The organism is Kitasatospora sp. NPDC093102, from assembly GCF_040683915.1.
GTDB lineage: Bacteria > Actinomycetota > Actinomycetes > Streptomycetales > Streptomycetaceae > Kitasatospora.
This window is the reverse complement of the sequence record NZ_JBFBFA010000001.1, coordinates 172345-229103: the sequence shown is the minus strand read 5'-3', so window position 1 is coordinate 229103 and position 56759 is coordinate 172345. Positions and strand designations below refer to the sequence as shown.

The 56759-nt window shown below is 74.7% G+C and carries 52 protein-coding genes, 1 tRNA gene and 1 pseudogene (1 of these 54 running past the window's edge); 20 read left to right on the top strand and 34 right to left on the bottom strand.

Annotated features, from left to right (window positions below; translation table 11 throughout):
- Positions 1–71 precede the first annotated feature (71 nt).
- The 6 genes from AB0O11_RS01050 to AB0O11_RS01025 all read left to right on the top strand — a co-directional run bounded on the left by AB0O11_RS01050 (position 72) and on the right by AB0O11_RS01025 (position 5022).
- Entirely contained in the window at positions 72–641 is a 570-nt protein-coding gene (locus AB0O11_RS01050) for an isoprenylcysteine carboxylmethyltransferase family protein (RefSeq protein ID WP_363380353.1), read from the top strand.
- A 210-nt stretch (positions 642–851) separates the two neighbouring features.
- On the top strand, positions 852–1139 hold the full coding sequence (tatA, locus tag AB0O11_RS01045) for a Sec-independent protein translocase subunit TatA (protein ID WP_363380351.1): 288 nt from the start codon (positions 852–854) through the stop codon (positions 1137–1139).
- A 156-nt stretch (positions 1140–1295) separates the two neighbouring features.
- Positions 1296–2627, top strand: coding sequence for a hypothetical protein (locus AB0O11_RS01040; RefSeq protein ID WP_363380350.1), 1332 nt, complete (start codon positions 1296–1298; stop codon positions 2625–2627).
- A gap of 43 nt (positions 2628–2670) precedes the next feature.
- On the top strand, positions 2671–3807 hold the full coding sequence (locus tag AB0O11_RS01035) for a histidine kinase (protein ID WP_363380349.1): 1137 nt from the start codon (positions 2671–2673) through the stop codon (positions 3805–3807).
- Positions 3804–4448, top strand: a complete 645-nt coding sequence (locus AB0O11_RS01030; protein ID WP_363380347.1) for a response regulator transcription factor — start codon at positions 3804–3806, stop codon at positions 4446–4448. The genes AB0O11_RS01035 and AB0O11_RS01030 overlap by 4 nt, the downstream gene beginning before the upstream one ends.
- Positions 4449–4500: 52 nt before the next feature.
- Positions 4501–5022 carry an ion channel gene (locus AB0O11_RS01025; RefSeq protein ID WP_363380344.1) on the top strand — a complete coding sequence of 174 codons (522 nt, stop codon included), beginning with the start codon at positions 4501–4503 and terminating at the stop codon, positions 5020–5022.
- Positions 5023–5234: 212 nt separating this feature from the next.
- Here the strand turns inward: AB0O11_RS01025 and AB0O11_RS01020 are convergent, their stop codons facing one another.
- From AB0O11_RS01020 to AB0O11_RS01010, 3 genes are all read right to left on the bottom strand, one after another.
- The gene (locus tag AB0O11_RS01020; protein ID WP_363380341.1) at positions 5235–6794 is read right to left on the bottom strand and encodes a protein kinase; all 1560 of its coding nucleotides are present in this window, start codon (positions 6792–6794) and stop codon (positions 5235–5237) included.
- A 419-nt stretch (positions 6795–7213) separates the two neighbouring features.
- Positions 7214–8290, bottom strand: a complete 1077-nt coding sequence (locus tag AB0O11_RS01015; RefSeq protein ID WP_363380338.1) for a hypothetical protein — start codon at positions 8288–8290, stop codon at positions 7214–7216.
- Positions 8287–9045, bottom strand: coding sequence for an RNA polymerase sigma factor (locus AB0O11_RS01010; protein WP_363381244.1), 759 nt, complete (start codon positions 9043–9045; stop codon positions 8287–8289). Before AB0O11_RS01010 ends, AB0O11_RS01015 begins: the two co-directional genes overlap by 4 nt.
- Before the next feature lie 427 nt (positions 9046–9472).
- Between AB0O11_RS01010 and AB0O11_RS01005 the strand changes: the two genes are divergently transcribed.
- From AB0O11_RS01005 to AB0O11_RS00990, 4 genes are all read left to right on the top strand, one after another.
- Positions 9473–9700, top strand: coding sequence for a hypothetical protein (locus AB0O11_RS01005; RefSeq protein ID WP_363380336.1), 228 nt, complete (start codon positions 9473–9475; stop codon positions 9698–9700).
- Between the two features lie 144 nt (positions 9701–9844).
- Complete coding sequence (locus AB0O11_RS01000) at positions 9845–10621, top strand: VC0807 family protein (protein WP_363380333.1); 777 nt, start codon at positions 9845–9847, stop codon at positions 10619–10621.
- A 146-nt stretch (positions 10622–10767) separates the two neighbouring features.
- The gene (locus AB0O11_RS00995) at positions 10768–11511 is read left to right on the top strand and encodes a tyrosine-protein phosphatase (RefSeq protein WP_363380330.1); all 744 of its coding nucleotides are present in this window, start codon (positions 10768–10770) and stop codon (positions 11509–11511) included.
- A 76-nt stretch (positions 11512–11587) separates the two neighbouring features.
- Positions 11588–12346 (top strand): Clp protease N-terminal domain-containing protein, encoded by a 759-nt coding sequence (locus AB0O11_RS00990; protein ID WP_363380328.1) that lies wholly within the window; start codon positions 11588–11590, stop codon positions 12344–12346.
- 54 nt (positions 12347–12400) lie between these two features.
- Here the strand turns inward: AB0O11_RS00990 and AB0O11_RS00985 are convergent, their stop codons facing one another.
- The gene (locus AB0O11_RS00985; protein WP_363380325.1) at positions 12401–12892 is read right to left on the bottom strand and encodes an NUDIX hydrolase; all 492 of its coding nucleotides are present in this window, start codon (positions 12890–12892) and stop codon (positions 12401–12403) included.
- Between the two features lie 84 nt (positions 12893–12976).
- Between AB0O11_RS00985 and AB0O11_RS00980 the strand changes: the two are divergent.
- Positions 12977–13165: pseudogene (locus AB0O11_RS00980) on the top strand (STAS domain-containing protein); the annotation flags it as partial.
- Between the two features lie 45 nt (positions 13166–13210).
- Here AB0O11_RS00980 and AB0O11_RS00975 read toward each other — a convergent pair.
- The 4 genes from AB0O11_RS00975 to AB0O11_RS00960 form a co-directional block, all read right to left on the bottom strand.
- Positions 13211–14248 carry a sigma-70 family RNA polymerase sigma factor gene (locus AB0O11_RS00975; RefSeq protein ID WP_363380322.1) on the bottom strand — a complete coding sequence of 346 codons (1038 nt, stop codon included), beginning with the start codon at positions 14246–14248 and terminating at the stop codon, positions 13211–13213.
- 138 nt (positions 14249–14386) lie between these two features.
- Positions 14387–15640 carry a serine hydrolase domain-containing protein gene (locus AB0O11_RS00970; protein WP_363380320.1) on the bottom strand — a complete coding sequence of 418 codons (1254 nt, stop codon included), beginning with the start codon at positions 15638–15640 and terminating at the stop codon, positions 14387–14389.
- A 218-nt stretch (positions 15641–15858) separates the two neighbouring features.
- Positions 15859–16131 carry a hypothetical protein gene (locus AB0O11_RS00965; protein WP_363380317.1) on the bottom strand — a complete coding sequence of 91 codons (273 nt, stop codon included), beginning with the start codon at positions 16129–16131 and terminating at the stop codon, positions 15859–15861.
- Between the two features lie 202 nt (positions 16132–16333).
- A complete protein-coding gene (locus tag AB0O11_RS00960; RefSeq protein WP_224283046.1) occupies positions 16334–16600 on the bottom strand; it encodes a UBP-type zinc finger domain-containing protein in 267 nt (88 codons plus the stop codon).
- A 206-nt stretch (positions 16601–16806) separates the two neighbouring features.
- On the opposite strand from AB0O11_RS00960, the gene AB0O11_RS00955 reads away from it, so the two are divergent.
- On the top strand, positions 16807–19416 hold the full coding sequence (locus tag AB0O11_RS00955) for a lysylphosphatidylglycerol synthase transmembrane domain-containing protein (protein WP_363380315.1): 2610 nt from the start codon (positions 16807–16809) through the stop codon (positions 19414–19416).
- 64 nt (positions 19417–19480) lie between these two features.
- On the opposite strand, the gene AB0O11_RS00950 is transcribed toward AB0O11_RS00955, so the two are convergent.
- A complete protein-coding gene (locus AB0O11_RS00950; protein WP_224278377.1) occupies positions 19481–19687 on the bottom strand; it encodes a hypothetical protein in 207 nt (68 codons plus the stop codon).
- A 211-nt stretch (positions 19688–19898) separates the two neighbouring features.
- On the opposite strand from AB0O11_RS00950, the gene AB0O11_RS00945 reads away from it, so the two are divergent.
- The 3 genes from AB0O11_RS00945 to AB0O11_RS00935 all read left to right on the top strand — a co-directional run bounded on the left by AB0O11_RS00945 (position 19899) and on the right by AB0O11_RS00935 (position 21840).
- Positions 19899–20384, top strand: a complete 486-nt coding sequence (locus AB0O11_RS00945) for a carboxymuconolactone decarboxylase family protein (RefSeq protein WP_363380312.1) — start codon at positions 19899–19901, stop codon at positions 20382–20384.
- A gap of 239 nt (positions 20385–20623) precedes the next feature.
- A complete protein-coding gene (locus tag AB0O11_RS00940; RefSeq protein ID WP_363380310.1) occupies positions 20624–21271 on the top strand; it encodes a methyltransferase in 648 nt (215 codons plus the stop codon).
- Positions 21268–21840, top strand: a complete 573-nt coding sequence (locus AB0O11_RS00935) for a TrmH family RNA methyltransferase (protein ID WP_224278372.1) — start codon at positions 21268–21270, stop codon at positions 21838–21840. The genes AB0O11_RS00940 and AB0O11_RS00935 overlap by 4 nt, the downstream gene beginning before the upstream one ends.
- 92 nt (positions 21841–21932) lie before the next feature.
- On the opposite strand, the gene AB0O11_RS00930 is transcribed toward AB0O11_RS00935, so the two are convergent.
- From AB0O11_RS00930 to AB0O11_RS00920, 3 genes are read right to left on the bottom strand one after another with little or no spacing between them, the layout of a single operon-like run.
- Complete coding sequence (locus tag AB0O11_RS00930; RefSeq protein WP_363380307.1) at positions 21933–23549, bottom strand: hypothetical protein; 1617 nt, start codon at positions 23547–23549, stop codon at positions 21933–21935.
- Positions 23546–24448 (bottom strand): ATP-binding cassette domain-containing protein, encoded by a 903-nt coding sequence (locus AB0O11_RS00925; RefSeq protein WP_363380304.1) that lies wholly within the window; start codon positions 24446–24448, stop codon positions 23546–23548. Before AB0O11_RS00925 ends, AB0O11_RS00930 begins: the two co-directional genes overlap by 4 nt.
- Before the next feature lie 44 nt (positions 24449–24492).
- Positions 24493–24876, bottom strand: a complete 384-nt coding sequence (locus tag AB0O11_RS00920; RefSeq protein ID WP_363380302.1) for a hypothetical protein — start codon at positions 24874–24876, stop codon at positions 24493–24495.
- A gap of 239 nt (positions 24877–25115) precedes the next feature.
- Between AB0O11_RS00920 and AB0O11_RS00915 the strand changes: the two genes are divergently transcribed.
- Positions 25116–26435, top strand: a complete 1320-nt coding sequence (locus tag AB0O11_RS00915) for a histidine kinase (RefSeq protein WP_363380300.1) — start codon at positions 25116–25118, stop codon at positions 26433–26435.
- Complete coding sequence (locus AB0O11_RS00910; protein ID WP_363380297.1) at positions 26399–27043, top strand: response regulator transcription factor; 645 nt, start codon at positions 26399–26401, stop codon at positions 27041–27043. Before AB0O11_RS00915 ends, AB0O11_RS00910 begins: the two co-directional genes overlap by 37 nt.
- A gap of 64 nt (positions 27044–27107) precedes the next feature.
- Here AB0O11_RS00910 and AB0O11_RS00905 read toward each other — a convergent pair.
- The 13 genes from AB0O11_RS00905 to bldG all read right to left on the bottom strand — a co-directional run bounded on the left by AB0O11_RS00905 (position 27108) and on the right by bldG (position 44497).
- Positions 27108–27181, bottom strand: a tRNA-Thr gene (locus AB0O11_RS00905).
- A gap of 81 nt (positions 27182–27262) precedes the next feature.
- Positions 27263–27913 carry a leucine efflux protein LeuE gene (leuE, locus tag AB0O11_RS00900; protein ID WP_363380295.1) on the bottom strand — a complete coding sequence of 217 codons (651 nt, stop codon included), beginning with the start codon at positions 27911–27913 and terminating at the stop codon, positions 27263–27265.
- A 105-nt stretch (positions 27914–28018) separates the two neighbouring features.
- A complete protein-coding gene (locus AB0O11_RS00895) occupies positions 28019–29647 on the bottom strand; it encodes an alpha/beta hydrolase (protein ID WP_363380293.1) in 1629 nt (542 codons plus the stop codon).
- A gap of 168 nt (positions 29648–29815) precedes the next feature.
- Positions 29816–30988, bottom strand: coding sequence for a hypothetical protein (locus AB0O11_RS00890; RefSeq protein ID WP_363380292.1), 1173 nt, complete (start codon positions 30986–30988; stop codon positions 29816–29818).
- Between the two features lie 258 nt (positions 30989–31246).
- Positions 31247–32458 (bottom strand): DNA polymerase III subunit delta', encoded by a 1212-nt coding sequence (locus AB0O11_RS00885; protein WP_363381243.1) that lies wholly within the window; start codon positions 32456–32458, stop codon positions 31247–31249.
- A 240-nt stretch (positions 32459–32698) separates the two neighbouring features.
- Positions 32699–36208, bottom strand: a complete 3510-nt coding sequence (gene tmk / locus AB0O11_RS00880) for a dTMP kinase (RefSeq protein WP_363380290.1) — start codon at positions 36206–36208, stop codon at positions 32699–32701.
- A 158-nt stretch (positions 36209–36366) separates the two neighbouring features.
- Positions 36367–39249 (bottom strand): type I DNA topoisomerase, encoded by a 2883-nt coding sequence (gene topA / locus AB0O11_RS00875; RefSeq protein WP_363380288.1) that lies wholly within the window; start codon positions 39247–39249, stop codon positions 36367–36369.
- A gap of 441 nt (positions 39250–39690) precedes the next feature.
- Complete coding sequence (locus tag AB0O11_RS00870) at positions 39691–40149, bottom strand: DUF3592 domain-containing protein (RefSeq protein ID WP_363380287.1); 459 nt, start codon at positions 40147–40149, stop codon at positions 39691–39693.
- 194 nt (positions 40150–40343) lie between these two features.
- Complete coding sequence (locus AB0O11_RS00865; RefSeq protein ID WP_363380284.1) at positions 40344–41876, bottom strand: methyltransferase; 1533 nt, start codon at positions 41874–41876, stop codon at positions 40344–40346.
- A 238-nt stretch (positions 41877–42114) separates the two neighbouring features.
- Entirely contained in the window at positions 42115–42933 is an 819-nt protein-coding gene (locus tag AB0O11_RS00860) for a hypothetical protein (RefSeq protein WP_363380282.1), read from the bottom strand.
- A gap of 113 nt (positions 42934–43046) precedes the next feature.
- Positions 43047–43238 (bottom strand): cyclophilin-like family protein, encoded by a 192-nt coding sequence (locus AB0O11_RS00855; RefSeq protein ID WP_363380280.1) that lies wholly within the window; start codon positions 43236–43238, stop codon positions 43047–43049.
- A gap of 338 nt (positions 43239–43576) precedes the next feature.
- Positions 43577–43996, bottom strand: coding sequence for an ATP-binding protein (locus AB0O11_RS00850; protein ID WP_363380278.1), 420 nt, complete (start codon positions 43994–43996; stop codon positions 43577–43579).
- Positions 43997–44155: 159 nt separating this feature from the next.
- Positions 44156–44497, bottom strand: coding sequence for an anti-sigma factor antagonist BldG (gene bldG, locus AB0O11_RS00845; RefSeq protein WP_049659132.1), 342 nt, complete (start codon positions 44495–44497; stop codon positions 44156–44158).
- A 223-nt stretch (positions 44498–44720) separates the two neighbouring features.
- On the opposite strand from bldG, the gene AB0O11_RS00840 reads away from it, so the two are divergent.
- On the top strand, positions 44721–47213 hold the full coding sequence (locus AB0O11_RS00840; protein WP_363380276.1) for a DEAD/DEAH box helicase: 2493 nt from the start codon (positions 44721–44723) through the stop codon (positions 47211–47213).
- Here AB0O11_RS00840 and AB0O11_RS00835 read toward each other — a convergent pair.
- From AB0O11_RS00835 to ssd, 8 genes are all read right to left on the bottom strand, one after another.
- Positions 47208–47720 carry an Rv3654c family TadE-like protein gene (locus AB0O11_RS00835; RefSeq protein ID WP_363380274.1) on the bottom strand — a complete coding sequence of 171 codons (513 nt, stop codon included), beginning with the start codon at positions 47718–47720 and terminating at the stop codon, positions 47208–47210. The genes AB0O11_RS00840 and AB0O11_RS00835 overlap by 6 nt on opposite strands.
- On the bottom strand, positions 47708–48070 hold the full coding sequence (locus tag AB0O11_RS00830; RefSeq protein ID WP_363380271.1) for a TadE family type IV pilus minor pilin: 363 nt from the start codon (positions 48068–48070) through the stop codon (positions 47708–47710). The genes AB0O11_RS00835 and AB0O11_RS00830 overlap by 13 nt, the downstream gene beginning before the upstream one ends.
- Positions 48071–48347: 277 nt before the next feature.
- Positions 48348–48524 carry a DUF4244 domain-containing protein gene (locus AB0O11_RS00825; protein ID WP_363381242.1) on the bottom strand — a complete coding sequence of 59 codons (177 nt, stop codon included), beginning with the start codon at positions 48522–48524 and terminating at the stop codon, positions 48348–48350.
- A gap of 148 nt (positions 48525–48672) precedes the next feature.
- Positions 48673–49269 carry a type II secretion system F family protein gene (locus AB0O11_RS00820; protein ID WP_363380269.1) on the bottom strand — a complete coding sequence of 199 codons (597 nt, stop codon included), beginning with the start codon at positions 49267–49269 and terminating at the stop codon, positions 48673–48675.
- 182 nt (positions 49270–49451) lie between these two features.
- Entirely contained in the window at positions 49452–50483 is a 1032-nt protein-coding gene (locus AB0O11_RS00815) for a type II secretion system F family protein (RefSeq protein WP_363380267.1), read from the bottom strand.
- Between the two features lie 5 nt (positions 50484–50488).
- On the bottom strand, positions 50489–50635 hold the full coding sequence (locus tag AB0O11_RS00810; RefSeq protein ID WP_363380264.1) for a hypothetical protein: 147 nt from the start codon (positions 50633–50635) through the stop codon (positions 50489–50491).
- Entirely contained in the window at positions 50632–51969 is a 1338-nt protein-coding gene (locus AB0O11_RS00805) for a TadA family conjugal transfer-associated ATPase (protein WP_363380262.1), read from the bottom strand. The genes AB0O11_RS00810 and AB0O11_RS00805 overlap by 4 nt, the downstream gene beginning before the upstream one ends.
- Complete coding sequence (gene ssd, locus AB0O11_RS00800) at positions 51969–53093, bottom strand: septum site-determining protein Ssd (RefSeq protein ID WP_363380260.1); 1125 nt, start codon at positions 53091–53093, stop codon at positions 51969–51971. The genes AB0O11_RS00805 and ssd overlap by 1 nt, the downstream gene beginning before the upstream one ends.
- Before the next feature lie 827 nt (positions 53094–53920).
- Between ssd and AB0O11_RS00795 the strand changes: the two genes are divergently transcribed.
- On the top strand, positions 53921–54718 hold the full coding sequence (locus AB0O11_RS00795) for an HAD-IB family hydrolase (protein WP_363381240.1): 798 nt from the start codon (positions 53921–53923) through the stop codon (positions 54716–54718).
- A gap of 377 nt (positions 54719–55095) precedes the next feature.
- On the opposite strand, the gene AB0O11_RS00790 is transcribed toward AB0O11_RS00795, so the two are convergent.
- On the bottom strand, positions 55096–55986 hold the full coding sequence (locus AB0O11_RS00790; RefSeq protein ID WP_363380258.1) for an oxidoreductase: 891 nt from the start codon (positions 55984–55986) through the stop codon (positions 55096–55098).
- Positions 55987–56204: 218 nt separating this feature from the next.
- On the opposite strand from AB0O11_RS00790, the gene AB0O11_RS00785 reads away from it, so the two are divergent.
- Positions 56205–56759, top strand: partial view of an ATP-binding protein gene (locus AB0O11_RS00785; protein ID WP_363380256.1) — the 5' portion only. It continues 453 nt past the right edge of the window; the window shows 555 of its 1008 coding nt (coding positions 1–555); its start codon is at positions 56205–56207; the stop codon falls past the right edge of the window.

The following is a 56759-nucleotide window of genomic DNA, read 5'->3' as shown; positions in this document are numbered from 1 at the left end:
GGTGCGTGTGCCGACGGCCCACCCGGAGGACCGTGGAAGCACACCTCGGATCCGACCTCCGGGAGCCCCTGATGTCCCTGCCCGCTCTCCTCTCCCTCCTCGGCGTCCTCTGCTGGACCGCCTACGAGCTGCTGCTGCGCCGGCGCGAGGACGCCTCCGCCGGCACCTGGCACGCCGACCGCCGCGACCGCGGGTCGACCCGGCTGCTGCTCGGCTGCTACCTGGTGTCGGTCCTGGCCGTGGTGCTGTTCGACCGCGCCGCGATCGGCGAACTGCCCGTCTGGGCGGGCTGGTTCGGGGTGGCCATGGTGGCCGTCGGGCTGGCGCTGCGGGCCTGGGGCATGCGCACCCTGGGCCGGTACTACACCCGCACCCTGCGCACCGTGGACGACCAGCACCTGGTCCGCACCGGCCCGTACCGGCTGATCCGGCACCCCGGTTACGCCGGCAGCCTGCTGGTCTGGGCCGGCTACGCGGTCGGCACCGGCAGCTGGGCGGCCGCCCTGGTGGTCGCGGCGCTGCTCCTGACCGCGTACGGCCGGCGGATCTCCGCCGAGGAGCGGCTGCTGCTGGACGTCTTCGGGAGCGAGTACGCGGAGTACCGTCGGGTGTCGAAGCGTCTGGTGCCGTTCGTCCACTGATCGCACCGCCGCGGGCGGAGGGTGTGAGCTTCGGCACCCGCAATCGGCCAGGCGGGTGCCACGGCGCTCGCGATCCGCTCGAACGGCACCTGGTTTTTGGCCAGCGTTTCCCGGCTGGTGTATCCGTTCGCCGTCAGGGCCAGGCATACTGGCCAGCACGGGCGCTAGCGCCCGCCACGACTCTAGACAAGAAGGGACCGGTGGCCAGGGATGCTGCGGAACGGTCTTGAGCCCTGGCACATTCTCGTGGTGCTGGCGGTCGTCATCCTGCTGTTCGGATCGAAGAAGCTGCCCGAGATGGCCCGCGGTCTGGGCAAGTCCATGCGCATCCTGAAGGCCGAGACGAAGGCCATGCGCGAGGACGACACCCCGGCGGACGCCGCCGCCGGCACCGCGCAGAGCACCGCCGCTCCCCAGCAGAGCGCCGACCGCCCGGCCGTCACGCCGACCAACGTGACCAAGGCCGCCGAGACCAAGCGGCCCGAGACGACCGCCTGAGTCCCCCTCTTCTCCGGAAAGCCCCTGGTGAGCCACCAGGGGCTTTCCGCCGTTCCGGGCCGGTGGGGGAACGCTCCGGCGCACGAGCGTCGACTGGCCGTCCGATCTGATCCGTTGTCTCCTGGTATGCACCCCTCGGAGGAACGGAGGCCCGGCATGCCGACCGACCAGCCCGGCGACGAACTGGCCGAGCTGCGGGCCCGGCTGAGCGCGGTCGAGGCCCAGGAGGCACGGCTCGCCGACCAGTTGGCGGCCGGACCGGCACGGCACCCGCCCCGGCACCGGATGCGCTCCTTCTTCTCCGCCCTGCTGATCGTGCTGGCCTGCGTGCTCACCCCGCTCGGCGCCCTCGCGCTCTGGGCGAGGTCCGAGATCAGCGACACCGACCGCTACCTCGCGACCATGGCCCCGCTGGCCAAGGACCCCCGGGTCAAGGCTGCCGTCGCCGACCGGGTGACCGCCGAAATCATGAAGAAGCTCCCGCTCGAATCACTGCTCGACGGCGTCGCCCCGGCCGACAGGCCCAAGCTCGACGCCCTGCTGGGCAGCATCGGCCAGGCCCTGGACAGCGGACTCGGCAGCTTCGTCCACACCGAGGTCGAACGGCTCGTGGACAGCGACGCCTTCACCACCCTCTGGACGGACGTCAACCGGCAGGCGCACGCCGCCGTCGAGAAGATGGTGACCGGACAGGGCGGCGGCGCCGTCGAGGTCCGCAACGACACGGTGCTGCTCGACCTCGCCCCCGTGATCGCCCGGGTGAAGTCCGCACTGGTGGACCGGGGGCTCCCGCTGGCCTCCCGGATCCCGGAGATCCACACCTCCTACCCGCTGGTGCAGTCCGACGCCCTCCCCAAGGTCCGCACCACCCTGCGGGTACTGGACCTGGCCGGCTTCTGGGTGCCGGTGCTGGCCGGCGCCTGCGCGCTCGGCGGGGTACTGCTCGCGACGCGCCACCGCCGGGCGGTGGTGGCGGCGGCCCTCGGCATGGCGGGCGGGGCGCTGCTGCTGGGCATCGGGCTGAGCGTGTTCCGGGCCGTCTACCTGGACCGGCTCCCGGCCGACGTCGACCAGGCGGCCGCCCAGGCGGTGTACGACACCCTGGTGCGGTACCTGCGCTCGGCCGTCCGGGTGGTGGTCACCCTCGGCCTGCTGGTCGCGCTCGGCGCCTGGATCATCGGCGGCGGGCGGTGGGCGCGCACCGTCCGCGGCGGCTGGAGCGCCGGGCTGGGCGCGGTGCGGCGGGTGGCCGAACGGGCCGGTCTGCGGCTCGGGCCGGTCGGCCGGTTCGTCCACCGCTGGAAGGCCGCGCTGGGCTGGCTGGCGGTCGCGGTCGCGGCGCTGGCCTTCGTGCTGTGGAACTACCCGACCGTGCTGGTGACGCTCTGTCTGGCGCTCGGGCTGGTCGTCGTACTGGCGGTGCTGGAGCTGCTGGACGAGCCGGGGCCCGCTGAGCGGCCGGAAGGAGGAGCCCCGGTCTCGGCCTGAGGGACGATCACGCGGGGCCCGGGGCCGCCCTAGGGTCGGCAGGGTGTGGGGAACGACGTGGAGGGGCTCGCGGCTGCTGCGGCCCGCGCTGATCGGCTCCGGGCTGGGGTACCTGCTGCTGGCGGGCCGTCCGCAGGCTCTGACGGCGACGGACTGGGCGGTCGCCGTCGGCGCGCTGCTGCTCGCGGCGCTCGGCGGGCGCCTGCCGCTCGCGGTGGCGCTCGGGCAGTGCGCGCTGACCGTGCCGGCCGTGGCGCACGCCGTGCAGGTGGAGGTCAAGGTCGGCGTGGCCGCGGCCTTCTTCGAACTGGCCGTACGGCGGTGGGGCCGTCCGGTGGCGGGGCTGTGGGCCGTGCTGCTCTGCGCGGAGCTGGCACACGCCTGGCCCTCCGTACCCGACGCGCTCTACCGGACGGCGCTGTTCGGCGGCGTACCGGTGCTGCTGGCCCGCTACATCCGCGCCGCCGAACGGGTGCGGCAGGCGGCCGAGGAACGGGCCCGGGAGGCCGAGCGCAGCCGGGACCTCGCCGAATGGGGCGCCCGGATGGGCGAGCGCGCCGCGATCGCCCGCGAGCTGCACGACATGGTCGCCCACCACCTGGCCTCCACCGTGCTGCGGGTCGGCGTCGCCCGGCACGTCCTGCCGGACGCCGACCCCCGGCTCACCGCCGTACTGGACGACGTGCACGCCGGCGCCACCGCCGCCCTCGCCGACCTGCGCCGACTGCTCACCGCCCTGCGCGAGCCCGACGCCGGGCAGCTGGCCCCGCTGCTCGCCGAGACCGCCGACCTGCCCACCGCCGTCGCCGGGGTGGTGGAGCGGTCGCGGGCGGCCGGGCTGCGGGTCGACGCGGTGATCGGCGGCCGGCTCGCCGAACTCGACGCCATCGGCGGGCTGACGGTGCTGCGGCTGGTCCAGGAGGGGCTGGCGAACGTGGTGAAGCACGCCGGCCCGGGCGCGCGCGTCCGGCTGCGGGCGACGACGGAGAACGGGAACGTGGCACTGGAGCTGGAGAACACCCGCGGGCAGGCCGGGCCGGCGCCCGTGGACGGCGGACACGGGCTGCTCGGGATGCGGGAGCGGGTGGCACTGGTCGGCGGCACCATCGAGGCCGGACCGGTACCGGACGGCTGGCGGCTGGCCGCCTCCTGGCCGCTGGGGACGGGGGCGGCGGCATGACCGGCGTGCTGATCGTCGACGACCAGCAGCTGGTCCGGGCCGGGGTGCGGATGCTGGTCGAGTCCACGGACGACCTGACGGTGGCCGGCGAGGCGGCGGACGGTTCCCGGGCGGTCGAGCTCGCGGTGCGGCTGCGGCCCGACGTCGTGCTGATGGACCTGCACATGCCGGGGACGGACGGCATCGCGGCGACGGCTCAGCTGCTGTCCCGTCTTCCCTCGGCCCGGGTCGTGGTGCTGACCACCTTCGATGACGACGACCGGCTCTACCCGGCCCTGGCCGCCGGCGCCTGCGGCTTCCTCGCCAAGGACGTCGAGCCGGGCGCGGTCCTGGACGCCGTCCGGCGGGCGGCGGCGGGCGACAGCCCGTACAGCCCGGCGGTGCTGCGGCGGGTGGTGGCCCGGGCGGCGGAGGACTGGGCGGGGGCGGAGCGGAGGGCGGTACCGGAAGTCCGCTTCACGGACCGGGAGAGCGAGGTGCTGCGGCACCTCGCGGACGGGCTGTCGAACGCCGAGATCGCCGGACGGATGCACCTGGGGGTGACGACCGTGAAGACGCACGTGTCGAACCTGATGACCAAGACGGGGAGCCCGAACCGGGTGCGGCTGGCGGTGCTGGCCATCCAGCGGGGGCTCGCCTGATCGGAGCAGGCGAGCGGGCGGACGGGGTCGGGTGCGGGGCAGGCTGGGCAGGATGTCCGAGAACCCGCCCCCGCCCGTCGACCTGCGGTCCTGGTTCTGGCTGCTGGGCGCGTCCACGCTGTTGATGGCCGGATACTTCACGCTGCCGCTGGAGTGGCTGGGCGAGCGCCGGCCGCGGCTGAGCTGGCTGGTGTTCGTGGGGGCACTGGTCGGGATGAGCTGGCTGATGCTGGCCAAGATCATCGGAGTGATCCGGGGCACCGCCAGACGGCCGGTGGTCTGGCTGATCTTCCTGATCTTCCTGGCGCTGACCATCTTCGCGGCGACGTACTACGTGCTCGGCTCGCACAAGGCGGAGTTCGACGGGCTGGAAACCCGGCTGGACGCGCTGTACTTCACGATCGTGACGATGGCGACGGTGGGGTACGGGGACATCACCCCGGCGGGGCAGACGGCGCGGCTCGTGGTGGTCCTCCAGATCGGGTACAACTTCGTGTTCCTCGCGGCGGCCGCCGGGACCGCGTCCCAGGCGATCCGCGGGAACGTCGAGCGAAGGATCCGGAAGCAGGACTGAGTCCGCCACGGCGGGCGGTACGCGGACGGCACGTACCGGGCGGGCCGGACGGGCCGGCACAGTACCGGGCCGACCTCGGTGTGACGGGAACGGGAAACCGGAGGGGCCGGCGTCCCGGCCCTTCGACAGGCTTGTCCACAGGCTGTGGACAAGCCTGTGTCAACCGCGGGCCGTCAGCGAATCGGCGTCCGCCAGGGCGGCGACCGGGCTCGTCAGTCGTCCTGGAGGTCGGCGGTGGTGTGCAGGGTGGCGTACAGGGCGGAGAGCCGGGCGTTCCAGTTGGCGTAGGTCGGAACGTCGACGGCGTGCTTCTTGCCCATGTCCCGGATCACCTTCTGGGCGTTCCTGAGCTCCTGCGCGGCGTCGTCCGGGTTGCCCTCGTTGAGGCGGGCGGCGGTGGCGTCGAGGATCTTCAGCAGGTCCGTCTGCTTGTCCCGCTCCTTGGTGACCTGGGCCTGGGCGACGGCCTGGCGGAAGGACTGGATCTGCTGCGCGGCGGGCTGGTTGCGCGGGACGGCCGCGGTGGAGGCCGGGGGTGCCGAGGGGGTGGTGGGCGCCGACGAGGTCGCGGTCGCGGAGGCCTTCGGGGCGGGCGTCGCGGCCGGGGTGGTGGAGGTGGTGGCCGCGGCGGGCTTGGCGGCGGCCGCGTTGCCGGCCGGCTCGTCGAAGGCGGTGAGGGCCAGCGCGGCGACGCCGGCCAGGCCCGCCACGCCCAACGCCCCGAACACCAGCGGCTTTCGGCGGCTGCGGGCGGGAGCGGGCGCGGGCGCAGGGGCAGGCGCCCGGACGGGGATCGGCGCCATCACCGAGGTGGCGGCCGGCGGCTGGGGCGGCAGCACCGTGGTGTGCTGCTGGTTCGGCGCCGGGGAGAAGGGGACGGGCGGGAGCAGCTGGGTGGCGACCCCCGCCGCCCCCGCGCTCGCCAGCAGCTCGGCGGTCGGGTCGCCGACCATCAGCCCCGGGACGGTGCCGAGGATCTCGGCCCGGGCGGCGGCCGCGCCGGCCGGGCGGTCGGCCGGGTTCTTGGCCAGCAGCCGAAGCACCGCCGCGTCCAGTGCGGGCGGCAGGCCCGGACGGCGGGCGGACGGCGCCGGCGGCTGCTCGCTGACGTGCTTGAAGGCGATCGCCACCGGGGTCTCGGCGGTGAACGGGGTCGCGCCGGTGAGCATCTCGGTGAGCACGCAGCCGACCGCGTACAGGTCGGTCCGCCCGTCCAGCGCCGAGGCGGTGGCCTGCTCGGGCGAGAGGTAGGCGGCCGTACCGAGCACGCTCGCGGTCTGGGTCAGGTTGCTGGAGGAGCCGGCCCGGGCGATGCCGAAGTCGACGACCTTCACCCCGCCGTCGTCGGTGATCATGATGTTCCCGGGCTTGATGTCCCGGTGCACCAGCCCGGCCGCGTGCGCGACGGACAGCGCCTCGCAGACCGCCGCCGCGATGCCGACGGCGCGCTCCACCGGCAGGGTCCGCTGCTCGGCCAGCAGGGCGGCCAGCGAACGGCCGTTGACCAGCTCCATGACGATGAACGGGGTGCCCTGGTCCACGCCCGAGTCGAAGACCATGACGATCCTCGGGTGCACCAGCATGGCCGCGTGCTGGGCCTCGCGGCTGAAGCGCTCGGCGAAGCGGGGGTCGTCGGCGAGGCCCCCGTTGAGGACCTTGACGGCCACCTGACGGCCCAGCACCCGGTCCACGCCTCGCCAGACGGTGGCCATGCCGCCGACGCCGAGCATTCCGACGAGTTCGTAACGCCCGTTCAGCGCCCGTCCGATCACCTGGAGCTCCCCTCACGTGCCCTGCCCGGGGTCCCGGGCCGCCTCGTGCACCTGTGCACGATAGCCGCACCGTCGAACGGGCCGACCAGGGGCGGAGGGTGGCGGTCGGGGGACCGGGCAGCGGTCCCCCGGCCGCCGGCACGGGGGTGCGGCCCGCCCTGACTGCGGGCGGGCGGGCCGCACGTTTCCGGGCCGGCCGGGCCGGCGGCGCGTCCGGGGTGCGCCTGCCGGTCCGGCCGGAGCCGGCCGGGTGGTCGGTGGGCACGGGGGAGCCGACCGGCCACCCGGGGTCTTCGGGTGGTACTGCTTCCCGTCGGTCCGGCCGGTCCGGCCGGTCCTGCGGGTCCTGCGGTGGTGCTGTTCCGGGTGGGCGACGAGCCCGGGGGGAGTCGCTCGCCGCCCACCCGGAGTTCTGGGGGTTACCTCCCGGCCGACTGCTCGTTCTCGGTCCGGTCGGTCCTGCTCGGGCGGACGTCCTGCGGGGCGGGGGTGGGCGGGACGAGCGGGACGGTCACGCCGGACTTGCCCGGCCTGCCGCCGGTGTCCTGACCGTTGTCGCCGCTGTCCTGGCCGTTTCCACCGCTGTTGGCGTTGCCGCTCCCGTTGCCACTGCCGCCGGTCCGGCCTCCGCCGGTGTTCCCCTTGCCGGCTCCGGCGGTCGCGCCGGTGCCGGTGCGACCGGGGTCGCGCGTCGGGGCGGTGCCGCCCTGGTGGTCGCCGTCCTCGTCACCGATCGCGGCGTTGCAGTAGTCCGCCACCCGGTCCGCGCCGCCGGCCGCCGCGACCAGCGGGCCGTACCGCGGCTCACCGGCCAGCCGGCTCGGGCGCTCGCCCTTGGCCGTACCGTCGGTGAAACCGGTGCAGAGGCCGACCAGGGCGGGCGGGACGGCCGGGTGGCCACCGCGTCCCTCGGCGGAGGGGGTGCCGGGCGTCGCGGGGCCGGACGGGACGACCGCCTGCGGCCCGGCGGAGGCGGTTCCGGAGGAACGGCCGGAGCCGGACGCCACGGCATCGGACGGGGCCACGCCGACGGACGAGCCGGCGGCCGACGAGCCCGGCGCGGTGGCCGCGCCCACGCCCGCGAGCCCGTGCTCCGGCGCGGACGGGCCGCCACCCAGCGCGGACGGCAGGCTGCCGGTGCCGGCGGCGACGGCGACACCGCACAGCGCGGTGGCGCCGAGCACGACGGCAGTGGCCTTCGTGCTGAAGGCCCTGGCCAGCGCGGCGGTTGCCATCGATCGTCTCCGGACGGGGGTCACTGTCGGGTCGGGCGTGAGACCGGCCTCCCGGAACGCGGCCAGGGCGGCCTCCTCCCCGGCCAGTTCGCCGGCCGTCGCGGGGGCGGCGGCCGCGGCGAGCACCCGGGCGAGCTGCCCGGGACCGCCGTCCGGTCCGGTGAGCGAGGCGTCCTGCCCGGCCGACGGGCCGCCCACAGCACCACCGAGCAGCTGCTCAGCGGTGTCACGGTCGATCCGACGGGATCGGTTGGTGCTCATCTCATGTCCTTCAGCGTCGCGGCCCGGCGTTCTGTCACACCCTGCGGAGAACTTTTTTTCGCGGCTTTCCCCGCAGGTCGCCCGGCGGCCTCGCCCGCGCTCACTCCAGGGGCCGGTCCGGGGACGCCCCCCGGGGCTTCGGGGCCCTGTCCGGCCCCCGCGCCGGCCGTCGCGCCGCCGCCCCGGGCGGCCGGGATGCCGCCCCCGGACGCGAGCGGCTCGACCAGCTTGGCCAGCCGCCGCAGCCCCCGGTGGGCGGCCATCCGGACGGTGCCGGCCCGCTTGCCGAGCACTTGGGCGGCACTCTCCGCGTCCAGCTCCATGACCACCCGCAGCAGCACCGCCTCGGCCTGGTCGCGCGGCAGCCGGGAGATCAGGGCCAGGGCGTCGGCGGTGCCGACCGTGGTCAGCGCGGCGCGTGCGGTGTCGTCCCCTGCCGCCAGCTCGACCAGCTGCTCGAAGGGCAGGTCGGCGACCGGACGGCGGCGCCGGGCACGCAGGTGGTCGAGGGCGCGGTGGCGGGCGATGGTGGCTGCCCAGCCGCGGAAGCCGTCCCCGTCGCCGGAGAAGCCGCGCAGGTCGCGGGCGATCTGCAGCCAGGCCTCGGAGGCGATGTCCTCGGCGTCCTGCGCGTCCTCCGGCCGGCCGCCGACCAGGACCCGCAGGTAGCGCAGCAGGCCCGGCTGGACAGTCCGGAAGAGCAGCCGGAACGCCTCCTCGTCCCCGCCCTGCGCGGCCCGGACCGCCTCGGTCAGGTCGGGGGGAGCGGGGGCCGGGCCCGGTGGCGGGCCGGTGGGTGGTACTGGTCCGGACCGGCCGACGGGGCTGTCGGTGCCCGCTCCGGGGCGCTCTGCACTCTGCACTCGCCACATGATGCGCCATTCGGGCGAACGCTTCGGCTCCGGCCGAAGGACCGGTCCGGCCGGGGCCGAGGTCCCGAGGACTGCTGTCGTTCGCCCACGGCCCGCAAAGGCCCGTCCGGCCTACGTTGTCTGTAGGCGAAGCAGTCCGGACCGCCGAGATGCCCGGACGCCGGATCCGCCGACGCGCCCGGCCCGCCACCGTGACCCCGCCGCGCCCGAGGGCGCACGCACGACCCGTGCAGGCCCCTGTCGTGCGCCCCTCCCCCGGCCGGTCCGAGCAGATCCGGTCGGCCCCGTCCGGGCCGCCGCGGTGGCCCGGGTGCAGCGCGCCGAGCCGGCCGACGAGGCTCTGGTGCTGACCGGCGCCCGGACCCGCGGCGACGGCGCCGCCCGGACGGTCCTGGCGGGCGTCGCTCAGGGCTTCCTGTCCGCCGGGGACGAGCGCTTCGGCACCGTCCGCTGCCTGGACACCCTGGGCCGCGAGCTGTGGGCCTTCCCCGTCGAGGAGCAGGACCTTCCCCGTCGAGGAGTGAAAAGCAGCAGGTAGGGGGCGGTGTCACGACGCGCACCATGACAACTGTCACGCGGATGACGCAACGGACGGCACTGCCCTGACGGAGGGCCGGACGGAAAAACTGGAGGCACGACGCGGGCAGCGGCCCGCGGCCACCAGCCGGGGGAGGAACCCACCGTGAGCCAGACCGTCAGCGCCACCGCCGTCACCGGCACCGTCGCCCTCACCAGCACCGTCACCGGCACCACCGCCACTCCTGCCCGGGACGCCGCCACGGGTGCCGCCCACGCCGAGGCGCCCAACCCGCTGGTCTCCGGGCTCCGCCCGCTCGCCCTCGACGTGGCCGCCCCGCTGGCCGGCTACTACCTGTTGCACTCGGCGCTCGGTCTGAGCGAGTTCGCCGCGCTGGCCTGGAGCAGTGCCTTCCCGGCCGCCCGGACCGTCCTGGGCCTGCTGGGCGAGCGCAGGCTCAACCTGTGGGCCACCCTGATGCTGACCGTGAACCTGGCGGGCCTGGCGCTGACCTTCGTCACCGGCGACGCCCGGCTGATGATCGCCAAGGACGGCGGGCTGAGCGGCACCGTGGCACTGGCGATCCTGGCCTCCGCGCTGATCGGCCGACCGGTGATGACCCCGATGCTGATGCCCTTCCTCACCAAGGGCCGGCGGGAACGCTCCGCCGCCTGGCAGCGGCTGGTCGAGGGCCGGGCGGCCGGGTCGCGGGCCTTCCGCCGCCACGAGCGCCTGTTCTCGGGCATCTGGGGCACCGCGCTGCTGACCGAGTGCGCGGCCCGGGTGGTCGGCGCCTTCACCCTGCCGGTGTCGACCATGGCCTGGCTGTCCACCGTCTTCCTGATCGGCGCGATCGTGGCCGGTTCGATGCTCGGCCAGATCGCGGTCGAGCCGATGGAGCGGCTGGTCCGCGCAGAGACCGAGGCCCCGACCGCCGCCTGAGCGCGCGGTCCTTCCCTCCCTCCCCTTCCCGCCTTCCTGAACAACCGGTTCCGAGGACTCGAACAGCGAGGAACCATCCGGATCTCCCGGGAGTCGTCACATAACGAGGGGGTAACGGGACCCCCGACGAGGAAACGGGGAGCCCCATGCACCGGACGACGCACGCGCCGAGCAGCACCGTGGACCGCACGCTCGTCTGGGACGGCTGCCTGAACGTCCGCGACCTGGGCGGACTGCCCACCGCCTCCGGCCGACTCACCGCCCACCGCGCGATAGTCCGGGCGGACAACCTGGACCGCCTCACCGCCGAGGGCTGGGACGCCCTCCTCGACCACGGCGTCCGCACCGTGGTCGACCTGCGCAACGCCGAGGAGTACAAGCCGCTCCTTCCGCTCCCCGAGGGCGTCGAGCTGATCCGCGTCCCGCTGGACGAGCTGGCCGGCCCCGCCCGGTGGGAGGCCCACGGACGGCTGGACGGCACCCCGCTCGCGCTTCGCCCGTACCTGGACCACTGCCCGCACGCCGCCGCCGCGCTGATCTCCGCGATCGCCGGCACCCGTCCCGGCGGCGTGGTGGTGCACTGCGGCGCCGGCCGTGACCGCACCGGCCTGGCCGCCGTGCTGCTGCTCGCCCTGGCCGGGGTCGACCGGGCCGCGATCGCCGAGGACTACCTGCTGAGCGGCCCCAACATCCGCCCGCTGTACGGGATGCTGGGCCTGCCGGACCCGTACCGCCGGATCGACGCGGTGCTCGCCGAGGCCGGGACCACCGCCGAGGCCGCCCTGGCGGCCGCGCTCGACGGGTTCGACCCGGCCGGCTACCTGCTCGCGGCGGGCGTCGCACCCGAGCGGATCGCCGCCGTCCGGGAACGGCTGCTGCCCGCCGCGTAGCGCGGGCCCCGACGCCGCCACGATCACCGTCAACCGACGGTTGACGATCCTCGGGTCGACAACCTACGGTTGACGCATGGAGAATCCTGTTGTTCCCAACACCACTCCGCTGCGCCTCGACGACCTGATCGCCGCGATCAAGAAGGTCCACACCGACGCGCTCGACCAGCTCTCCGACGCGGTCATCGCCGCCGACCACCTCGGCGAGCTCGCCGACCACCTCATCGGCCACTTCGTCGACCAGGCCCGCCGCTCCGGCGCCTCCTGGACCGACATCGGCCGCAGCATGGGCGTCAGCAAGCAGGCCGCCCAGAAGCGCTTCGTCCCCAAGGACCCGGGCACCCCGAACGACCTCGACCCCAGCCAGGGCTTCAGCCGGTTCACGCCCCGGGCCCGCAGCGTCGTGGTGGCCTCGCAGGAGGAGGCCCGCAAGTCGGGCAACGCCGAGATCACCACGGCGCACCTGCTGCTCGGCCTGCTCGCCGAGCCCGAGGGCATCGGCGCGAAGGCGCTCGCCGCGCAGGGCGTCACCCCGCAGGCCGCCCGGGAGGCGGTCACCGCCACCCTGCCGGCCGCCGTCGACGGGCTGCCCGCACTGATCCCGTTCGACGCCGAGAGCAAGAAGGCGCTGGAACTGACCTTCCGGGAGGCGCTCAAGCTCGGACACAACTACGTCGGCACCGAGCACATCCTGCTCGCGCTGCTGGAACTGGAGAACGGCCAGGGCGTGCTGGCCGGGCTGAAGGTGGACAAGTCCGAGACGGAGACCTTCGTCTCGGAGGCGATCGCCGCCATCATCGCCGCTCGGGACGAGGAGTCCGGGCCGCAGCAGTGAGACCACGGCGCCCTGCCCCGGACGGAACTCCCCTCCGGGGCAGGGCACTTGCGCTCAGAACCCGGAGACGCGGGTGGTGACGATCCGGACCCGGCCGTCCTCGGCCGCCTCCAGCGCCGCCCGCAGCCGGGCCGAGCGGGCCGGCCCGAGGAGCCCCATGGCGTCCTCGACCGGCGCCCAGCGGTGGGTGTCCAGCTCGCCGGCCGGGACGGTCACGGGGGTGCCGTCCGGGACGGTCCCGAAGTCGAACATGAAGTGCTGGGCGGGGTGGTCGAGTTCGTCCGAGGCGTGGGTCCAGGAGATGACCAGCAGCTCGCCCGCCTCCCGAACGATGCCGGTCTCCTCCTCCAACTCCCGCACGGCGCACTCGACCGGGCCCTCGCCGAGGTCGATCGTGCCGCCCGGGAACTGCCAGTGCTCGCGGTACCCGGCCTTCACGATCAGGATCCGTCCGGACTCGTCCCGCAGCAGGCAGCCCGCCGCCGCGTAGATCCGGGGCAGGGACGCCAGCCATTCCTCGCGGGACTTCAGTGGCTCAGCCGTCACGGTGCTCCTCCTGGGGTGGGTGCGGTCGCCCCTACTTTGCCACCCGACCGATGAGCCGCGGCCCCGCCGGCGGTCCTATCCGGCATGGACACTGTGGAGACCACACCGGGCAGCCCCGTACTGACCTGCGACCTGGCCGCGCTCACCGCCCCCGACCTGGCCGTCGTCGACGCGCTCGCCCGGCTGCGGCTGGCCGCCGCCCGGCACGGGGTGGCCGTGGTGCTGCTGAACACCGGCGGGCCGCTGCGCCAACTGCTGGCGTTCAGCGGCCTCTCGGCGCTGCTGCCGGGCGCGGCGGATCCCCTGGACCTCGCGCAGCTACCCGGCGGCGGGACCCGTGACGGGCTCGACGGCTTCGGCGGGCTCGACGGCTTCGACGGGCTCGGCCTCCAACCGGGGCGGGAGGCCGAAGAGCGGGAAGAGCACGCCGGTGTCCAGGAAGTTGGTGAAACCGGTGATCCGGTTCCCTGACACCTCCAGCACGATCACCGCCCACGGCTCGTGCCCGCCCGCCGGGCTCGGCCGGTACTGGCCGAAGGCCCGGCCGCCGTTGGCCGTCACCGGCAGCAGCCGGGAACCGCGGCAGCCGTGCCCGGGGCCCAGCATCCACGCCCGGATCTCGTCCTGCCCGCGCAGCCACATCGAGAACGGCGGCATGTTGAGCGTGACGTCCTCGTGCAGCAGCGCGGCAAGGCCCTCCATGTCGTACGCCTCGAAGGCGCGGACGTAGCGCTCCAGCAGCGCGCGGTGGTCCTCGTCCAGCTCCGGGGCCGGCCGGGCGGCCGAGGCGTCCGTGGCGAGCACCGCCCGCGCCCGCTGGAGCGCGCTGTTGACCGAGGCCACCGTGACGCCGAGCAGTTCGGCCACCTCGGCGGCCTTCCAGCCGAGCACCTCGCGCAGGATCAGCACCGCCCGCTGCCGGGGCGCGAGGCGCTGGAGCACGGCGACGAACGCCAGCTTCACCGACTCGCGCTGGGCGGCCACCTCGGCCGGGTCCCCCGTCTCGGGCAGCACCCGGCCGTCCGGTGCAGGACCGATCCACGTCATCTCGGGCAGCTGGGTGCCGTGCGCGGTGGCCACCGTGACCGGGCCGGCCAGGTCCATCGGCCGGGCCCGGCCGTTGCGGCCGTTCAGCGCGTCCAGGCAGACGTTGGTGGCTATGCGGTACAGCCAGGAGCGCAGCGCGGCCCGCCCCTCGAAGCCCTTGTGCCCGCGCCAGGCGCGGACCATGGTCTCCTGCACCGCGTCCTCGGCCTCGAAGACCGAGCCGAGCATGCGGTAGCAGTAGCCGGTCAGCTCGGTGCGGTACCGCTCCAGCTGGAGCTCGACCGGCTCCTCCGTGATCACGTCGGCCATGGTGCGCCCGCCCCCGTCGTCCTGCCGTGTGCCCTGGTGAACGGGACGAACGTAGCGCACGCGACTGACAACCGCCCTTCGGGAGCGGCCGGCTCGGTGCCGGCCGGCTCGGTGCTGTCCGGCTCGGTGCTGTCCGGCTCAGTGCTGTCCGTACGCCTGTCCGGAGCCGAAGCCGGCGGTCACCAGCTTCCACAGGGTGGGGAACTCCTCGCCGGTGATGCCGGTCGGGTTGAGCCCGACGACCACGCTGCGGGAGAAGTCACGGGTGGCGAAGACGCCGGTGGTGTAGCCGGGCCGGGAGCCGTTCTTGCCCCAGATCTCGGTGCCGTTCGGCAGGACGGTGCGCAGCAGGCCGGCGGTGCTGTAGCAGGCGTGCCCGGCGGTCGGGCCGATCTCGCAGTTCTTGTTGTGGTCGTTCGGCAGGTCCGGGACGGCGAACACCTCGGCCTGCTGGGCGGGCGGCAGCAGCCGGCCGCGGTAGAGCGCGTCGAAGAAGCGCTCCAGGTCGGCGGCGGAGGAGATCATGCCGCCCTCGGCCCACGGGTACGGGCTCTGCTCGGTGACGTCCACCCGGGCGGTGCTGCCGTCGGCGTTCCGGACGTCCACGTAGCCGGTGGCGTGCGGGCCGTGGATGGTCAGGTCGTCGGCGGCCGGGACGTAGGTGGCGTGCAGGCCGAGCGGGCCGGTGATGCGCCGCCGCACCTGGTCCGCGTAGTCGTCGCCGGTGATCTTCTCGATCACCAGCGCGGCGACGAAGTAGTTGTTGCCGTTGTACTGCTGCGCGGTGCCGGGCTCGAAGTTCCTCGGCTGGGTGCGCATGTCCGCCACCACCTGCTGGGGGCTGAAGTAGGTCGCCTTGTGCGCGGCGAACCACGCCGTGCTGCCGTCCCCCGAGGTCATCCCGCCGCCTCCGGGCAGGCCGCTGGTGTGGTTGAGCAACTGCCGTACGGTGACCTCCGGGTCGGCCGGCAGCAGTCCGGGCAGGTAGTGCTGGACGGTGCCGTCCAGGTCGACCCTGCCCTCGGCGGCGAGCTGGAGCATCACCGTCGCGGTGAACACCTTGGTGACGCTGCCGATCCGGAACCGGGCGTTCGCCGGCACCTCCTCCCCCGAGGTGCCGCGCCACCGCGCACCCGGGCCGTCGACCCGGACCAGCGCACCGGTGATGCCGGCGGGCAGGGAGCCGAGGGTCGCGGCGAGCGATTCCCGGTCCAGCGGGCCGGGTTGGGCCGTCGCGGGCGCGCGGGACGGCCCGGCAAGGGCGACGGTGGCGACGGCCGGGGAGGCTCCCGCGGCCAGGGCCGGGGTCGCGACGCCGACCGTGGCGGCGGCGAGCAGCGCGCCGGCTGCTGCGAGGACGGACCAACGACCGGTGCGGGTACGGCTGTTCATGCGGATTCTCCCCAATGGCGGCTCACCCGGCGGGTGTCGGGCCACCCTGGCGGCGGCCCGCCCGGTCGGCGGTGGCTCTGACGGGAGAGAGTCTTCGGGGCGGCGCCGGGCCGCGGCATCCGGGAGCACCCCCGAACCCTCCCCGAGAACGCCCCTGACCGCACGTCAGGGGCGGTGCGACCGTGGCCCGGTCGCCCGCCCCTGCGGTGGGGTGCGGCTCAGTGGGCGGAGTGCTTCTCCGCACCACGGTGCCGGTGCCCCTTGAGCTCGGCGTGCATCGCCGGAGCCGCGTGCATCGTCGTGCCCGGCGCGTCCCTTCCGCCGTGCCGGAACACCTCGCCGGCGCCGTGCCCGCCGGCGGCGTGGGACATCGCGCCGGCGCTCGGCTCCGGCGCGAGCCGGATGGGCGGACTCGCCATGCCCCGGCGCTCCAGCAGCTCCTGCGTGCCCTGGCGGAACTTGGCGGTGCTGCCTGGCGTTCGCTTGGTCATCGTCGGCCTCCCTTCGTCGGCCGCCGGCCGGACGGATGCCGGGCAGCGGGGCCGCATGGGCGTTATGTCCGGATTTTATCCGGGCTGCGGGCCCGCGCCACTGTGGAGAAGCCGCCCGGCCGCTGCGGGAACCGTGCGCGGCCGCGGTGCGCAGGAGCCGCACGCGACCGCGGTGCGCGGGAGCCGTACGCGGGAACCCGCCTCAGCCCATGACCTCGTGGACGAAGCACCAGCGCCAGTCCTCCCCCGGCTCGTAGGAGCGGATCACCGGGTGGGAGGTGTTGTGGAAGTGCGCGGTGGCGTGCCGCTGCGGCGAGAAGTCGCAGCAGCCGATGTGACCGCAGTCCAGACAGATCCGCAGGTGCACCCAGTCCCGGCGACCCTGCGCCAGGCAGTCGGCGCAGCCGTCGACGGGCGGCCGGGGCTCGATGTCCTGAGGGGCCAGAGCGAGGTCTTCGCAGGCGCTCATGACTGAAAGGCTATGCCGCCCCGGCGCGGAGCGCCTGCTCGGGGCCGAGGACGTCGCCGACCTCGTCGCGCTACACCGTCAGCCGCCCCGCCACGTCAACCTGCGCCACCTGGTCGTCCTGCCGACCGGCCGGCGCAGGGCCACGCCGTACCGGCACGGCGGATTCCCCGCTCCTCGTCCACCGGCGGCATGGGAGCATGCCACCCGTGGCGATCGTGACGGGGAGAACGAACGACGAAACCGGCGGGGGCGACCCCGGCGGTTCGACCGCGCGGCGGGAACGCGGCGTGGGGACGCAGGGCAGCGGCAACACCGGCGACACCAGGGGACCGGCCGACGGCAGCGCAGGTGCGGCCACCGCCCGGATACCCGAGCAAGCCGGCACCGGCCGGTTCCGGGCCCGCACGCTGCCCGCCACCGACCGGGTCCGGCAGCCCGTCGCCCTGATCCGGCTCCTCGGCGGCCTGTTCGCCATCGCCCTCACCCTGCTGCTCGCCGACTACGCCCGTGCCACCACCGGCGGCATCGCCGCCGATGTCGCCGAGGCGGCCGCGCTGGTGCCGCGCCCGATGGCCGGCCTGGCCGGCGGGCTCACCACCGCCGCCGTCCTGCTGCTCCCGGTCGGCCTCGCCGCCCGTCGGCTGCTGGGCCCCGACCGGCGGCGCGCCCTCCAGCAGGTCTCCGACGGGCTGCTCGCCGCCGTCCTCGCGTACGGCGCCACGCTCGGCCTGGGCCTGTGGGCCGACAGCCTCGCCCCGGTCTCGCTGCTCACCGCGCTCACCCAGCCCCTGCCCGGCGGGCTCGGGCACACCGAGCCCGTCTACGGCTACCTCGCGCCGGTCCTCGCCTTCATGACCGCCTCCGGCAGCCGGGAACGCCGCCTGCCCTGGACCGTCCTCGCCCTCTCCGGCCTCGCCGGAGTGACCGGCGGGTACGCCACCCCCACCGCGCTCCTGCTCGGACTGCTGATCGGCTGGACCGGCGCCCACGGCACCCTGTACGCGGTCGGCACCCCCGATCCCTGCCCCCGGCCCGGCGAGGTCCTGCGCGCCCTGCGCGACAGCGGCCTGCGGCCGGTCGAGGCCCAGCCGGCCGGCCCCGACCGCTACCGGGTCCGGCAGGCCGGCCACCGCCCCGACCTCGACGTCCGAATCCTCGACCGGCAGGCCGTCACCGCCGCCGCCGTCCAGCGCGCCTGGCGCCGGCTGCGCCTGCACACCGCCCCCGACCCGCGCGTCCTGCGCTCCCCGCGCACCGGGCTGGAGCACGAGGCACTCGTCACCTATGCGGCCCTCGCGGCCGGTGTCCGGACCCGTCGCATCGCCGCCACCGCCGGCCTCGGCCAGGACACCGCCCTCATCGCGTACGAACGGCTGGCCGGACGCACCCTGGACGAACTCGCCGACGAGGAGATCACCGACGAGCTGCTCACCGACGCCTGGCAACAGCTCGCCCTGCTCCAGCGCCGCGAGATCGCCCACCGTGCCCTCGTCCCCTCCTCCCTGCTGATCGACGACTCGGGCGCGGTGCACCTGGTCGACTTCGCCGACGGCGACATCGCCGCCACCGAACTCGTCCTGCACTGCGACCTCGCCCAGCTCCTCACCACCCTCGCCCTCCGCGCGGGCGCCGCCCGCGCCGTCCGCACCGCCATCGCCGTCCTCGGGCCCGACCCGATCGGCGCCGCCCTCCCGCTGCTCCAGCCCATCGCCCTCACCCACACCACCCGGCGCGCCCTCAAGCAACACGCGAAGAGCACCGCCACCCGGGCCGCCGAGCCGGACCCCCACCACGACGCCCCCGCCCCCAACGGCCTGCTCGACGAGATCCGTGCGGAGGTCCTGCGCACCCGCCCGCAGGTGGTGGGCCGGCCGGTGCGGCTGGAACGGGTGCGGCCGCGGACCCTGCTGGTCGTCGTGGGCGGGGTGGTGGCCGGCTCGCTGCTGATCCCGCAGCTGTTCGCGTCCGAGGACAACCCGGTCTCCGCCCTCGCGGACGCCGATCCCTGGTGGCTGCTGCTGGCGCTGGCCGCGGCGGCGACGAGCCATGTCGCAGCGGCGATGGGCTTCGTCGGTTTCGTGCCGGAGCGGCTGAACTTCCGCAACGCGGTGCTGGCGCAGGTGGCCGGATCGTTCGTGAAGCTGGTGTCGCCCGGCGGCGTCGGCGGTGTCGCGCTGAACACCCGCCTGCTGCAACAGGCGGGCATCCCCACCGCCCAGGCGCTGTCCAGCGTCGGCGTGGGGACACTGATCGGCCTGGTGCTGCACCTGCTGCAGCTGGGGGCCTTCGTCTACCTGCTGGGCTTCGAGCCGGGCGGCTCCGAGCTGGACGCACTGCCCACGGTGGTCGGCGGGCTGGCCGGGGCGGCGGCGCTGCTGGCGGCGGTGTCCGCGATCCCGGTGACCCGGCGGTGGCTGGCGACGCGGCTGCGGCCGCTGACGGCCGAGGTCGTGCCGCGGCTGCTGGACCTGCTGCGCAGCCCGACCCGGCTGGCGGTGGGGGTGACCGGGCAGCTGCTGGTGTCGATCTGCCTGATCGCCTGCCTGTACTGCTGTGCCCGGGCGATCGGCCGGGAGCCGTCCTTCGCCTCGGTCGCGGTGGTGTTCCTGGTGGGCAACGCGGTGGGCAGCGCGGCACCGACTCCGGGCGGGGCCGGCGCGGTGGACGGGATGCTGATCACCCTGCTCCAGCAGACCGCGTCGATGGAGCAGGGCGCGCTGGCCGCGGTAACGCTGTACCGCCTGCTGACGCTGATCCTGCCGGTGCTCCCGGGCTGGGCGGCCTTCGTCTGGCTGCAGCGCCGCCGGGCCCTCTAGCCGCGCCGGGCCCCGTGGCCGGGCCCCGGTCACCGGGGTTGAAGCCCGGCCCGGCGCCCGTCGGCTACTCCCGGTACTCCTCCTCCACGTCGCCGTGCCGGACCGCCCGGGTCTGTTCCACGACGTCCGCGACGTTGGTCGCCGGGTCCGCACCGAGGGACCGGCGTTCGGCCACCTCGTCGTACGTGTCGCCCTCGGGTGCCTTCTCGTCGGGCTCGACGGTCTCGGCGGTCTCCTCGATCAGGTATTCCTCGTGCTGTTCCTGCGGCATGGCATCCGTCCTCACTGTTCGGAGGCCTTCACGGGCCCGGCTGGCGGTACTGGCAGTATCCGCCGCCCGGCACCCGGACGCGAAGTGCCGACCCCGCCCCGGCGTGTTGCCGGGACCTGCGCAACGCCTGGCCGGCCGGCCCGATTGACCCACGAAACAGCACCCTGAATGACCCAGGGGGCGGGTGCATTCCGCGCCTAGGGTCATCACCATGACGACGAACGAGATCACCCGGACCACCGCAGCCACCGAGACCCCCGCCCGCCTCGACTACGCCCGCACCGCCCCCAAGGTGTTCCGCGCGATGATCGCCCTGGACGCCGCCGCCCGCGAGGGCCTGGACCCGGCCCTGGTCGAACTCGTCCAGATGCGCACCTCCCAGCTGAACGGCTGCGCGTACTGCCTGGACATGCACGCCAAGGACGCCCGCAAGGCCGGCGAGACCGACGAGCGGATCTACCTGCTGCCGGTCTGGCCGGAGGCCCCGGCCGGGGTGTACACCGAGCGCGAGCGGGCCGCCCTGGCGCTCGCCGAGGAGATCACCCGGATCGGCGGCGGCGTCTCGGACGCGGTGTACGCCCGGGCCGCCGCGCACTTCGCCGAGGCCGAGCTGGCACAGCTGATCTCGGTCTGCTTCACCATCAACGCCTGGAACCGCATCAACGTGGCCACCCGCAAGACCCCCGGCACCGCCTGACCGCACCGCCGTGCGGGAGCGGCGGCGGGCGGTGGCAGAGCGGCGGCGGGGCGGTAGCAGGGCCTCGGCGGGGCGGTAGCAGGGCCTCGGCGGGCGGTGGCAGGGCGGCGGCGGGAGCGCCGTCACGGGGCGACGGCCGGAACGCCGTCCGGGCCACCAGGGGTACGATCGGTGCCGTACAAAGGGCTAACCCACACCCACCCGGTGGCCCCGAGGCCCATACGAACGACGGGGAAATCATGTCCGGCTCGCACTACTTCACCGGTGCACCCGAGGTCGCCAGCGACCGCCGGCCGATCACGGTCTCCCTGCCGGACCTCACCCTGGAACTGACCACCGACGCCGGGGTGTTCTCCCGCAACCGGCTCGACCCGTGCACCCGGATCCTGCTGGAGCACGCCCCGCAGCCGCGGGTGCGCGGCCCGATCCTGGACATCGGCTGCGGCTACGGTCCGATCGCGCTGACCTGGGCGAGCCGCCGCAAGCGCCTCCCGGTCTGGGCGGTGGACGTCAACGAGCGCGCCCTGGAACTGGTCCGGCTGAACGCCGAGGCGCTCGGGCTCGGCAACGTCCAGGCCGCCCTGCCCGACGACGTCCCCGAGGACGTCCGCTTCGCCACCATCTACTCCAACCCGCCGATCCGGATCGGCAAGGCCGCGCTGCGCCGCCTGCTCACGCACTGGCTCGGCCGGCTGACCCCGGACGGCTCGGCGTTCCTGGTGGTGCAGAAGCACCTGGGTTCGGACTCGCTCCAGAAGTGGCTGAACGAGCAGGGCTACCCGACCACCCGGGTCACGTCGGTCAACGGGGTGCGGATCCTGGAAGCGCGGCCCCGCCCCGAGGTGGGCGAGGGCTCCGAAGAGAGTGGACGAGGTACGACGACGTGAAGCAGCTGCGCGGGACCGAACTGAAGCGTCTGCACCGCTCGTGGCGGCGCAGCAACGAGTTCCGGCTCGCGATGATCCTGGAGAACCTCCAGTCGCCGTTCAACGTCGGCTCGGTGGTCCGCACCGGCGCGGCGATGGGCGCCGAGAAGCTGTACCTGACCGGGGACACCCCGTCGGTGCGCTCGGCCGGAGCCCAGAAGGCCGCGATGGGCACCGACAAGTACCTGAAGGTCGAGCACTTCCCGACCGTCGCGGAGGCGGTCGCGGCGGCCAAGGCGGACGGTTTCAAGGTCGTCGGCCTGGAACTGGCGGACGAGGCGGTGCCGATGTTCGCCGCCGAGCTGACCCCGGCGGTGGCCTTCGTGCTCGGGCACGAGGACCGCGGGATCACGCCCGAGGCGCTGGCGCTGTGCGACCAGGTGGTGTTCGTGCCGCAGCTGGGCCGAGTCGGCTCGCTGAACGTCTCGGCGGCCGCGACGGTGGCCTGCTACGAGGCACGCCGGCAGGGCTACGCGATCAGCGGCACCCCGGACGGCGACCTCGCAGCCGACCTCGGCGACGACGAGTAGGCCAGTAAACGAGCAGGCGAGTAGACGAGTAGCGCCCCGCGGCGCGAGGGGAGCCCGGGCCGTCCGCCGACGGCCCGGGCTCCCGGCTCCGATCAGCCCTTGACGTTCCGTCGGGCGGCGCCGACCAGGAACACCACCGCGAGCATCGCCGCGGACAGTGCCCCGACCAGCAGCGGGCCGGGACCGGCCGGGCTGCCGTTCACGCGGACAGCCCCCATGAAGTCGACGGCGGCGACGTTGTTGACGAGGATCCACCAGAGCGGCAGGTAGACCGCCTGGAAGAGCCGGTGGCTCCGGCTCACCACACCGAGCGCCATGGCCAGCGAGGGGACGAACAGCGCGCCCCCGAGCCAACTGGCCGCCCCCGCGGCGTCGCCCGCCACCAGCATGCGTATCAGCGGGGCGACGCCCGTCACCGCGGTGAGCACCAGCCCGGACGCCCATTCGGCCAGCAGCCGGCGCCGGGCCGACGGGTAGGCGCCGAGCAGCACCTCCAGGCCGTTCTCGACCTGCTGACTGCCGAGCCGGGACCAGATCAGGACCGGCCACAGCCACGTCAGCGGCAGGAGCAGGCCGGTGACGGCGTCCAGCGGCAGCGCGAACCCGGCCACCGTCAGCCCGGCGGCAACCAGCCACCACCAGCGGGAGACGCCCTGCACCAGGATGCGGGCCTCGCCCGCCAGCAGCCGGCCGAACGCCCCGGCCCGCCGCGGTTCGGTCCGCGGCAGGACGCCCGGCGCGGTCGCCCGGCGTGCACCTTCGGGCTCCGCCCCGTCGAGCACGGACGGCTCACCCGCCGCCCCGGCGGCATCCGGCACCGGCGCCGCGCCACCGGAGCCGCGCGCGGGATCGAACCTGCCGAACCACAGGGCCGGCAGCAGCGCCACGGCGAACGCCGCGAGGAACAGTGCCAGCCGGCCGAGGAGGAACCCGGAGGAGGGATCGAAGCCGTCCCAGTGGAAGGTGCCCAGCGGCTTGTCGACCTTGGTCAGGCCGAGGCTGAACCCGCCCGGGTCCGCCGTCTTCTGCTGGGCCTCCAGCGCGGCGCCCATCGACCGTGCGACCTGGTGCACCCCGAGACCGTCCAGCGGCGCGGAAGCCGACTGCCCGCCGATCGCGAGCACCATGGCCAGCACGAACCAGACGACGTTCCCGAAGCCGCCCCGCAGCAGCGGCACCGTCTCGAACAGGAGCGCCGCCGCCGCGGTGACCGCCATCACGGGCAGCGACAGCAGCAGGAACGGCTCCGCCAGGGCGACCGGGTCGACCGCCCTGTCCTCGCCGCGGGTGATCTGCATCAGCAGCGCGGTGACGGCCAGCACGCCGACCATGGAGACGAGCACCAGCAGGTTGCTCAGGAACTTGGCCAGGAGGTAATGGGAGGTGCGCAGCGGGGTGGCGGCGAGGACCTGGCCGACGCCGGTCGTCTCGTCCCGCGCGATGCCGCTGCGCACCACGTAGAAGCCGCCGAAGGTGAGCCAGAGCACACCGGCCAGGGCCGTGACCGCGCCGACGTACGCGCTGTTGTAGACGCCCCGGCTGCCACCCACGTCCATGATCGTCCAGTGGCCGTCCGCGTTCGGTACGGCCAGGTAGCCGAGCCCGACCGCGGCGAGCAGTGTCACCGCGTACACCGGCCGGCGCACCCGGTCTCGGAAGTCGCCGACCGCCAGCCCGGCGAGCACCGACCCGGGCACCGCCGCGCTCATCGCCGCACCGCCCGCTGCCCGGTACCGCTCCGCTCCCCCGCCCGGTGGATGACGCCCAGGTAGGCGTCCTCCAGGTCGGGCGCCACCCGGACCGCGTCGGGCCGTGGCGGCTCGGCGGCGAGCAGCCGCAGCCGTACGCCGTTCCCGGTCCGCACCATCCGGCTGACCACGTGGCGGGCCTGGACGGCCAGGAGGTCCGCCGGGGCGACCACGGCCTCCCATACCTGCCCGTCGATCTCCCCGAGCAGTTCGTCGGGCGCGCCCCGGCGCAGCAGCCGGCCGTGCGCGACCACGGCGATGTCGGAGGCGACCGACTCGACGTCGGAGACGATGTGGGTCGAGAGCATCACGACCCGGTCCGCCGCGAGCTCGCTGAGCAGGTTGCGAAAGCGCACCCGCTCCTCCGGGTCCAGGCCGGCGGTCGGTTCGTCGACCACGATCACCTTGGGGTCGGCCAGCAGTGCCTGCGCGATGCCGACCCGGCGGAGCATGCCCCCCGAGTACGTGCCGAGCGGGCGCTTGACCGCCTCGGTGAGGTTGACCAGCTGGATCAGCTCGTCGATCCGGGCCCGGGCGGAGCGGGCGCCGATCCCCTTGGCTGCCGCCAGGTAGGACAGGAACTCCCGCGAGGTCAGGTTCGGATAGACCCCGAAGTCCTGTGGCAGATAGCCGAGTTCCCTGCGCAGCCGGTCCGGCTCGGCCACTGCGTCGGCGCCCAGGTAGCGGACCCGGCCGTCGGTGGGCCGGGTGACCGTCGCCACGATGCGCATGAGCGAGGACTTCCCGGCGCCGTTCGGCCCCAGCAGGCCCAGCATCCCGGGGCCGAGGTGCATCGTGATGCCGTCGACGGCCCGCTTGCCGCCCTTGTGGACCTTGGTGATGTCGATCAGTTCGAGCATGGTCTCCGTCTTTCCGGCCTTCCCCGCAGAAGGGCTCGTCGGTTTCAGCCCTTGAGGTCCGTCTCGCGCCCGTCCCGCAGGACCGCGACGCCCCTGGGGACCTCGACCCGGTACTTCGTGTCGCAGTTGGCGAACCCCGAGCACCCTGCCCGGAGTTCGAGGACACCGTCCTTCAGCTCCCAGGACTCCTTGACGCTGCCGACCTTGCCGCTCGTGTCGAACCAGCGGGTGACCTTGACGTCCGTGCGATCGGCCGCGACGAGGTCGGCGGGGGCCCCGTGCGACCTGACGTCGAGGCTCTTGCCCGCGAACTCGAAGGTCTTGTCCTCGGGCTGGGCGTCCGTGGCATCGGCGCAGCCGGCGAGCGGAACGAGGGCGGCCACCGCGAGGGCGATCAGGGCGGGTGCGGATTTCGGGCGTCGGTCCACCGCGTCCTCCTTGTGTCTGCGATCGGGTGCGCCGCTCGGGGCGCGCTTCCTGGTGCACTTGAGCACGCCCGCCAGCCTGGCCGATCCGCGGACGTCTGCCATCTGCCGTTCGGCAGATATCCCGTTTGACCAAAGGGGGAGTTTCTTCCACCGACAACGCCTGCCCGTCATCGCCAGAATGGCCTCACGGCCGGCACGACCCGGCCGCGCAACGGCACCACTGGGAGGGAACCGCGTCCATGGACAACACGATGCAACTCGGGGAGGGCCCCGCACCGGCCGAGGTCACCGGGTTCTCCGTACCCGCCGGACTCACCGCCCTCCGACGGTCCCTGACCCTCAGCCGGCTCTCCGCCCTCGCCCTCGTCCGCTCCATGGGCCTCACCGGCGCGATCTCGCTCGTCGGGCCGGGCCTCGGTCCGGTTCCCCGGGCCATGGCCCGGGTACGCGACCTGGCCGACCGTCAGCGCGTCCTGGCCGAGGAGTGGTCCGGCATCCGGTTCCCCGGACCGCCCGGCCCGCTGCCGCCGGTGCCCGCCGACGCCTCCGGCGCCGTCGCCCGCTACCGCTGGATCACGGGCGACCCGCAGACCCGGCGGGAGTTCGGCTGGGTCCTCGCCGAGCCGGTCGTCGGCGGCCTGCTCGCCTTCCTGCCGATCGCCGTCCTGCTCAGCGGCCTCTGGGGCGTCTTCCTCGCCTTCTTCGGCGTCCCGCTGTCCGCCGAGTGGGACGGCCTCTGGTACCAGTTCATCCCGATCGAGGGCACCGCCACCGCCGCCCTCTCCGGCCTCCTCGGCCTGCTCCAACTCCCGCTCGCCCTCTGGCTCGCACCCCGCACGGTCCACCGGCACGCCCGCCACACCCGCTCGATGCTCGCCCCGGGCGAACAGGAGCTGCTGGCCGGCCGGATCGCCCACCTGACCGCCACCCGCAGCACCGCCGTCGACACCCGGATGGCCGAGATCCGCCGGATCGAGCGTGACCTCCACGACGGCGCCCAGGCCCGGCTGGTCGCGATGGGCATGACCCTGGACGCCGCCGAACACCTCCTGGAGACCGACCCGCAGGCCGTCCGCGCCCTGCTGGTCGAGGCCCGCCAGTCCTCCGCCAAGGCCCTGGAGGAGCTCCGCGACCTGGTCCGCGGCATCCACCCGCCGGTCCTCGCCGACCGCGGACTCGCCGACGCGGTGCGGGCGTTGGCGATGGTCTGCCCGGTCCCCACCGACGTCTCGGTGGACCTTCCCGGCCGCCCCGAGATGCCCGTCGAGTCGGCCGCCTACTTCGCGGTCTCGGAGCTCCTCACCAACGTCGTCAAGCACTCCGACGCCGGCCGCGCCGGAATCGAACTCCGCTACGATCGCGGCGTGCTGCGCATCACCGTCTCGGACAACGGACGGGGCGGCGCGGACGCCGGCCGGGGCACCGGGCTGCGCGGCGTCGAACGACGGCTCGCCACCTTCGACGGGGTCGTCTCCGTCAGCAGCCCCCCTGACGGTCCGACCACTGTGATCATGGAGCTTCCGTGCGCATTGTCCTCGCCGAGGACCACTTCCTCCTGAGGGACGGCCTGATCCGCCTCCTCCAGGCCCACGGCCACCAGGTGGTGGCCGCCGTGGACAACGGCCCCGACCTCCTCCTGGCCCTCACCGAGCAGCAGCCGGACGTCTCGATCGTCGACGTCCGGCTGCCCCCGACCTTCACCGACGAGGGCCTGCGTGCCGCCCTCACCGCCCGCCGCACCACGCCCGGCCTCCCCGTCCTGCTCCTCTCCCAGTACGTCGAACCCCTCTACGCCCGCGAACTCCTCACCACCGGCGGCCGCGGCGTCGGCTACCTGCTCAAGGACCGCATCACCAACGGCGCCCAGTTCCTCGACGCCATCCACCGCGTCGCCGCCGGCGGCACCGCCATGGACCCCGAGGTCATCGCCCAGCTCCTGGTCCGCAAGAACCGCGACACCGCCCTCGCCGCCCTCTCCACCCGCGAACGCGAAGTCCTCGAATCCCTCGCCCAGGGCCGCTCCAACGCCGGCATCGCCCAAGCCCTCTTCATCACCGAGAAGGCCGTCGCCAAGCACATCGGCAACATCTTCACCAAGCTCGGCCTCCTCCCCACCGACACCGCCAACCGCCGCGTCCTGGCCGTCCTCACCTACCTCGACCAGTGACCCCGGCCCACCCCGGGCACGCAAAAGGCCCAGGCCGGAATCAATCCGACCTGGGCCTTCACTGAGCCGCCTGCGGGATTCGAACCCGCGACCTACGCATTACGAGTGCGTTGCTCTGGCCAACTGAGCTAAGGCGGCACCGTTGCCGTCGTGTGGCGGCAACGCGGGCCAGTCTACACAGGTTCGCGGGTGATCCGTAACGGGATACCGGGGCGGCGGTCAGGCCGAGGAGACGGCGAGTTTGGCGGCGAAGCCGGCGAAGAGGACGGCGACGCCGCTGGTGAGGGTGGCGGAGAGTCGCTTGCGGCGGCGGAAGGCGGTGGCGAGGGTGGTGCCCGCGAAGATCAGGAGGGAGAGGTAGAGGAAGCTGAAGGTCTGGAGGATGCCGCCGAGGAGGGCGAAGGAGAGGGCGGGCTGGCCGTAGGCGGAGTCGACGAACTGGGTGAAGAAGGAGAGCAGGAAGAGGATGGCCTTCGGGTTGAGGAGGCTGATCACCAGGGCGCGGCGAAAGGGCTGCTCGGTGGATTCGGGGGCCGGTTCGGCGGTGGGGTCGGCCGCGGCCCGGCGTTCGCGCCAGAGCTGGCGGGCGGCGCGGAGCATGCCGTAGCCGATCCAGAGAAGGTAGGCGGCGCCGCCGAACTTGACCACCGCAAAGACGGCCGGGTTGGCCTTGAGCAGGGAGGCCGCGCCCAGCGAGGTGAGGCTGATCAGAACGAGGTCGCCGATGAAGACGCCGGCCGCGGCCTGGTAGCCGGTGCGGATGCCCTTGCGGGCCGCGACGGACAGTACGTACAGGGAGTTGGGGCCGGGCAGCAGGATGATCACGAGGGCGCCGAGGACGTACGTCGCCAGGTCGTTGACTCCGAGCACGATGAGCTCCGGTGCAGGAGAGGGGGGTGGGGGCTCATCGTAACGTCGTACCGGTAATCGGTTGAAGGGAGAACGACCTGCCGATCTCCCGCCGCCGGGCCGGCCCTACCGGTCGCAGCGCTTGCCCTGCTCCGGGGCCTCCCCGGTCAGCAGGAAGCGGTTCACCGCTCCGTCCACGCAGGTGCTGTGCCGGCCGTACGCGGTGTGGCCGTCGCCGTCGAAGGTGAGCAGGCGGCCGGACTCCAGCTGGCCGGCCAGCGACCGGGCCCAGGCGTACGGGGTGGCCGGGTCGCGGGTGGTGCCGATGACGACGATCGGGGCGGCGCCGGCGGCCCGGATGGTGTGCGCCGTGCCGGTGGCCCGGACCGGCCAGTAGGTGCAGGCCAGGGCCATCCAGGCCATGTCACGTCCGAAGTGCGGCGAGACCCGCTCGAACTCCGGCACCGCCTGTCGGACGTCCTCCGGTCCACCGAACGGCGCGGGCAGGTCGAGACAGTTCACCGCGGTGTTGGCGAACATCAGGTTGGGGTACGAGCCGTCCGTCTTGCGCCCGTAGTAGTCATCCGAGAGCTTCAGCAGGCCGGTGCCGTCCCCGGCCTTGGCGTCCGTGAGCGCGGTGCGCAGCTTGGGCCAGAGGACGTCGGCGTACATGGCCCGGATGACGCCGGTGGTCGCCTGGGACCCGGTGAGCCGGCGGCCGCCGTCGGTGCTGGTGGGCAGCGAGGCGGTGCGGACGCCCGCGAGCAGGGCGGTGAGCTGCTCGCCGACCTGCTGCTCGGTGCGGCCGAGCGGGCAGTCCTCGCGCTGGGCGCAGTCCTTGGCGAAGGCCGCCCAGGCGGTCTCGAAGCCGCCCGCCTGTACGCGGTTGCCGGTGACGGAGTCGAGCGCCGGGTCCATCGCGCCGTCGAGCACCAGCCGCCCGACCCGGCTCGGGAACAGCCCGGCATAGGTGGCGCCGAGGAAGGTGCCGTAGGACTTGCCGACGTAGTTCAGCTTCTCGTCGCCGAGCAGGGCGCGCAGCACGTCCATGTCGCGGGCGCCCTCGACGGTGCTGAGGTGGCCGAGCGCCGCACCGGCCTGCTTCCGGCAGCCCTCGGCGAACTCCTTGTCGGCCGCGATCAGCGCGTCGATCCCGCGCTGGTCGCCGGGGGGCAGGCCGACGGCGGTGTAGGCGTCCATCCGGTCGCCGCTCAGGCAGCTGACGGGGTTGCTGCGGCCCACCCCGCGCGGGTCGAGGCCGACCAGGTCGTACCGGGCCCGCACCCCGCGGTCGTACGTCCGGGCGGCGGCCTCCAGGTACTCGATCGCCGAGCCGCCGGGCCCGCCCGGGTTGAGCAGCAGGGATCCGAGCCGCGGGCCCTGGGAGGCGGAAGGAGGGACGGCCCCGGACGGGGAGGCAGAGGAGCCGGATCCGGAGCCCGCCGGTTCCGCCGCCGCGCGGGCGGCCGCCAGGGTGAGGTCCCCGTCCCCCGGGTGGTCGTAGTCCAGCGGCACCCGGAACGCCGTGCACTCGAACCCGCTGTCGCACGGCTGCCAGGCCAGGCGTTGCGCGTAGTACGGCGCCAGCGCGGCCGGGACGGCGGCGGGCAGCGGCTCCAGCGGAGTGGCTCCGGCCGCCGAGTCCGAGGAGGACGCCGTCGGCGCCCCGGACGGATCGGAGCTGCACCCGCCCGCCAGCAGCCCGGCGACGACCAGCGCCGCAGCCAGTGCCCGTGCCCGCCCGGAAGTCCTCATCCGCCACCTCTCCGCAATCGACCAGCACGTGGAACAAACCGTGGAACAAACCGTGCAACAACCCGTGGAACACCCAGCGGACCAACGCGTGGAGCACCCCGGAGGAAACGCCGCTGCCCGGCCCCCGCCCCCGGGGTACCGGGCAGCGTAGTGCCGCCGGACCTGCGCTCAGGACGCCTTGGCCAGCGCCTCGGCCAGGAACTGCGCCGCCTGCCGGACCAGCCGCAGCCGCTCCCGCTCGGGGGTGAAGTCCTGCACGTTGTCCGAGATCCGCACCTCGGCCTTGGCCGCCGCTCCGGGGCCCGCTTTCAGCGCGGACCGGAGCCGGCGGGCCGAGTCCAGCCCGGCGGAGTCGGCCTTGGCGGCGGCCAGCAGCAGCTTGGCCGCACTGCCGGCCGGGGCCTCGGCACCGGTCTGGGTGAGCGCGGTGGCGTCGTAGCGGCCGGAGACCGCCGCGGCCGCGCCGTACAGGTCGGGCCGGGACAGTACGGCGGCGGCCGCGCAGGGCGCACCGCCCTCGACACCGAGGACGCCCCAGGAGGCCGGGCCGGGCGTCATGGCGCGGAAGGTGGTCACGATGGTGGTGCGCAGCGTCGCGTCGTCGGCGACGGCGGCCGGGGCCGCGGCGACCAGCTCGCAGGGGTGCGCGGTGCCGTTCGGCGCCTCGGGGGCGACCAGGATGAACGGGTGGGCCTTGCCGCTCTGGAGGGCCGCACCGATGCCCTCGAAGACGTCCGGGACCTCGGCGTCGGCGGTCTTCTGGGGCGTGGCCGCGTGCATCACGACGACCGGGAAGCGGGCGTTCGGCTCCTTGACGTACTGCGGCGGGAGCCAGACCCGCACGTTGCGGGGGTGGCCGTCGGGGCCGAGCACGGCGGACTGGAGCAGCTCGCCACCACCGGGGTGGCCGACGCTGTCGAAGCGGCTGACCACGGCGGGAGCCTCGGCAGCTCCGACGGCGGCCGGTGTGGCGGGTGGTGTGGCGGCCGCGGGCGGCGCCGCCTGCTGCTGCCGGACCACCCCCGCATCGGGCCCGGTACCCGACCTCGCGTCCGAACCCGAGCGCGTCGCGTCCACGACCGGCTCCGCCCGGTTCGGTTTGTGGGTGTCCCACCGGAGGCCGCCGAAGGCGCCGAACGTGGTGAGCACCGTCAGCGCGGTGACGCACACCCCGCAGACCATCGCCCCGGCCGCCCGCACCAGCATCGGCCAGCGCTCACCGGTCAGCTCGTAGGTCTCGGCGGCCCGCAGGTCGCGCCAGCGGAGCTGGGCGCCCCGGGCCAGCCAGATCCCGCCGAGGGCGGCGGCCAGCAGGGGGATGACGAGGAGCGAACGAACCACGGGACGCACCACCTCTGGAGGGGGCCGCGCCGAACCGGAACGGCGCGTACGGGAGGCGACCGCCCCGGCACCGGGCGCAGTCGGCCCCCAGCGTGCACAACGGGCGGACGGTCACACGACGGTGTGCCCGGCGAGTGTCGCTCGTTCACTCGAAGGTGGGACGGCCCACGCTCCAGGCGGCCTACGGGCATCGCCCGTCGGAGTAGCGGCCCGCCCGCTGGAACGGCTCCCGGGGCGAGCGACGGCCCGGCCCGGCGCTCAGCCCGCGCGCAGCGCCACCGTCATCGCCTCGACGGCGAGCAGCGGGTCCACGTTGCGGTCCAGCGCCTGGCGGCAGGCCAGCACCGCCTCGATCCGGCGCAGCGTGCTCTCCGCCGGACTGGCCTGGGCCACCCGGTTCAGCGCCTGCCGCTGGTCCTCGTTGGCGAGCGCGCCGGTGGAGCCGAGCTGGATGGCGAGCACGTCCCGGTAGAAGCCGAGCAGGTCGAGCAGGGCGACGCCGAGGGTCTCCCGACGGGTGCGGGTGGCCCGGCTCTTCTGCCGTTTCTCCAGCTCCTTGACCGCACCGGCCATGCCGCGCGGCGCCTTGCCGCCCTCGGCGGCGCCGTAGGCGGCCTTGAGGTCGTCGGTCTCCTTGGCGTCCTGGGTCTCGGCGAGCGCCTCGGCATCGGCCTTGGCGGTGTCGACCAGGCGCTGGGCGGCGCTCAGGCAGCCGCCGATGTCACCGACCTCCAGCGGGATGCGCAGCACCTCGGCCCGGCGCGTCCGGGCCTGCTCGTCGACGGCGAGGCGGCGCGAGCGCTCGATGTCGCCCTGCCCGGCGAGCGCGGCGAGCCGGGCGGTCTCCGGGTCGACACCGTCGCGGCGGACCAGGGTGTCGGCGACCGCCTCGGCCGCGGGGGTGCGCAGCACCAACAGGCGGCAGCGCGAGCGGATGGTCGGCAGCACGTCCTGGACGGAGGGGGCGCAGAGCAGCCAGACGGTGCGCGGGGAGGGCTCCTCCACGCCCTTGAGCAGCGCGTTCGCGGCGGCCTCGGTGAGCCGGTGGGCGGCGTCCACCAGGATCACGGACCAGCGGCCGCCGGTCGGGTAGCTGGAGGCGCGCAGCACCAGGTCGCGCATGTCGCCGACGCCGATGGAGAGGCCGTCGGTCCGGACGTACTTCACGTCGGCGTGGCTGCCGGCCAGCACCGTGTGGCACCCGTCGCAGAACCCGCAGCCGGGCGTGCCGCCGAGCGCGAGGTCGGGGCTGGTGCACTGGAGGGCGGCGGCGAAGGCGCGCGCGGCGGTGACCTGCCCGGCGCCGGGCGGGCCGGTGAGCAGCCAGGCGTGCGTCATCAGGGAGGCGTTCGTGCCCTCGACCGGGGCGGCCCCGCGACCGGCCTCGACCGTCGCCCCGGCCGCCCGGGCGGCGGCGGTCAGCTGTTCGACCACCCGCTCCTGGCCCACCAGGTCGTCCCAGACGGCCACTGCTGCTCCCAAGCTCCGTACGGCAGCGCTCGTGGCGCCTCTTCCCCGCCGTCGAGCATACGTCTCCGCTCCGACACCCACTGCTCCGTCCGGGTCATGGCGGGCGGGGAGGCCGATCCCACGGCGGCCTGGAGTCCTGCCCCCACGGGCGACGGACCGTCGCCGGCCGGAACGCCGCCCGCCGGAACGCGGCGGCGCCGCCGGGGACCTGCCCCGACGGCGCCGCCCACGCGTGTCCGGTCAGCCCCGACGGCCCCAGCGGCGGCCCTTGCCCTTACCGTCGTCCTCGCCCCGGGTGTCCCCGCGGCCCTCGGGCCGCTCCGCGCCGGCCTGCGGGCCGCCGTACGGACCGTCCTGGCCCGGGCCGCCGCGCTCCCAGCGCGACCACTCGTCGTGCGAGCCGAGCAGGGTGTCGGTGAGGCTCGGCAGGTCGTCCAGCGGCGTCTCCTCGGCCCACTCCGGCCGCGGCCGCTCGGCGCCCGGCTCCGGTTGCCGCTGCGCCTTCGGCTGCGGCTGCGGCTGCGGCTGCGGCTCGGCGCCGGCCACCGGCAACTCGCGCGTGCTGTCCACCGGCTCCACGCGCCGCGGCCCCTGCGCCGACCGCTCCTCAGGACGGCCTTCGGTGCGGCCCTCGGCACGTCCCGGCTCGATCCGCGGCAGCACCTCGGTCCGGTCGGCCTCCGCCGCGACCTTCGGCAGCACGGCCGTCTCGTCCACCGCCGAGGCCGGCACCACCGGCAGCTTGGCGGTCTCGTCGACCGCCCCGGCGGCCCGGCGCGCCTCGGCAGCCTTGCGCGCCTCGACGGCCTCCGCCGCCCGGACGGCCGCCTGCCGGTCCCGCGGCGACAGCTCGCGCGTCGCCTCGTCCCCCAGTCCGCCCGACGACGACTGTGCCGACGCCGCCTGCGACGCGTCCCGCGGAACATCCTCCGGCGTGTCCCGGAGCATCCGCAGCTCCGTGGTCGCGTCATCCCCGGCCCCTGCTCCGGAAGCCGAACCCGGCCCCGAAGCCGAACCCGGACCCGGCCGACCCTCGGCCCGGTCCTCCGCCGACTCCGCCGCCGCAGCCGCGGCCGCGAGCGCGGCGGCCTGCGCCAGCCGTGCCTCCTCGGCCCGCTGGAGCGCCTCCTCCGCCCGGCGACGCTGCTCCTCGCGGGCGAGCTCGCGCTGCCGCTGGATCTCGGCCTGCGCGGCCGCCTCGTCGGCGATCCGCTTGCGCTCGGCGGCCTCTGCGGCCAGCCGGGCCTCCTCGGCCGCTCTGAGCTCGGCCTCCTCCTCGGCGCGGCGCCTGGCCTCCTCCTCCGCCCGACGGCGCGCCTCCTCCTCGGCCTTGCGCCGGGCCTCGGCGGCGGCCCGCTCGGCCTCCTCCTTGGCCAACCGCTCCTTCTCCGCCTGCTCGGCCCGCAGCTGCGCCAGCAGTTCCTGCCGCTTGCGCTCGGCGGCCTCCTCCTCTGCCTTCTTGCGGGCCTCCTCGGCGGCGCGGCGCTCGGCCTCCTCCTTGGCCAGCCGCTCCTGTTCGGCGCGGGCGGCCTTCTCCTGCTCGGAGAGCGGCAGCTCGCGGTCGAGCCGGTGCCGGATGGCGGTGGTGACGAAGCCGGCGGCCTGACTGCCGTCCACGACCAGGTAGCGCGCCGGGTCGGCGGCGGCGAGTGCGAGGAAGCCGGCCCGGACCCGCTGGTGGAACTCGGTGGGCTCGGACTCCAGCCGGTCCAGCGCCTCGGTGAAGCGCTCCCGGGCCTTGGTCGGGTCGACGTCCAGGACGACGGTCAGGTCGGGCAGCAGCCCGCCGGTGGCCCAGCGGGAGATCCGGGCGACCTCGGTCGCGGCCAGGTCTCGCCCGGCGCCCTGGTAGGCGATGGAGGAGTCCATGTACCGGTCGGTGATCACCACGGCGCCGCGGGCGAGGGCCGGCCGGATGACGTTCTCGACGTGCTCGGCGCGGTCCGCGGCGTAGATCAGCGCCTCGGCGCGGTGGGACAGGCCGGTGTTGCCGACGTCCAGGACGAGGCCGCGCAGCCGCTGGCCGACCGGGCTGCCGCCGGGCTCGCGGGTGAGCACGACCTCGTGTCCCTTGCCGCGGATCCACTCGGCGAGCGCCTGGGCCTGGGTGGACTTGCCGGCGCCGTCGCCGCCCTCCAGGGCGATGAAGAAGCCGGTGCCCGCGCCGCGGTGCGGCACCGGGCCGCTCGGGCCGCGCACCGAGTCCACCAGGTCCCGGACGAACGGCGCGGTGCCGCGCCGGTCGTCGGTGCGCAGCAGCACGACGGCGGCGAGCACCAGCGTGAGCAGCCCGGAGGTGGCGACGGCCAGGGCCGCGCCACCGTGGATGAAGGTGAAGGAGCCGGGCTCGACGGTGCCGTACTCCACGTCCCCGTAGGCGGCGGCGATCAGCGGGACGGCGACCAGCGCGGCGGCGACCACGGCCCGGAGCACCGCGAACAGGTGCTCGGTGACCTTCGGCAGCCGTGCCTCCTCGACCTCCTGGGCGAGCAGGGTGCGCCCGGCCGAGACCACGATCCCGACGGCCAGGCCGGCCAGCACGGTGAGCAGCAGGACCAGCACGAAGTCCAGCACCAGGCCGGCCAGGATCAGCGCGACGCCCTGGGTGAGCAGCGCCAGCGCGAGCAGTCGGCGGCGGGACAGCGAGGGCAGCGTGGCCCGGGTGAGCCGGGCGCCCAGGGCGGGCGTCCCGGTGGCGGCGAGCACCAGCAGGCCGTAGCCGATCGGCCCGGCGCGGTGTTCGGCGGCGGTGAGCAGCGCGAGCGCGGCGACGCCCGCCATCGCGGCGTAGCCGGCCGCGACGGCGAAGGTGAAGTACGGGGCGCTGCCGGTGCGGCCCTTGCTCAGCGCGGGGCCGGGGGCAGCGTCGGTCGGGGCACGCAGGCCCTGGAGCGGGGAGACGGGGGCGACGGACACCGGGCCGCCGGGCAGCTGCTGGAGGTAGCCGCGGACCGCCGAGGCGGCGAACAGCCCGGCCGCGCCGAGCGCCGCGAAGGTGAGCTGGTGGGCGCGGAGCCAGTCGGAGCCGAGGGCCGCGCCGATGTTGTTGAGCAGGGTGAAGGCCACCAGGCCGACGGCGCCGAGCGGCACGGTCACCCAGCCGGTGAAGCGGTCGATGGCCCGGACGCTCTCCAGGTTGGCAGCGGCCGGACGCTGCTCGGCGACCGGCAGGTACCGGTTGGCCGGCGGCAGCAGGCCCGGAACGGCGGCGGACTTGGCGATCCCCCAGACCCGCTCGGCGGCACCGGTCACGAACACGGTGGCGAGCAGGACGTAGGTGGCGGCCCCGGAGGGCTTGGCGGCGGAGCCCAGCCAGACGCTCCACCAGGGTGCGAGGCCGATCAGCAGGGCACGCAGCACGTCGGCGCCGAACAGTGTCCAGCGCCGGTCCAGCCGGCCCGCGACCAGCCGGTGCACCGGGCCGAGCAGCGCGACGCCGACCAGCCCGGTGGCCAGCACCCGGACGGCGAGGACCGCGGCGAGGGCGAAGGCGAGGCTGCGCGGCAGGCTGCCGAACTGACCCCCCTGGGCGGCGGCGATCACGGTGAGCGCGAGCAGCACCAGCAGGCCGAGCCGGTCGGCGGTGCCGCCGATCAGCTGGGTGGTCCACAGGCGCCGGTAGGCACGTGTCCGCAGCAGCGCCCGGGCCCGGTCCACCGGGGTCCCGGCGGGCGCGACCTCGGGCAGGTCGGACGCCCAGGCTCTGGCGGCCGGGGCGGCGCTGGGGGTGGGCTGCTCCTCGCTCGTCATACGGTCAGCGTAGCGGGCGGGGCCTGGCCGGAATGAGACGAACGGGCTTCCGGATCGTGCTCATCACCGGGTTGTGACGTACCCCGCACAGAGCCCGACGAACCCCGGGCCCGCACCCCCGGGATCGGGGGCACGGGCCCGTCTGCGGTGACCTGGGATCAGCCCTCTTCGGTGGCCGCGGCCTTGCCGGCCGCCGTCCCGCTCGCAGCGGTCTTCTTGGCCGCCGTCTTCTTCGCCGCCGCCGTCTTGGTGGTGGTCTTCTTGGCGGCGGTCTTCTTCGCGGCCGCGGTCTTGGTCGCCGCGGTCTTGGCCGTGGTCGTCTTCTTGGCCGCGGCCTTCTTCGGCGGGGCCTTCTTCGCCGCCTTCTTCACCGGTCCGCGCGCCCGCTTCTCGGCGAGCAGCTCGTACGCGCGCTCCGGCGTGATGGTCTCGACGTCGTCGTCCTTGCGGAGCGTGGCGTTGGTCTCGCCGTCGGTCACGTACGGGCCGAAGCGGCCGTCCTTGACCACCACCGGGCGCTCGCTGACCGGGTCGTTGCCCAGCTCCTTGAGCGGCGGGGCGGCGGCGGCCCGGCCGCGCTGCTTGGGCTGGGCGTAGATCGCCAGCGCCTCGTCGAGGGTGATCGTGAAGAGCTGGTCCTCGCTGGTCAGCGAGCGGGAGTCGGTGCCGCGCTTGAGGTACGGGCCGTAGCGGCCGTTCTGCGCGGTGATCTCCGCGCCCTCGGCGTCGGTGCCGACCACCCGCGGCAGCGAGAGCAGCCGCAGCGCGTCCTCCAGCGTGACGGTGTCCAGCGACATGGTCTTGAACAGCGAGGCGGTGCGCGGCTTGACCGCGTTCTTGCCGGTCTTCGGCGTGCCCTCGGGCAGGATCTCGGTCACGTACGGGCCGTAGCGGCCGTCCTTGGCGACCAGCATGTTGCCGCTGACCGGGTCCGGGCCCAGCTCGAAGTCGCCGCTGGGCTTGGCCAGCAGCTCCTCGGCCAGCTCGACGGTGAGCTCGTCCGGCGGCAGCTCGTCCGGGATGTCGGCGCGACGGCCGGGCTCGCCCTCGACGGCCGAGGCGCGCTCGACGTACGGGCCGTAGCGGCCGACCCGCAGGGTGATGTCGTCGCTGACCCTGAACGAGCTGATCTCCCGGGCGTCGATCGCGCCGAGGTCGGTGACCAGTTCCTTCAGGCCGCCCAGGTGGTCACCGTCGCCGTTGCCGGCCTCGGCGGCGCCGCCCGCGGCGTGGCCGTCGCCCTCGCCGAAGTAGAAGCGCTTCAGCCACGGCACGGACTGCGCCTCGCCGGCGGCGATCCGGTCGAGGTCGTCCTCCATCTTGGCGGTGAAGTCGTAGTCGACCAGCCGGCCGAAGTGCTTCTCCAGCAGGTTGACCACGGCGAAGGAGAGGAAGGACGGGACGAGTGCCGTCCCCTTCTTGAAGACGTACCGGCGCTGGATGATCGTGTCGATGATCGACGCGTAGGTGGAGGGGCGGCCGATCTCCCGGTCCTCCAGCTCCTTGACCAGCGAGGCCTCGGTGTAGCGGGCCGGCGGCTTGGTGGCGTGGCCCTCCGGGGTGATCCGCTCGGCGGCCAGCGGGTCGCCCTGGGCGACCTGCGGCAGCCGGCGCTCGCGGTCGTCGAGCTCGGCGTTCGGGTCGTCGGCGCCCTCGACGTAGGCCTTGAGGAAGCCGTGGAAGGTGATGATCTTGCCGGAGGCGGAGAACTCGACGTCCCGGCCGTCGGCGGAGGTGCCGCCGACCCGGACGGTGACGGACTGGCCGACCGCGTCCTTCATCTGGGAGGCGACGGTGCGCATCCAGATCAGCTCGTACAGCTTGAAGTCGTCGCCGCTCAGGCCGGTCTCGGCGGGGGTGCGGAAGCGGTCGCCGGACGGGCGGACGGCCTCGTGCGCCTCCTGCGCGTTCTTGACCTTGCTGGCGTAGGTGCGCGGGGCGTCCGGCAGGTAGTCGGCGCCGTACAGCTGGGTGACCTGGGCCCGGGCGGCGGAGATCGCGGTGTCCGACAGCGTGGTGGAGTCGGTACGCATATAGGTGATGAAGCCGTTCTCGTACAGCTTCTGGGCCACCTGCATGGTCCGCTTGGCGCCGAAGCCCAGCTTGCGGCTGGCCTCCTGCTGGAGCGTCGTGGTGCGGAACGGCGCGTACGGCGAGCGGCGGTAGGGCTTGGACTCGACGCTGCGGACGCCGAACGCCGTCTGCTCCAGGGCGGCGGCCAGCTGACGGGCCGCCTGCTCGTCCAGGTGCAGGGTGTTCGCGCTGGCGGCCTTCAGCCGGCCGTCCTGGCCGAAGTCGCGGCCGCTGGCGATCCGCTTGCCGTCGACGGCGGCCAGCCGGGCGCCGAAGGTCTCCGGGTTGGCGGCGTCGACCGGGGTGCGGCCGGTGCCGAAGGTGCCGACCAGGTCCCAGTACGAGGCGGTGCGGAAGGCCATCCGCTCGCGCTCGCGCTCGACCACCAGGCGGGTGGCGACGGACTGCACTCGGCCCGCCGACAGCTTCGGCATGACCTTCTTCCACAGCACCGGCGAGACCTCGAAGCCGTACAGGCGGTCGAGGATGCGGCGGGTCTCCTGGGCGTCGACCAGGCGCTGGTTGAGCTCGCGCGGGTTGGCCACGGCCTCCTGGATCGCCGACTTGGTGATCTCGTGGAACACCATGCGGTGCACCGGCACCTTGGGCTTGAGCACCTGCTGGAGGTGCCACGCGATGGCCTCGCCCTCGCGGTCCTCATCGGTGGCGAGGAAGAGCTCGTCGGACTCCGCGAGCAGCGACTTCAACTTGCTGACCTGGGACTTCTTGTCCGCGTTGACCACGTAGATGGGCGCGAAGTCGTGGTCGACGTCCACCCCGAGGCGGCGCACCTCGCCCGTGTACTTCTCCGGCACCTCGGCCGCGGTGCTGGGCAGGTCGCGGATGTGCCCGACGCTCGCCTCGACGATGTAGCCGGGGCCCAGGTAGCCCTTGATCGTCTTCGCCTTGGCCGGCGACTCGACAATGACGAGTCGCTGTCCGTGCGCGGTCTCGCTGCTCGGGGACACCTTCGCTCTTCTCTCCCGGTCCTTATGTGGCTGGTCGGCGCCGGCAGCACGGGCTGCGCTCCGCCCGACCCCTCCACCGTCCCGGGGCTGCCGCGGCACGACACCCCCACCAGCGGAGTGTGACCGTACCCCGGCCACCCTTGTCAAACGGACGGATCCCGCGTTTTCACTTACCGGGCTCACCGACGCCACTCGAACGGTAACCCGATGACGGAGGTTCGCGCCCCGCGGAGGGGGCCTTCGGCAGGTTCCGGAGGATGGAATGACGGATTTCAAGATCTGTCAACGGAAAATCGACGGACGGGCCCGGGGCGGCACTTTCGGCACGGGGCGGCGCTTTCGGCGCGGGCGGCACTTTCGCAGGGGGGCGCTCGTTCATGGGTGGCCGCAGGGTCCTCGTGGCAACCCCAGGCTCCGCGGATCGCCCGGGGGTTGCGGGGCTCAGCCGCCGGCCGCGGCCACGAGCCCGGTGCCGACCGCCAGACAGCCCACGCCCAGGGCGCTCCACAGCAGGTCGACGACGGCAGACCGGCCCACCTCTCCGGCCGCCAGCACCACCCGGCTCGGGCGCTGCGGGTCGTAACAGATCCGCACCGGGGCGCCGGGAGCGAAACGGCCCGGACGGCGCAGCGGGGTGTGCCCACGCGGGCGGGCGATCACGAGCCCCGCGATCCCGCACGCGCCGGGGCCGCCGACCGACGGCGGCACCGAGAAGGAGAGCAGCGGTGCGCTGTCCAGCTGGCCGTGCACGTCGTCCTCGGCCACCACGGTGGCCACCGCCGGCACCCCCCGGCGGCGCACCCGCAGGCGCAGGCTCACTTCGGCGGCGCACCAGAGCAGCAGCACGCCACCGAAGAGGGCGAGCACCGACCCGCCCACCATCGCCGTCGTCGTGTCCACCCCTGGCCCCCGGCTCCCCAGCTCTGTCCACAGCCTGTGGACAGAGCTTCACAGTGGGGGACCAACGGGAGACAGCCGTCCGACGGCGGCCGGACGAACCAGGGGGTACGGGCGGGTGAACCGGACCCGGATCCCGGCAGGCCGGGGCCTCGGCGGGTCCGCTCTCAGGGAGTGCGGTCTCAGGGAGTGCGGTCTCAGCGGACCGGGTCGATGAACCCCTGCTCGGTCAGCAGGCGAAGCGACTCCGGCACCCGGTCCCGCAGGACCACCCGGTCCTCGCCCAGCAGCTGCGCGATGGCGTCCACGATCTCGCCCGCCGACAGCGTCCCGTCGCAGACCCCGACGAAACCGGCACCCACGGTGTCCACCTTGGTGGCCCGCCGCATGCCGCGGTTGTGACGCAGGATCACGTGCTCCGGGTCCTCCGCGCCCGGCGCGCCGACCTGTTCCTGGACCACCTCGTCGGCCAGCACGTAGCGGGCCGCGAGCAGGCCCGCGTCGTCGTGCGAGCGGAGGAAGTCCTGCCGGTCGAACCAGGCCTCGATGTGCGGGCCGAGCGGCTGTTCCACCGGGTGCGGCCACTCCTCCACCCGGACGGTCGGGCGCTCGGCGCCGCTCGCCCGCAGGGTGATCCAGCCCATGCCGATGCCCTCGACCCGGCCCGCCTCGAAGGCGTCCAGCCACTCGCCGTACCGGGCCTGGTAGTCGCCGCCGGGGCCGCGGTGGTCACCGCCGTCACGCAGCCACAACTCGGCGTACTGGGCCACGTCCTGGACCTCGCGCTGGACGATCCAGGCGTCCAGGCCGGTGCCCGCGACCCAGCCGGCCAGCCGCTCGTGCCAGTCCTCGCCCTTGACGTGCTGCCAGTTGGCGAGCAGCTGGCAGTAGCCGCCGGGCTCCAGGTGGTCGGCGGCCGAGCGGACCAGGCTGCGGCACAGGTCGTCGCCGGCCATGCCGCCGTCGCGGTAGGTGAACCGGCCGGCCGGCGAGATGACGAACGGCGGGTTGGAGACGATCAGGTCGAACTTCCGCTCCCCGACCGGCTCGAAGAGGCTTCCGGCGGACACCTCGGTGTTGTCGAAGCCGGACAGCGCCAGGGTCAGCTCGGTGAAGCGCAACGCGCGCGCGTTGAGGTCGGTGGCGGTGACGGTCCCGGCGTGCCGGGCCGCGTGCAGCGCCTGCACACCGGAGCCCGAACCGAGGTCCAGCGCGGCCCGGACGGGGCGGCGCACGGTGATGTTGGCCAGCGTGGTGGAGGCGCCGCCGACCCCCAGCACCAGGTCCTTGCGAGCCACCCCGTGCGCGGTCTCACCGGAGCCGATGCCCCCTGCGCCGCCCACGGCGCAGCCCAGGTCGGAGACCACCCAGGCGTCCGAACTGGGCATCCCGGCCACCTCGTTGGCGTACGGCCGGACGTCGACGGTGGCGCGCACCAGATCGCCGTCGGGGCGCAGCCAGCCGTCCGCCAGGCAGTCCTCCACCGGCAGCGCGGCGGCGGCCGCCCGGTACGGGACCGGCTGCTGGAGCAGGAACAGCCGTACCAGCGTCTCCAGCGGACTGCCACCGCGGGTCGCCCGCAGCGCCGGGACCGCCTCGCTGCGGGCCAACGCCGAATAGCCGGTGGGCCCGAGCAGGTCCAGGCACCCGTCGGCGGTGAACGAGGCGGCGAGCAGCGCCTCGCGGAACTTGGCGAGGCGGGTCGGGTCGAGAACGGGGCTACTGATCACCCCGCCATTGTCCCCCGCCGCCCACCCCGCGGCCGCCGCTGCGCCCCGCGCCCATCGGACGGAAGCCCGCACCACTCCGCGCGCCCCCGCAGGCCGCCGCGCGCCGCCCTGCCGGGGCCGCCGAGTCGTTCGGCAGCGGCCCTCGGGCGCGCCGGCTCTCGGCGTACGAGCTTCGGGGGCGGCGGCTCCGCGAGGGCACGCGGAGCCGCGCCGTCCGTCGGGGCCGACGCGCCCGGGCTCAGCTCGCGCTGGGGGCGGGGTTCGCCGGGGTGCTGGGCGGGGCGGCCGGAGCGGTGGTCGCGCCGGCGGCCGGGCTCGTTCCGTCGGTCGCGCCGGGCACCGGGGGCGTGGCCGGGGCGCTCGGGGTGTCGGTGGCGCCGGGGGCCGGGGTCGTGCCCGCGCCGCCCGGGGCCGGAGTGCCACTCGCGCCGGCTCCCGCAGCACCGGTCGCAGCACCGGTCGCACCGCCGGTCGGGGCGGTGGTCGAGGACGGCTTGCAGCCCTCCTGCTTGGCCATCGCCGCGCCGAGGTCGCCGCGCTGGAGCTTGCTCTGCGCCTGGGTGGAGAGCGAGGCCAGCTGCTGCACCTGGTCGGCCACGCTGCGCAGCCCGTCGGCGAACTTGGCCTGGTCGTTGTTGGGCAGCGCGTCCAGCTTCTTCTGGACCTCCACGTAGCCGTCGGCCGCCTTCTTCAGCTCCTCGACGGTGTCCTTCTGGAGGAGCGCACCGTCCTTCACCTTGGGCGCACCGGCCGCGTCGATGGCGGCCGCTATGTCCTGGTTGGTCTTGGCCAGCCGCCCGATGTCCGTGGAGAGCCGTTTCTGGAGGTCGGCCGGGGCCTCGCCGGTCTTCACCTGGCCGGTGTCGGCGAGCGCGGTCTGCGCCTGGGCGATCGGGTCCTTGGCCGCGCCACAGACGTTCGACGCCCAGGACTCCAGCTGCTTGCTGTTGTCGTCGCCGCCGCAGCCGACGGCGCCGAACGCGAGCAGCACGCCGAGGGCGGGTACGGCCAGCAGTCGCTTGTTCACCGGGAGAAGCCTTTCGGTTTCGGTCGTCATCGGTCGTCGAACCTACACGGCCGGTGTCCGTCCCCTGGTTCCCGGTTCCCCGCCCCGCTCCCCGCCCTGCCGTCCGCCCCCTCGGCGCCCCTCCCTGCGCCCCCGGCCGCGGGTCAGGCCCGCTCGACCCGGATCGGATCGCCCGGCGGACCGTCCGCGGCACCCGGGCACCACCGTCCGGCCGCGCCCAGGACGTTGCAGGGACTGGTCGGCCGGCACTCGCCGTCGTGCGATATCGGCGTCGGACCGTACGGCAGCACGAGGCTGTCACCGTCGGTCCGGAAGGCGATCGTGCCCGGCTCCACGGCCTGCCGGGCCCCTCCTCGCGCGGCACGCCGACGGGCGTACCGAAGCAGACCTCCTCGCCCCGGGTACCGGCCGACGAGCTGATCGGCAGCTCGGCCCGGAGCGCTTCGGTGGTGGGGGTGGCCGCCGATGTGGCGGTGGTCTGCCCGGCCGGCCACCGGACGCGGTTCCGCTTGTACGTCCTCTTCCGCGGTCCTCTTCCGCGACGAGGCCCGACCGGTGATCGGACCCGGTCGTGCCGGAAGCAGCGAACCGCCGGGATCAACATGTGGTCAACGCATGACCGGGGGCTGGACGCCAGCCCTCCGGGTGCGTACGGAACCGCGGAAGAGACGCCTCAGACCGCGATGGAGGCGACCGAGACCGGCCAGCTCATCCGGATCAGGCCACCGTCCGTGCCGTTGGTGACCTCCAGCTCCTCGACCAGGCCGGTGATCACGGCGAGGCCCAGGGTGTCCTCGTCCGGCTCGCCGCCCTCGGCAGCGCCGGAGGCCGGGACGGCGGCGGGGCCGGCCTCGTCCTCGACCTCGATGAGGAAACGCTTCTCCTGATCGGTCAGCGCGACCCGGACCGTGCCGCCGATACCGCCACGCTGGTGCAGGCCGACTGCGCGGGAGCACGCCTCGCCGACCGCGAGCCGTACCTCGTCGAGCACCGACTCGTCGACCCCGGCCCGTCTGGCGACGGCCGCGGCGACCAGTCGGGCCGTCCGCACGTGCTCGGGAAGCGCGCTGAATCGAAGTTCGACGGTTGCCATCTCTCCCCCTCGGGGTGCTCCGACAGGGGCCGGAGGTCCGGCCCCTGCGGGCCGGCGGAACCGGCCCAGAGGCGCCCGAGGACGCTCCGGGCCACACGGGCCCGGGCACCCGGACGCGAGGAACGGGCGGGGCCGGCCGCACGGGCCGGCCCGGCCGCGTCAGTCGGTCGCGTTGACCGCGTCGTCCACCGAGGTGTGAATCGGGAAGACCTTGGTCAGGCCGGTGATGCGGAAGATCTTCAGGATGCGCTCCTGGTTGCAGACGAGGCGCAGCGAGCCCTCGTGAGCGCGCACCCGCTTCAGACCGCCCACCAGCACACCGAGGCCGGTCGAGTCGAGGAAGTCAACGCCCTCCATGTCGACGACGAGGTGGTACTTGCCGTCGTTGACGAGCTCGACCAGCTGCTCCCGCAGCTTCGGGGCGGTGTACACATCGATCTCGCCGCCAACCTCGACGACCGTACGATCGCCGACTGAACGGGTCGACAGGGACAGGTCCACGGAACCTCCAGCACCTTGCCTTGCTACGTCATGTGCGATCCTCGGCCGGACGGCCGCCACCGCATGGTCGCGAGCCCCGGGCGCGCCCAGCCAACGCGTGGCAAGCCTCAGCGCTGCGACCCACGGCCATTCGGCCGTCACGGCCACATTCAACCACCTGCGACCATGCCCGCACGATGGCTTACGGCGATTCTCCGTCACGCCGGTGACACACTGGGTCCCCATGCCGCCCCGACACAGCCCGCCCGAGGCACTGCTCACGACCCTGGCCACCGGCCGGGGGCGGTCCGACCGGCTCACCCATACGGAGCACCTTCCCGCCCGAGCTGCGTGTTATTCACCGTGGCCCGACTCGATCCGTCCGGAGGTCGTGGCCGCCGCGCGCGCCGTCGGGGTGGAACAGCCGTGGGCGCACCAGGCAGAAGCTATGAATCTGGCCAAAAGCGGCCAAACTGTGGTGATCGCCACAGGCACCGCCTCGGGCAAGTCGCTGGGCTATCTGGCCCCGGTGCTCAGCGACCTGCTGGACGGCACCGAGGCCCGCAACGGCCGCGGTGCCACCGCGCTCTACCTGGCCCCGACCAAGGCGCTCGCCGCCGACCAGCGCCGCCGGGCCGCCGAGCTCGCCCCACCGAGGGTCCGCGCCGCCCTGTACGACGGCGACACCCCGCCCGAGGAGCGCGAGTGGGTCCGCCAGTACGCCTCCTACGTGCTCACCAACCCGGACATGCTGCACCGGGGCATCCTGCCCGGCCACGCCCGCTGGTCCTCCTTCCTCAAGGCGCTGCGCTACGTGGTCGTCGACGAGTGCCACAGCTACCGGGGCGTGTTCGGATCGCACGTCGCCCAGGTGCTGCGACGGCTGCGCCGCGTCTGCGCCCGGTACGGTTCGTCACCCACCTTCCTGCTGGCCTCCGCCACCACCGCCGACCCGGCCGCGACCGCCCGGCGGCTGACCGGCCTGCCGGCCGTGGCCGTCACCGAGGACGCCTCACCGCGCGGGCCGATGGTCTTCGGCCTCTGGGAGCCGCCGCTGACCGAGAACGTCGGCGAGCACGGCGCGCCCGTGCGCCGCACCGCGACCGCCGAGGCCGCCCGCCTGCTCACCGACCTGGTCGAGTGGGAGACCCGTACCGTCGTCTTCGTCCGTTCCCGGCGCGCCGCCGAACTCGTCGCGCTCCAGGCCCAGGACCAGCTCGACCGCCCGCTCGCCGGGCGGGTGGCCGCCTACCGCGGCGGCTACCTCGCCGACGAACGCCGGGCCCTGGAGCGCGACTTGCACACCGGCCGGCTGCTCGGCCTCGCCTCCACCTCCGCTCTCGAACTCGGCGTCGACATCTCCGGCCTCGACGCCGTCCTGATCGCCGGCTATCCCGGCACCCGGGCCTCGCTCTGGCAGCAGGCGGGCCGGGCGGGCCGGGAGGCCCAGGGCGCTCTGGCCGTCCTGATCGCCCGGGACGACCCGTTGGACACCTACCTGGTGCACCACCCGGAGGCGCTGTTCGCGGCCCCCGTCGAGGCCACCGTGCTCGACCCCGACAACCCGCACGTGCTCGCCCCGCACCTGTGCGCGGCCGCCGCCGAACTCCCGCTCACCGATGCCGACCTGGAGCTGTTCGGGCCGTCCACCGCGCCGCTGCTGCCGGTCCTGGAGCGGCGCGGCCTGCTGCGCCGGCGCAGCGACGGCTCCTGGTACTGGACCCGTCGCGAGCGCGCGGCCGACGCGGTGGACCTGCGCGGCAGCGGCGGCAGCCCGGTGCAGATCGTCGAGGCCGACACCGGCCGACTGCTCGGCACGGTGGACGCCGCGGCCGCACACACCACCGTCCACACCGGGGCCGTCCACCTGCACCAGGGCCGCACCTACCTGGTCCGGGAGTTCGACCTGGACAACTCCGTCGCCCTGGTCGAACCGGCCGACCCGCCGTACACCACGGCCGCCCGCGACATCACCTCCATCTCCGTCCTCGACACCGACACCACCGTGGACTGGGGCGAGGGCCGGCTCAGCTTCGGCTCGGTGGAGGTGGTCAACCAGGTGGTCGGCTACCTCCGCAAGCGGATCTCGACCGGGGAGATCATGGGCGAGACCAAACTCGACCTGCCGCCCCGCACGCTGCGCACCCGCGCGGTCTGGTGGACCGTCACCGAGGACCAGCTGCTCGACGCGGACATCCCGCTCGACCAGTTGCCCGGCGCGGCCCACGCAGCCGAGCACGCCTCGATCGGGCTGCTGCCGCTGTTCGCCACCTGCGACCGGTGGGACATCGGCGGCGTCTCCGTCCCGCTGCACCCCGACACCGGCCTGCCGACCGTGTTCGTGTACGACGGCCACCCGGGCGGGGCCGGCTTCGCCGAACGCGGCTTCCAGCGGGCGGTCCAGTGGCTGACGGCCACCCGGACGGCGATCGCCTCCTGCGAGTGCGAGCGCGGCTGTCCCTCCTGCGTCCAGTCGCCCAAGTGCGGCAACGGGAACGACCCGCTGGACAAGGCCGCCGCCGTCCGGCTCCTGGACGTCCTGCTGGCCGGGGCGCCCGGGGCTGCGGACGAGCAGAACGGGCAGGAGACACCGGACGGGCCGGGGACACCGGACGGGCCGGGGACGCAGCACGGGCCGGGGACGCAGCACGGGCCGGGGACTCAGGACGGGCCGGAGGCATCGGACGGGCAGGAGGCGGCCTCGGGACCGGACGGTGGAGCGCAGGCCGGTTCATGAGGCCACCGCCGCAGTGCTCGGGCCTCGGCCCGGCCCGCCGTCCGGGACGTCCTCGGGGCCGGTGACCGGGGCCCGTGCCGGCCCGGCTCGGGCCCTTGCCCGCGCCGGGCCGACCGGCAGTCGGGCCGGGAGCCCGCGGACCCCCACCTCGGCCACCACCTCGACGGCGTCCACCGTCCGGTCGACCGCACAGGACACCAGCCCGGCGCCCTGTACGGCGGCGATCCCGGCGGCCCGGGCGCAGCCGCCGTCCGGGTCCAGCAGCAGTCGGTCCGCCGCGGCGAGGGCCGCGAGGTCGGCGGCCGACTCGGCCCGGTGCCGGGCCGCGACCACCGAGCCGACCGCGATCGTCGCGGCGCACACCGCCGTGCCCAGCATCGCCAGGGCGAGCAGCCAGACCGTCGCCGAACCGGCGTCCGGCCCTCGTCCGCCCGCCGCGGCCGCTCGGGCCGCACGGGCGCGCGCCACCCGCTCCGCCGTCGCCCGCAGCCCGCTCAGGACGGCCATGGGCCACCGCCTCCGTCCGTGACCGGCACCAGAACGTCCTCCCGCGCCGCCACCGCCGCCGCGCTGAGCCGGACGGCGAGCAGCCCGCCGAGCCTGCCCGGCCCCGCGCACGGCGCCTCCACCTCGACCCGAACCGTGTCGGCCGCCAGGGCCACCCGGACCTGCGCGCCCGGCGGGGCCGCCGCGCGGGCGAGCCCGGCAGCGTCCTGCTCCCCACGTGCGGCCGCCCTGGCGCCGACCCGGGCGGCGTCCACGCAGCGGATCTGCGCGGCCGCAGCGAGCACGCCCCAGATCAGCATCGCCGCGAGCAGGAGAAGCGCCGGCAGCACCACCGCCGTCTCCGCCGTCACGAAGCCCGCGTCGCCGCGCCGCCGCGGGCGCAGCGACCACGCCCGGCCGGCACCGTGTTCCCCCGCCCTGCCGGGGCCTGTCCCCGGGCCCCCGCCACCCGCCCGGAGGGCAGGCGGGGCGGCGTCGGGGTGAGCGCCCCGCAAAGCGGGGGTGAGGGCGCCTCCCGGCCGACGGGCTGGGGCCCGTCGGCGGTCGGCGACAACCTCGCGCGGTGCGTTCGTGCTCTGGGACCATCCGGCCCGAGGCGGCCCACAGGCGGGAGGCCGGCGGCAGACCCTAGGCCGCATGGAGCGCCCGCACCAGCATGTCGGTCAGCGCGCCGGTGATGGCCTCGCTGGTCACCACCTTGTACAGCCCGGCCGCGAGGGCGCACGCGCCCAGCGTCCCGACGGCGTACTCGGCCGTGGTCATCCCGGCGTCCGAGCGACCCCGAAGCCGGACCACCCTGCGCACCCGACAGGCCGCCCGGCGGGTCCTCCGCCGCCACGTGCCGGCCGACGAGCGGAGCGGACGCCCGGTACCGGGCCCGATCGCGATCACTGCGGTCATGAAACTCTCCTGTCACTCGATGTCCGTTGGTGTTCGTGCAACCGGCTCTTGTTCACATCGCCTGGGCGAAGCGGCTGGTGAGGCCGACGACCACCGGCACCACGCCGATCAGGGCGAAGGCCGGGAGGAAGCAGAGCCCCAGCGGCGCGGTGGCCAGCACCGCGGCCCGGCGGACCCGGGCGTGGGCCGCACGGGCAGCCGCCGTGCGCTGCCCCTGGGCCAGCCCGATCAGAGGGCCGGCGGCGGGGACGCCGCCGAGGCTGCTGCGCTCCAGGCAGCGCGCCAGCGGCGCCAGCGACGGGTGGTGCTCGCCCAGTCGGCGCCAGCACAGCTCCGGCGGTGCGCCCAGGGCCAGTTCGGCCCCGATCGCCACCAGCCGAGGACCCAGCGGCGCACCCACGCTCCGGCCCACCGCCGACACCGCCTCCGAGGGCAGCGCCGCCGAGCCGAGGCAGGCCGCCAACAGCTCGGCGCTCAGTGGGAGTTGCCTGGTCAGCAACTGCTCCTCGCGGGCCGCCCGGCGATCGACCGGCGACCGCGCCCGGGCCGACCACCGGTGGACACCCAGCGCCAGCAGCACCCCGACGGCCAGTCCGGAGCCGCCACCGAGCAGCGCCACCGCCGCGAGCCCGGCGGCAGCCGCCGTCACCACGCTTCGTCGGCGCCCAACGCCCGAGGGCGTCAGCCTGGTTCGCTTCCCCGTCCTCTCCCTCCCCCGGGCCGCCGCCCGGGGGAACACCCGTCGATGCCTCGCCCGGCCGCGCACCGACGTCCACACCACCGCGGCCGCAACCGCCGGGAGGGCGACCGCCGCCCACTCGATGCCCCGCATCACCTCGCCCCCGTTCCCACCCCGGGCGCCCGCGCCCGCACCCGTGACAGCCCGCAGTTCCGCTCGCCCGCCCGAAGAGCGGGCGCCGCACGGCCGGGGGCCCGACGCCGCTCGCCCCGCCCCGGAGGCACTTCCAGGGCGCCGTGGGCCGCCGCCCGGACGATGCGCACCGTCCAGAGCACTCCCAGCCCCTCCAGGGCCGCCCCCGCCACGAGGCAGCCCAGTCCGGCCGGCGTGTGCAGCAGCACCTCCAGCGGCCGGGCCCCGAGCGCCGCGCCGAGGAGCAGCCCGACGCCCGGCAGCGCGGCCAGGACGGCGATCGTCGTACGCGGCCCGGCCAGTTCCCCGGCGATCTCCTCCGCGAGCGCCCGCTCGCCGCGCAGCGCCTCCGCGACCCGGTCCAGCGCGGCTGCCAGCCCCGACCCGCTGTCCGCGGCCACCCGCCAGCAGGCCGCGACGGCCGCGGCTCCACTGCCGCCCGGCAGTTCGGCCAGCAGGTGCAGCGCGGCGGGCACGTCCCCGCCGTAACGGCCCGCCGCCAGTCGGGCCACCGGCTCCTCACCGAGCCGGCGCAGCCCCTCCGGGTCGGCCGCGAGCCGCGCGGTGACCAGGTGCAGCGCCTGCTCCGGCGTCGCCCCGCTGCGCAACTCCCCCGCCAGACCGGCGCAGAGGTCCACCACGGCCGCGGCCCGGTGCCGGGCCTCCGCCGCCAGGCGCCGCCGCAGCCGCCACCTGCGCAGGGGCAGGACGGCCAGGGCGGCCGCGAGCACCGGCACCGGCGACTCCGCGGCCTTCCCGGCAGCCAATCCCAGTGGCAGGAGCAGCAGTTCGGGTGCCAGGAACTCCGGCAGCCGGCCCCGGGCCGGCACCGCGACCTCCGGGCCCGGCACCCGCACCGGAGGCCCGCTACCCGCCAGCACCAGCCTGGAGCGCCGCCCGCCCGGCAACTGCTCCTGCACCGCGCGCCACGCGGCGACGGCCACCAGGCACAGCACCGCCGTCCAGCAGAGCGTGAGTTGACTCTGCGTCATGTCGTTCACCTCCGTTGTCGTCGGTCTTTCCGGACCGCGCCGCCGAGCAGCACGACGGCGCCCGCGACGCACCCGCTCAGCAGCAGGGCGAAGGCGAGTTCCACGACCCGCACGTCCGCACCCGCCGGACCGGCCGCCGTCACCGCGATCACGGCCGCCCCGATCCGAGTGACACCCCGCGCGCCGCCAGCAGGCCGACCAGCCGCTCCCAGCCCCGGCCGGGACGCAAGCCGCCGGATGCCGGGAAGGCCACCGCGGGTGTGGTCACGGCCGACCCGTCGCCGGCCGCGGTCAGCGTGTGGATCTCCGCCACCCGGCGCCGCCCCGAGGCCGGATCGCGGACCAGGTGCACCACCACATCGAGCGCGGCCCGCAGTTGGCTGTGGAGCGCCGGCCGGTCGAGACCGGCGAGCGAGCCCAGTGCCTCCAGCCGCACCGGCACGTCCGCCGCCGTGTTGGCGTGGACCGTGCCGCAGCCGCCCTCGTGCCCGGTGTTCAGCGCGGCCAGCAGGTCCGACACCTCGGCCCCACGGACCTCGCCGATCACCAGCCGGTCCGGGCGCATCCGCAGCGCCTGGCGGACGAGGTCCCGCAGGGTGAGCTCGCCCAGCCCCTCCTGGTTGGGCGGCCGGCTCTGCAACCGGACCACGTGCGGGTGGTCCGGTCGCAGCTCGGCGGAGTCCTCGGCGACCACGATCCGCTCGTCCGGCCCGACCAGACCGAGCAGGGCCGACAGGAGCGTGGTCTTCCCCGAGCCCGTCCCGCCGGACACGAGCAGCGACAGCCGGGCCCGCACGATGCCCGCGAGCAGTTCCGCACCCTCCGGTGGCAGCGACCCGCCCGCCGCCAACTCGTCGAGCGTGAACGGCCGGGGACGGCAGACCCGCAGCGAGATGTGCGTGCAGCCGGCCGCGATCGGCGGGAGCACGGCGTGCAACCGGGTGCCGTCCGGCAGCCGGGCGTCCACCCACGGGCGGGCGTCATCCAACCGCCGGCCTGCCGCGGTGGCCAGCCGGTGGGCCAGCCGCCGCACCGCCTCGGCGTCGGCGAAGCGGATTCCGGTGGCTCGCTGCAGGCCGCCGCCACGGTCGACCCACACCTCGTCCGGACCGTTCACCAGGACGTCCGTGACGTCGGGCGCCGCCAGCAACCGGTCCAGCGGGCCCGCACCCACCAGTTCGGCGCGCAGCGAGCGCACGGTGTCCAGGACCTCGTCCCCGCCGAGCGGCGGGCGGGTGGCCCGCAGCGCGGCCGCGACCGAGCCTGCCGTCGGGGCTGCCCCCGACTCGGCCAGCCGCAGCCGGACCGCGTCCACCAGGGCCGCCGTCCGCTGCTCGCGGGCCGTCCGGCCGTACGGGCAGGGCCCGTGCCCGGGCTCCGGCGGCCCGCCGGGCGGCGGCACGCTCCGCAGCGGCCGGTGCTCCCGCGCGTCACCGCCCGGGCCCGGCGAGCCGCTCCGAAGGACCGTTCTACGCAGACGGACCATCAGTACACACCCCCTCCGACCGCCGGCACCGGCGGCAGCACCTCGTTCAGGAAGCTCGCGCAGAAGCGCGCGAGCGGGCCGCTCTCCCGGCTCCCCGGCGGGACGCCCTTCACGACGTCCTGGGCCAGGCCCGGCTCCGGCTCCAGCTCCCCCGCCAGGGGCAACCGCAGCCCGCGGACGATCTGCCGGACCGGGAGCCCGCCGGCCCGCACCGGCCGCAACACGGCCCGGACGTCCCCGAGCCGCATCCGGGCCGCCGCCGCGACCCGGTCGGCGGCGGCCACCGCACGCAACTCGGCCGACACCACCAGCAGCGCCAGGTCGGACTGCTCCAGCGCCTGCCCGGCAGCCGCGTCGAGGTGACGGGGCACGTCGACCACCACCAGCCCGCCGCGCCGCCTGGAGGCGGCCAGCACGCTGCGCATGGCCTCCGGCGGCACCGTCAGGGTGTCGCCGCGGTCCCAGGACAGGCAGGACAGCGCGGAGAGCCGTTTGAGCGCCGGCAGCGCCCGGGCCAGCTCGGCCCCGCTGACCCGCCCTCGGGAGCCGGCCAGATCGGGCCAGCGCAACCCGCTGACCCGCTCGCCGCCGAGCAGGATGTCGATGCCCCCGCCCAGCGGATCGCCGTCCAGGAGCATCGTCCGCCGGCCCGCCCGCGCGGCCGTGACCGCCAGCGCACAGGCCAGCGTCGAGGCTCCGGCCCCGCCGGATCCGCCGAGCACCGCGACGGTGACCGCCGGGCAGCCGACGCCCTCGGCCGCGTCGGCGATCCGGTCGAGCAGCCAGGCCTCGGCGTCGGGCAGGAACAGCACGTGTTCGGCCCCGAGTTGGACGGCCCTGACCCACACCCCGGGGTCGTCCAGGTCCAGGCCGAGCAGCAGCACCCCTCCGCGCCGGCCCAGCCCGGAGCAGCGGGCGGCCTGGTCGTCCCCGACCAGGACCAGCGGGGCCCCCTCCCAGAGGTCCCGCGTCGGCGGCGCGCCCCGGACCAGCCTCGGCTCGGTGCCCGCCGCCGCGCAGATCCGCAGCAGGTGCTCGGCCAGGCCTTCGTCCTCGGTGACGACGAGCGGCCCGGCGACCGCGGGGCCCTCGGCGGCGATGTGGTCGGCGATCGGTGTCGACATGGTTTCTCCCCTCCGCGCCGCCGGCCACCGGGGGTGGCCGGCGGCGCACGTCGGACTCTTCCGGCGGACGGCCGCCCGACAGACCTCCGGGGGAGGAAGGGGATGAGGCCCTGCCCGGCGACCGCCGCCGGTCATCACGGTGGGGGGAGATCCGGATTCCGTCATCCGGGTTCCGATTGCCTGTGGATAACTCGTGGGCTGTGGATGAAAACGTTCACCCGGGCGGGGGGCTAATCGGCGAAGAATTGACGAAAGGGGTCACCGAGATGAACCGGGGCCTGCCGCATCCCGTTCCGTCGCCCTCCCGACCGCCGCCCGCCACACTCCGGACACCGCCTCCGAACGGGCCCGCACCACCGATCGGAACCAGCCGTTCGATCCTCGACGGGCATGAGCAAATGGCAACGCAGAGTGACGAAGTCGGGTGGGCGGGCCGAGCTGCCGACACCCCCTGTAAGCCGCCGACGCACCGGCGCCGAATGCGCCGCGAGGGGCGTTCAAGCCCTGAAAATGGCCCCGGACGTGCGACGACCCCCGCCGGGGGGGAGAGCGGGGGTCGTCTATCCACAGCCCGGCTCGGGGGGGAGGAGCCGGACCGGGTTAGCACGGTCGCGAACGATCCGTGACTTCCATGGTGTACCCGAGCGGCCAGAAACACAAACCCGCACGCCCGCGAGTACGCCGAATGGCGGGGTGTTTTGCAGCTCCCTCTATCCTCGGTTCCCGTGGACACCATCGAGAACGCCGACGACCACGCCGACGAGTCCCAGGGCGACACGACCGGGCCCGAAGAGCTCCGCCCGCCCGTTCGTCCCCGACCCGGCAGGCTGCGCACGGCGGCCTTCTTCGACCTCGACAAGACCATCATCGCCAAGTCGAGCGCGCTGGCCTTCAGCCGCCCGTTCTACCAGGGCGGCCTGATCAACCGTCGGGCCGTACTGCGAAGTGCGTACGCCCAGTTCGTCTTCCTCGCCGGCGGCGCGGACCACGACCAGATGGAGAAGATGCGCGAGTACCTCTCCGCGCTCACCCGTGGCTGGAACGTCCAGCAGGTGCGCGAGATCGTCGCGGAGACCCTGCACAACCTGATCGACCCGATCATCTACGACGAGGCGGCCTCGCTGATCGAGCAGCACCACGCGGCCGGCCGGGACGTGGTGATCGTCAGCAGCTCCGGCTCCGAGGTGGTCGAGCCGATCGGCCGGCTGCTCGGCGCGGACCACGTGATCGCCACCCGGCTCAAGGTCGAGGACGGCTGCTACACCGGCGAGATCGAGTACTACGCCTACGCCGAGAACAAGGCCGCCGCCATCCGGGAGTTGGCCGCGACCGAGGGCTACGACCTGGCTGCGTCCTACGCCTACAGCGACTCCTCCACCGACCTGCCGCTGCTGGAGGCGGTCGGCCACCCGTCGGCCGTCAATCCCGACCGCGCGCTGCGGAAGGAGGCGCAGGCCCGGGAGTGGCCGGTGCTGGTCTTCGACAAGCCGGTGGAACTGCGGCGCCGGCTGCCCGAGTTCTCCGCTCCGAGCGGTTCGGTGCTGACCGCCGTGGCGGTCGGGACGGCCGCGGTGACCGCCGGGGCGATCTGGTACCTGGCCCGTCGGCGGCGTCCCGTCGCCTGAGGCCACTCGACCGGGCCGCCATTGGACAAAACGGGCAATCGTGATGGACTTCTCGTTTCGGGTTCCCCTTTCGCCCGAAACGCGATACAAATGAAGCACGGCCCGCGAGACCCGGTCAGGACCTAAGAGGTCAAACCGACAACGCAGTTCAGGCCCCACGGACCGCACGTACAGATATCCGGGCACCCACATGCAGCCGACCCGCTGTCGGGCCGCCGGACCAGACGAACGGGCAGGATCCCCGTCTGATCGGCACTTCCGGTGCATGCATGGTCACCCGGTATCTGCACCAGCGGCGGCACCCAGCAGGATCAGGTGCCGCCGCATCTTCGTCTCCGCGCGCCCTCGCAGGGCGTGCGCCCCCTCGCTCCGGCCGCTCAGACCATCCCGCGCTGCATCGCCTCGCAGACCGCCGTGCTCTCCCGCACGCCGAGCCGCAGCGCCCGGCCGCAGTGCGCGATCCAGGCCGCCATCCCCTCGGGGGTGCCCGCCAGGTACCCGGCCAGGGCCCGGCGGTACTCGGCCGCGCCGAGCTCCGCCAGGCCGACCTCGGCCGGGCAGATCGACTTCGGGTCGAGGCCCTCGGCGATCAGCACGATCCGCTGGGCGGCCCGCGCGATCACCCCGTTGTGGGTGCCGAACGGCCGCAGCGCGAGCAGTTCGCCGTGCACCACCGAGGCCACGACGAGGGCCGGCGTACCCACGCCCTGCCCCTCCGCACGGGCCACCAGCAGCCGGGAGAGCTGGTCCAGCCGGGCCGCGACCTCCTCCGTACCCGGAGCGGGCGGCAGCACGGGCAGCGGCCCGCCCGCGGTGTCGACCTCGACGCTCTCCACCGGCTTCAGCTCCAGCGGGAACAGTTCCTCGGCGCCCTCCCCGGCCCGCCGCGGGCGACCGGCGGCCGGATCGCCGTCGCCGACCGCGAGCAGGTGCAGCCGGGCCAGCACCTGGAGCGGCGAGTGCCGCCAGATGCTGAGCAGCTGACCGGCCTCGGCGGCGATCCGCAGGGCCGCACCGACCGTGCGGGCTTCGGGATCCGCGCCGAAGTCGCTGCGGCGGCGGACCTCCTCCAGCGGCCAGTCGGCCCCGGCCAGGGCGGCCGACGCGCGGGCGCCGCGCAGCGCGGACTCAGAGGTGACCTCGGCCGCGCGGCGGCGCATCACCCGGTGGCCGTAGAGCCGGTCGACGGCCTTGCGCACCTCGGCCACCGCGTCGGGCACCCCGGGGAGCTGGGCCAGTGGGGCGAGGGGATCAGTTCCAGTGCTCACCTACCCGAGAGTAATGAACGGGGCGCCCCTTCCGGAACAGCAACCCCGCATCACCCATTAGAGGCAATCCTCACTTCCCTCTCCCGGCGAAACCCAAACCACGGCTAGCATGGCCACTATCGGAGACGATAACGATTTCCAACTAGGGAACGCGTCGTGCGCGGCCCCTGGGCAGGCGGCCCGCAGCGAGGGCCCTGAGCGAGAGCCGGAGTCCCCAGATGAAGATCGCCTTCGTCGGCAAGGGCGGCAGTGGGAAGACCACGCTGTCCGCACTGTTCATCCGCCACCTGGCCGCCATGGGCCGACCGGTCATCGCCGTGGACGCCGACATCAACCAGCACCTGGGCCCAGCCCTGGGACTGACGGACGCTCAAGCCGCCGATCTGCCCTCACTGGGCGGACACCTGCCGGAGATCAAGGAGTACCTGCGCGGCAGCAACCCGCTGATCCGCTCCTCCGGCGAGATGATCAAAACCACGCCGCCCGGCCGCGGTTCGCGACTGCTGCGGATCGTCGAGGAGAACCCGGTCTACGCCTCCTGCGCCCGCCCGATCGCACTGGACGAGGGCTCGGTCCGGCTGCTGGCGACCGGCGCCTTCACCGAGGAGGATCTCGGGGTGGCCTGCTACCACTCCAAGGTCGGCGCGGTGGAGCTGCTGCTCAACCATCTGCTGGACGGGCCGGGCGAGTACCTGGTGACCGACATGACCGCCGGCTCGGACTCCTTCGCCTCCGGCCTGTTCACCCGCTTCGACCTGACCTTCCTGGTCGCC

Excerpts from the sequence above, each read along its gene's own strand:
- AB0O11_RS01050 (WP_363380353.1), top strand. The coding sequence starts at position 72 with ATGTCCCTGCCCGCTCTCCTCTCCCTCCTCGGCGTCCTCTGCTGGACC.
- tatA (WP_363380351.1), top strand. The coding sequence starts at position 852 with ATGCTGCGGAACGGTCTTGAGCCCTGGCACATTCTCGTGGTGCTGGCG.
- AB0O11_RS01040 (WP_363380350.1), top strand. The coding sequence starts at position 1,296 with ATGCCGACCGACCAGCCCGGCGACGAACTGGCCGAGCTGCGGGCCCGG.
- AB0O11_RS01030 (WP_363380347.1), top strand. The coding sequence starts at position 3,804 with ATGACCGGCGTGCTGATCGTCGACGACCAGCAGCTGGTCCGGGCCGGG.
- AB0O11_RS01025 (WP_363380344.1), top strand. The coding sequence starts at position 4,501 with ATGTCCGAGAACCCGCCCCCGCCCGTCGACCTGCGGTCCTGGTTCTGG.
- AB0O11_RS01015 (WP_363380338.1), bottom strand. The coding sequence starts at position 8,290 with ATGAGCACCAACCGATCCCGTCGGATCGACCGTGACACCGCTGAGCAG.
- AB0O11_RS00995 (WP_363380330.1), top strand. The coding sequence starts at position 10,768 with ATGCACCGGACGACGCACGCGCCGAGCAGCACCGTGGACCGCACGCTC.
- AB0O11_RS00990 (WP_363380328.1), top strand. The coding sequence starts at position 11,588 with ATGGAGAATCCTGTTGTTCCCAACACCACTCCGCTGCGCCTCGACGAC.
- AB0O11_RS00975 (WP_363380322.1), bottom strand. The coding sequence starts at position 14,248 with ATGGCCGACGTGATCACGGAGGAGCCGGTCGAGCTCCAGCTGGAGCGG.
- AB0O11_RS00970 (WP_363380320.1), bottom strand. The coding sequence starts at position 15,640 with ATGAACAGCCGTACCCGCACCGGTCGTTGGTCCGTCCTCGCAGCAGCC.
- AB0O11_RS00965 (WP_363380317.1), bottom strand. The coding sequence starts at position 16,131 with ATGACCAAGCGAACGCCAGGCAGCACCGCCAAGTTCCGCCAGGGCACG.
- AB0O11_RS00960 (WP_224283046.1), bottom strand. The coding sequence starts at position 16,600 with ATGAGCGCCTGCGAAGACCTCGCTCTGGCCCCTCAGGACATCGAGCCC.
- AB0O11_RS00950 (WP_224278377.1), bottom strand. The coding sequence starts at position 19,687 with ATGCCGCAGGAACAGCACGAGGAATACCTGATCGAGGAGACCGCCGAG.
- AB0O11_RS00945 (WP_363380312.1), top strand. The coding sequence starts at position 19,899 with ATGACGACGAACGAGATCACCCGGACCACCGCAGCCACCGAGACCCCC.
- AB0O11_RS00940 (WP_363380310.1), top strand. The coding sequence starts at position 20,624 with ATGTCCGGCTCGCACTACTTCACCGGTGCACCCGAGGTCGCCAGCGAC.
- AB0O11_RS00930 (WP_363380307.1), bottom strand. The coding sequence starts at position 23,549 with ATGAGCGCGGCGGTGCCCGGGTCGGTGCTCGCCGGGCTGGCGGTCGGC.
- AB0O11_RS00925 (WP_363380304.1), bottom strand. The coding sequence starts at position 24,448 with ATGCTCGAACTGATCGACATCACCAAGGTCCACAAGGGCGGCAAGCGG.
- AB0O11_RS00915 (WP_363380300.1), top strand. The coding sequence starts at position 25,116 with ATGGACAACACGATGCAACTCGGGGAGGGCCCCGCACCGGCCGAGGTC.
- AB0O11_RS00895 (WP_363380293.1), bottom strand. The coding sequence starts at position 29,647 with ATGAGGACTTCCGGGCGGGCACGGGCACTGGCTGCGGCGCTGGTCGTC.
- tmk (WP_363380290.1), bottom strand. The coding sequence starts at position 36,208 with ATGACGAGCGAGGAGCAGCCCACCCCCAGCGCCGCCCCGGCCGCCAGA.
- AB0O11_RS00860 (WP_363380282.1), bottom strand. The coding sequence starts at position 42,933 with ATGACGACCGAAACCGAAAGGCTTCTCCCGGTGAACAAGCGACTGCTG.
- AB0O11_RS00850 (WP_363380278.1), bottom strand. The coding sequence starts at position 43,996 with ATGGCAACCGTCGAACTTCGATTCAGCGCGCTTCCCGAGCACGTGCGG.
- AB0O11_RS00840 (WP_363380276.1), top strand. The coding sequence starts at position 44,721 with ATGCCGCCCCGACACAGCCCGCCCGAGGCACTGCTCACGACCCTGGCC.
- AB0O11_RS00835 (WP_363380274.1), bottom strand. The coding sequence starts at position 47,720 with ATGGCCGTCCTGAGCGGGCTGCGGGCGACGGCGGAGCGGGTGGCGCGC.
- AB0O11_RS00815 (WP_363380267.1), bottom strand. The coding sequence starts at position 50,483 with ATGACGCAGAGTCAACTCACGCTCTGCTGGACGGCGGTGCTGTGCCTG.
- AB0O11_RS00805 (WP_363380262.1), bottom strand. The coding sequence starts at position 51,969 with ATGGTCCGTCTGCGTAGAACGGTCCTTCGGAGCGGCTCGCCGGGCCCG.
- ssd (WP_363380260.1), bottom strand. The coding sequence starts at position 53,093 with ATGTCGACACCGATCGCCGACCACATCGCCGCCGAGGGCCCCGCGGTC.